The sequence below is a fragment of the Chryseobacterium limigenitum genome, from assembly GCF_900114875.1.
Lineage (GTDB): Bacteria > Bacteroidota > Bacteroidia > Flavobacteriales > Weeksellaceae > Chryseobacterium > Chryseobacterium limigenitum.
In genome coordinates, this window is the sequence record NZ_FPKW01000015.1 from 57,672 (window position 1) to 101,812 (window position 44,141).

Annotated in this window: 31 protein-coding genes (1 of these 31 only partly in view); 23 read left to right on the forward strand and 8 right to left on the reverse strand. The window is 35.6% G+C overall.

Annotated features, from left to right (window positions below):
- The 4 genes from BT156_RS16170 to BT156_RS16185 all read left to right on the forward strand — a co-directional run.
- Positions 1 to 63, forward strand: the final stretch of a protein-coding gene (locus tag BT156_RS16170) for a helix-turn-helix domain-containing protein (RefSeq protein WP_072411607.1). Its footprint begins 783 nt before the window's first position; only the last 63 of its 846 coding nucleotides appear in the window; the start codon falls outside the window, past its left edge; it ends in the stop codon at positions 61 to 63.
- Between the two features lie 89 nt (positions 64 to 152).
- A complete protein-coding gene (locus tag BT156_RS16175; protein WP_072411609.1) occupies positions 153 to 1,463 on the forward strand; it encodes a TolC family protein in 1,311 nt (436 codons plus the stop codon).
- Between the two features lie 24 nt (positions 1,464 to 1,487).
- The gene (locus BT156_RS16180; RefSeq protein WP_072411611.1) at positions 1,488 to 2,615 is read left to right on the forward strand and encodes an HlyD family secretion protein; all 1,128 of its coding nucleotides are present in this window, start codon (positions 1,488 to 1,490) and stop codon (positions 2,613 to 2,615) included.
- Between the two features lie 90 nt (positions 2,616 to 2,705).
- Positions 2,706 to 4,298, forward strand: a complete 1,593-nt coding sequence (locus BT156_RS16185; protein ID WP_072411612.1) for an MFS transporter — start codon at positions 2,706 to 2,708, stop codon at positions 4,296 to 4,298.
- A 190-nt stretch (positions 4,299 to 4,488) separates the two neighbouring features.
- Here the strand turns inward: BT156_RS16185 and BT156_RS16190 are convergent, their stop codons facing one another.
- Positions 4,489 to 5,943, reverse strand: a complete 1,455-nt coding sequence (locus BT156_RS16190) for a sigma 54-interacting transcriptional regulator (RefSeq protein WP_072411614.1) — start codon at positions 5,941 to 5,943, stop codon at positions 4,489 to 4,491.
- Between the two features lie 194 nt (positions 5,944 to 6,137).
- A complete protein-coding gene (locus BT156_RS16195; protein WP_072411616.1) occupies positions 6,138 to 7,280 on the reverse strand; it encodes a vWA domain-containing protein in 1,143 nt (380 codons plus the stop codon).
- 217 nt (positions 7,281 to 7,497) lie between these two features.
- Between BT156_RS16195 and BT156_RS16200 the strand changes: the two genes are divergently transcribed.
- The gene (locus tag BT156_RS16200) at positions 7,498 to 8,202 is read left to right on the forward strand and encodes a class I SAM-dependent methyltransferase (RefSeq protein WP_072411618.1); all 705 of its coding nucleotides are present in this window, start codon (positions 7,498 to 7,500) and stop codon (positions 8,200 to 8,202) included.
- Positions 8,203 to 8,387: 185 nt separating this feature from the next.
- On the opposite strand, the gene metG is transcribed toward BT156_RS16200, so the two are convergent.
- Positions 8,388 to 10,424 (reverse strand): methionine--tRNA ligase, encoded by a 2,037-nt coding sequence (gene metG, locus BT156_RS16205; RefSeq protein ID WP_072411620.1) that lies wholly within the window; start codon positions 10,422 to 10,424, stop codon positions 8,388 to 8,390.
- Positions 10,425 to 10,761: 337 nt separating this feature from the next.
- Between metG and BT156_RS16210 the strand changes: the two genes are divergently transcribed.
- The 10 genes from BT156_RS16210 to BT156_RS16255 all read left to right on the forward strand — a co-directional run bounded on the left by BT156_RS16210 (position 10,762) and on the right by BT156_RS16255 (position 26,174).
- On the forward strand, positions 10,762 to 13,497 hold the full coding sequence (locus BT156_RS16210) for a SusC/RagA family TonB-linked outer membrane protein (protein WP_072411622.1): 2,736 nt from the start codon (positions 10,762 to 10,764) through the stop codon (positions 13,495 to 13,497).
- A gap of 12 nt (positions 13,498 to 13,509) precedes the next feature.
- The gene (locus BT156_RS16215) at positions 13,510 to 15,141 is read left to right on the forward strand and encodes a RagB/SusD family nutrient uptake outer membrane protein (protein ID WP_072411624.1); all 1,632 of its coding nucleotides are present in this window, start codon (positions 13,510 to 13,512) and stop codon (positions 15,139 to 15,141) included.
- 19 nt (positions 15,142 to 15,160) lie between these two features.
- Positions 15,161 to 16,195: a SusE domain-containing protein gene (locus tag BT156_RS16220; protein ID WP_072411626.1), complete on the forward strand. Its 1,035-nt coding sequence runs from the start codon at positions 15,161 to 15,163 to the stop codon at positions 16,193 to 16,195.
- Positions 16,196 to 16,267: 72 nt separating this feature from the next.
- Positions 16,268 to 18,427 carry a glycoside hydrolase family 97 protein gene (locus BT156_RS16225; protein WP_072411628.1) on the forward strand — a complete coding sequence of 720 codons (2,160 nt, stop codon included), beginning with the start codon at positions 16,268 to 16,270 and terminating at the stop codon, positions 18,425 to 18,427.
- A 139-nt stretch (positions 18,428 to 18,566) separates the two neighbouring features.
- Positions 18,567 to 20,423 carry a glycoside hydrolase family 13 protein gene (locus BT156_RS16230; protein WP_072411630.1) on the forward strand — a complete coding sequence of 619 codons (1,857 nt, stop codon included), beginning with the start codon at positions 18,567 to 18,569 and terminating at the stop codon, positions 20,421 to 20,423.
- Positions 20,424 to 20,521: 98 nt separating this feature from the next.
- Positions 20,522 to 21,034 (forward strand): nuclear transport factor 2 family protein, encoded by a 513-nt coding sequence (locus tag BT156_RS16235; RefSeq protein WP_072411632.1) that lies wholly within the window; start codon positions 20,522 to 20,524, stop codon positions 21,032 to 21,034.
- The gene (locus tag BT156_RS16240) at positions 21,034 to 22,452 is read left to right on the forward strand and encodes an MFS transporter (protein ID WP_072411634.1); all 1,419 of its coding nucleotides are present in this window, start codon (positions 21,034 to 21,036) and stop codon (positions 22,450 to 22,452) included. Before BT156_RS16235 ends, BT156_RS16240 begins: the two co-directional genes overlap by 1 nt.
- Positions 22,453 to 22,640: 188 nt before the next feature.
- Positions 22,641 to 23,111 (forward strand): hypothetical protein, encoded by a 471-nt coding sequence (locus BT156_RS16245; RefSeq protein ID WP_072411636.1) that lies wholly within the window; start codon positions 22,641 to 22,643, stop codon positions 23,109 to 23,111.
- 367 nt (positions 23,112 to 23,478) lie between these two features.
- Positions 23,479 to 25,011: a GMC oxidoreductase gene (locus BT156_RS16250; RefSeq protein ID WP_072411638.1), complete on the forward strand. Its 1,533-nt coding sequence runs from the start codon at positions 23,479 to 23,481 to the stop codon at positions 25,009 to 25,011.
- Positions 25,008 to 26,174 carry an MFS transporter gene (locus BT156_RS16255; RefSeq protein ID WP_072411640.1) on the forward strand — a complete coding sequence of 389 codons (1,167 nt, stop codon included), beginning with the start codon at positions 25,008 to 25,010 and terminating at the stop codon, positions 26,172 to 26,174. Before BT156_RS16250 ends, BT156_RS16255 begins: the two co-directional genes overlap by 4 nt.
- 20 nt (positions 26,175 to 26,194) lie before the next feature.
- Here BT156_RS16255 and BT156_RS22195 read toward each other — a convergent pair whose 3' ends face one another.
- Positions 26,195 to 26,332, reverse strand: a complete 138-nt coding sequence (locus BT156_RS22195; protein WP_170857332.1) for a hypothetical protein — start codon at positions 26,330 to 26,332, stop codon at positions 26,195 to 26,197.
- Positions 26,333 to 26,608: 276 nt separating this feature from the next.
- Here BT156_RS22195 and BT156_RS16260 point away from each other — a divergent pair, with 276 nt between their 5' ends.
- The 7 genes from BT156_RS16260 (at position 26,609) to guaA (ending at position 34,620) form a co-directional block, all read left to right on the forward strand.
- On the forward strand, positions 26,609 to 27,337 hold the full coding sequence (locus tag BT156_RS16260) for a pirin family protein (RefSeq protein ID WP_072411642.1): 729 nt from the start codon (positions 26,609 to 26,611) through the stop codon (positions 27,335 to 27,337).
- 37 nt (positions 27,338 to 27,374) lie between these two features.
- On the forward strand, positions 27,375 to 27,926 hold the full coding sequence (locus BT156_RS16265; protein WP_072411644.1) for an NADPH-dependent FMN reductase: 552 nt from the start codon (positions 27,375 to 27,377) through the stop codon (positions 27,924 to 27,926).
- Between the two features lie 277 nt (positions 27,927 to 28,203).
- Positions 28,204 to 29,196 carry a phosphoribosylformylglycinamidine cyclo-ligase gene (gene purM / locus BT156_RS16270; protein ID WP_072411646.1) on the forward strand — a complete coding sequence of 331 codons (993 nt, stop codon included), beginning with the start codon at positions 28,204 to 28,206 and terminating at the stop codon, positions 29,194 to 29,196.
- 76 nt (positions 29,197 to 29,272) lie between these two features.
- Positions 29,273 to 29,836 carry a phosphoribosylglycinamide formyltransferase gene (gene purN / locus BT156_RS16275; protein ID WP_072411647.1) on the forward strand — a complete coding sequence of 188 codons (564 nt, stop codon included), beginning with the start codon at positions 29,273 to 29,275 and terminating at the stop codon, positions 29,834 to 29,836.
- A gap of 216 nt (positions 29,837 to 30,052) precedes the next feature.
- Entirely contained in the window at positions 30,053 to 31,570 is a 1,518-nt protein-coding gene (purH, locus tag BT156_RS16280; RefSeq protein WP_072411648.1) for a bifunctional phosphoribosylaminoimidazolecarboxamide formyltransferase/IMP cyclohydrolase, read from the forward strand.
- Between the two features lie 93 nt (positions 31,571 to 31,663).
- On the forward strand, positions 31,664 to 32,902 hold the full coding sequence (gene purD, locus BT156_RS16285) for a phosphoribosylamine--glycine ligase (RefSeq protein ID WP_066750336.1): 1,239 nt from the start codon (positions 31,664 to 31,666) through the stop codon (positions 32,900 to 32,902).
- A gap of 188 nt (positions 32,903 to 33,090) precedes the next feature.
- Positions 33,091 to 34,620 (forward strand): glutamine-hydrolyzing GMP synthase, encoded by a 1,530-nt coding sequence (guaA, locus tag BT156_RS16290; protein ID WP_072411649.1) that lies wholly within the window; start codon positions 33,091 to 33,093, stop codon positions 34,618 to 34,620.
- Between the two features lie 68 nt (positions 34,621 to 34,688).
- Here the strand turns inward: guaA and BT156_RS16295 are convergent, their stop codons facing one another.
- A complete protein-coding gene (locus tag BT156_RS16295) occupies positions 34,689 to 35,348 on the reverse strand; it encodes a hypothetical protein (RefSeq protein ID WP_072411650.1) in 660 nt (219 codons plus the stop codon).
- 47 nt (positions 35,349 to 35,395) lie between these two features.
- Between BT156_RS16295 and BT156_RS16300 the strand changes: the two genes are divergently transcribed.
- Entirely contained in the window at positions 35,396 to 36,898 is a 1,503-nt protein-coding gene (locus tag BT156_RS16300) for a carbon-nitrogen hydrolase family protein (protein WP_072411651.1), read from the forward strand.
- A gap of 145 nt (positions 36,899 to 37,043) precedes the next feature.
- Here BT156_RS16300 and BT156_RS16305 read toward each other — a convergent pair whose 3' ends face one another.
- From BT156_RS16305 to BT156_RS16315, 3 genes are all read right to left on the reverse strand, one after another.
- On the reverse strand, positions 37,044 to 41,651 hold the full coding sequence (locus BT156_RS16305) for a fibronectin type III domain-containing protein (RefSeq protein ID WP_072411652.1): 4,608 nt from the start codon (positions 41,649 to 41,651) through the stop codon (positions 37,044 to 37,046).
- A gap of 523 nt (positions 41,652 to 42,174) precedes the next feature.
- Positions 42,175 to 42,675 carry a hypothetical protein gene (locus BT156_RS16310; RefSeq protein ID WP_139255502.1) on the reverse strand — a complete coding sequence of 167 codons (501 nt, stop codon included), beginning with the start codon at positions 42,673 to 42,675 and terminating at the stop codon, positions 42,175 to 42,177.
- 6 nt (positions 42,676 to 42,681) lie between these two features.
- Positions 42,682 to 44,141 (reverse strand): RHS repeat domain-containing protein (locus tag BT156_RS16315; protein ID WP_072411654.1); only part of this gene is annotated, 1,460 nt, incomplete at its 5' end.

Sequence of the window (44,141 nt, forward strand, 5' to 3'; positions counted from 1 at the left end):
CACTTTTTTAAGAAGCATTTGGAGGTGAGTCCGAGCCAATATCGAAATCAGTTCGAAACGTAAAATATTACATTTGAACATCTTTTTCCAATTCTCAAACATTTGTTTGACTTCATAACCACCGTAACTTTGTACTCGTAAAACAAGGTAAAATGGTTAAGAATATAAAAACAGCACTATCACTCGTGATAGCATTATTTCCTGCGCTGTTTTTTTCACAAGAAATTAAACAGCTGACAGCGAATGAAGTCGCCGAACTGGCGGTACAAAATCATCAGCAATTAAAAATTTCGGCGCAGAATATCGACATTGCAAAGCAAAATACGAATGTTACAAAATTGCAGAAGTTGCCCACAATTACAGCTTCTACAAGTCAGTTTTATTTGGGAAATGTTTTGGCAATCGACAAAGATTTTTCAAACTCTACAAACATTCCAATGCCTCATTATGGGAGTTCTTATGCGGTGCAGGCGACTCAACTGATCTTTAAAGGTGGATTGGTGAATAAGTCTATAGAATTGGCCGGACTTCGTGAGCAATTATCAGAATTAGATTTAGAGAAAAACAAACAGGATGTGAAATTTTTAGTGATCTCTAATTATTTGGATGTCTATAAAATTTTAAATCAAGAATCGGTTTTTCAAAACAACAAAAAACTGGCTCAGGAACGTCTGAAAAACATTCAAAAATTCTATCAACAAGGAATGGTTACCCGAAATGAGGTGATCCGTGGAGAATTGGCGATCAAAAACTTAGATCAGGGAATTTTAACTTTGGCGAACAACAAGAAAATACTTAATTATAATTTAAGTATCGCTTTAGGTTTACCGTCTGATACTGAGATTATTCCGATTGAAAGTTTAACCAACAAAGAATCTGGAATAGGGATGGATTATTATTTTGATTTAGCCCACAACAGCAATCCACAAATGAGATTTGCAAAGACCAATATTGATGTTGCAGATAAAAATATAGAGATCATTAAAACCGATAAAATGCCCACAGTGGCAGGTTTTGGAGGATATACTTTGCAAAGACCGATTACGACGAGAAATCCTGTCTTGGATATGTATTCGGGAGGTTGGCAGACCGGTATTTCTTTGAGTTATAATATTGATAATCTGTATAAAACGAAAGAAAGAGTAAAGCTAGGAGAGTTACAGAAAAATCAGGCTAATGATGCCATAACGTTGGTTCAGCAAAATATTGATATGGGTGTGAATGCTGCGTATGTTAAATATCAGGAATCAATTCAACAGGCTGATATTCTGAATGATGCTAAGTTGTTAGCAGAAGAGAACTACAAAATTACGGAAGCTAAATATCTGAATCAATTGGCTGTACAGGCTGAAATGATTGATGCTCAAAACCAAAAACTACAATCTGAACTGGATTTTGCGAATGCAGAGATCAACGTTTTGTATCAATATTACAATCTTTTGAAATCTACAGGAACACTTTAATCTTTTAAAATTAAAATCAAGACAATGGAAAACAAGGAACAAAATACTCAAAATATAGCGCCACAAACGGTTCAGGCTCCTGAAAAACCAAGTACTGCTCAAAAAAAGAGAGAAAATAAAAAGAATAAAATAAGAGCCATTATTTCAAACACGATCGTCTTTTTACTGATCGGTTTCGGATTGTTCTGGCTGGTACGGGAATATTTCCATATTGGAGATAAAACGTATACCGAGTCGGCTCAGGTAGAGGAATTTATCAACCCAATCAATACGAGAGTTTCGGCATATATTAAAGAAATTAAATTCATTGAGCATCAACCCGTAAAAAAAGGAGATACGCTGGCTATTCTGGATGATCGTGAGATTATCACACAATTAGGACAGGCAGAAGCGGCGTATCAAAATGCTTTGGCGCAACGTTCGGCGACTTCTTCATCAGTAAATACCGTTTCCAATAACGTAAGTGTAATGGAATCTAATATTGCCGGAGCAAAAGCGAGACTTTGGAATGCCGAACAGAATTTAAACAGATATAAAAATCTTTTAACTGCAGAAGCGGTAACAAGACAACAATACGATCAGGTAAAAACGGAATATGATGCTCAAAAAGCAGCATATGAAACATTTGTTAATCAAAAACAATCTGCCAATCTTTCAACGACGGAAGTTAAGAGTAAATTAGGAATCAATGATGCTGAGATCAAAAGAACAAAAGCAGCTTTGGATATGGCTAAGATCAACCTTTCTTATACCGTAATTACCGCGCCTTACGATGGCGTGATGGGAAGAAGAACGATTTCAGAAGGACAATTAATTCAACCGGGTCAGCAAGTTGCAACGATAGTTTTAAATGGTCAAAAATGGGTAACCGCCAACTTTTTGGAAAGTCAGATGCCTAATATCAAGATTGGAGAGAAAATGATGATGACGGCAGATGCTTTGGGCGGACAAAAATTTGAAGGAACTGTAACGGCAGTTTCTGCAGCAACGGGTTCAAGATATTCAAGTGTACCGACGGATAATTCTACCGGAAACTTTATTAAAGTTCAGCAAAGAATTCCTGTAAGAATCGAGTTTACGAATTCTAATAAAAAAGAAGATATCGCTAAACTGAGCGCGGGAATGAATATGAATATCAGTATTAATCAATAGTCAATTGTGAAAAGTGAATATGTCAATTTGAATAGGAAAATTCACAATTGATTTATTGACAATTCACAATCAAAATAATTAATTATTAAAATGTATAACAAAGGACTATATCACAATTGGGTACCAAAACCCATACAGCTTTTGCTGATTGTATTGCTGCTTGCTGTGGTGATGCCGCTAGGTGGTGTTTACACAGGAAATATCAGTTATGTAGTGAGCGGTACCGGTGCGATGACCGAATATTTCATGTGGGCAAATTATGCTACAACGATTGGAATGGGAGCGTGTATGCCTATTGTGATGAGAATGAAAATGAGGTTTAAAGTTCGTGATAAAATGATTGTTTTATTGGTTCTTTTAGGCTTGTTAAGCTATCTGAATGCGACTACTTTTAATCCGATGATCTTCATTTTTACCTCATTAATTATCGGTTTTTTAAAAATGATGGTTACAATAGAATTGTTCTTACCATTAATGGTGATGATTGGTAACAGAGGAATGTTTTACGGAGCATTTTATACGTTTGTTTTAGTGATGAACCAAGTGGTAGCTTATTATGCGGTAGAAGTTTCTATTCAATATAATTGGAAGCAATTCTATATTTTAATCTCTGTTTTCTGTTTTATTTTGGCTCTTGTACATTGGATTTTTATGCATGATAAATATTTTGCGTTAAAAGTTCCGTTACATTATATTGACTGGTTAAGTATTTTACTTTTCATTTCAACATTCATGTTTTCTGCGTATGTTTTCTCTTTTGGGAAACAGCAGGATTGGCTGAATTCAAAAAATATTATCAATGCTAGCATAGGAGCTTTTGTAAGTTTTGCATCGTTGGTATTGAGACAATTAACATTAAAAAGACCTTATTTATCTTTCACTATATTTTCAAAAAATAATGTTCAGCACGGTTTATTTATGTTGCTGTGTCTGGGAATGTTTTTAGGAACAACCTCTATTCAAAATACATTTGCCGTCGGCGTGTTGGGCTATGACCAATTAACGAATGCGAGATTAAATTTATTAATGATTCCCGGACTGGTTTTAGCGGGAGCAACAGCTATATTTTGGTTTAAAAAAGAAATTCCATTGAAAATGTTCATCTTTTCTGGCTTTTCAGCGATGATGGGCTATGTGATTATTATGTACTTTTCGATGGTCTTAGAATTCAGTTATGACGGATGGTATCTGCCGATGTTCCTGAAAGGATATGGAATGGGTTCACTTTTCATCTCAGTCTGGTTTTACACATTGGATAAACTAGAGCTAGACGACATGCTAGCCGCCATCGGATTGGTATTGGTATGGAGAACATTTTTTGCAGTAGGACTCTTTTCGGCTTTGTATTCTTGGTTTCAATATCAGTTTCAGGTTGTTGCCATTGGAGACTTAGCAGTTTATATGGATGGAATGACCATTACGCCTCAAAATGTAGCAGCCAATATGAAAACGATACAATTAAATGCAATAATTGCTGCCAATAAAAAGATATTCGGATATGTAATTCTTGCCGGTTTTGGAGTTTTGGTTTACATTATAACGCATCATTTTGGAAGAGAACAATTTACCTATGTCCGATTCGTAAGAATGTTGAGCGGAAAATCGGTGATCGCAAGAAGAAGATTAAGAGAACGGAAAAGATTAATAGAAGATATAAAAGATGCAGCCGGACCTACGATATAACGATACCTTGTTTTTCATTTGTAAAACTCCATTTTATCATAAGATGGGGTTTTACTTTTTTAATGATTAAATCAAAAAAGGTGTAATAAAAATCTGTTAGGTTTAGATTTATTGATATTGCAAGGTTATTAAAATAAAAGGTTGTTCCAAAATATTTGAAACAACCTTTTTAAGTTATATATTTTTAATCTTAATTTCTCAAAAACTGCCCAATTCCCGTTGAATCAAATGTGAAAGTATTTTGATTTTCAGCTTTATCTAATTTTTTACTGATCGTTAATGCCCACAAAACTAATTCTTTACAGAAATTTTGATCTTCAATACTTAATTCTGAAGTATTCTCTTCAACAACGTCTACCAAAGGAGCGATGCTGTTGAGTTTGCTGTTGAATTCTTCGTCTGTATCTGTATAATTAAGTTCAAAATGGTTTTTGTTGAACCATTTAATTAAATCAGTGTATGGGTTTTTAATTCCGTCTTTTTCCAGTTTAGAAATGCGTGGGAAAATATTTTCAAATTGTATCATGACTGCTTTGTCAATCAGTATTTTAGCTACATAATCTGCACCTTCCTGCTCGCCTTCGTATACAAGCTCAATTTTTCCTGTAATTGACGGAATAATCGACATGAAATCGAGCAAGCGAACCGTAGTTTTGTCAGCGTCTGATTCAATTAAACGTAATTTTGCTGCAGCTACTAAATTTTCCATTGCACTGATAGTAAGTCTTGCACTTACGCCACTTTTGGCATCAACATATTCGCTGTCACGGGCTACAAAAGCAACCTGTTCCAAAAGATCTTTCGCTAAACTGGGAATCTGTATCTGTGATTGATCTTGAGTTGAAATGGCAGCTTCCTGTTCGGTAATTTGTCGGGCAAGAGCAATTGTTTTTGGATAATGAGTGAAAATTTGTGACCCAATTCTGTCTTTCAAAGGAGTAACAATGCTTCCACGATTGGTGTAATCTTCCGGATTTGCCGTAAAAACAAACTGAATATCAAGAGGCATTCTCAATTGAAATCCGCGGATCTGAATATCACCTTCCTGCAAAATATTAAATAAAGAAACCTGAATTCTAGCCTGTAAATCGGGCAATTCATTCAATACAAATATAGAACGGTTGGCGCGGGGAATCATTCCGTAATGTAAAACACGTTCATCGGAATAAGGCAGTTTTAAAGTTGCTGCTTTGATGGGATCGATATCACCAATTAAATCCGCAACATTTACATCCGGAGTCGCCAGTTTTTCAAAGAAACGGTTGGAGCGGTGTACCCATGAAATGGGAGTTTCATCACCAAGTTCTGCAATAAGATCTCTTGAATATTTTGAAATCGGATGAAATGGACTGTCATTAATTTCAGATCCTTTTACGATCGGCATATATTCGTCAAGAAGATTGACCATGCTTCTTGCAATTCTGGTTTTTGCCTGTCCGCGTAGACCTAATAAATTAATATGATGTCCAGCAAGAATAGCTTTCTTCAATTGTGGAACCACAGAATCTTCATAACCCCAAAGTCCTTCAAATACAGGTTCTTTAGCTTTAATTTTTGCAATTAAATTAGCCTGAATTTCTTCATTGATTGTTTTATCTACGTATCCTGAATTTTTTAATTCTTTGAATGTAATATCGTTTTTCATTTTAAATTTTATTATTTCTGAGGGTTGGATGGAGGAGGGCTTAATTTTGATAGTTGAGGTTTTGGGTATAATATTTAATGTTTATTTTTGATTTTTTATTTCCCCGGGTTTTACCCGAGGCTATTATTATTGAACCACTTCGTGGTTCGGTGTATATTTTATTAACTTCTAACCTCCAACTTCCAGCCTTTTACTTAAATTCTCTTTATTCTGTTTTTTTCGTAATCTTCAAAAATCATTTCGCCCAAACCGGAGAGGCCTGTTAAAAAGGCTTTTCCTTGATTTTGAGCAGTAAATGCATTGACAAACTGACGAAGATAGGGATCTTGTGCAATCATAAACGTGGTGATCGGAATTTTAAGTTTCCTTGCTTCTGCTGCTTTGTTGAGACATTTGTTGACAATTTTTTCATCCAAACCGACACTATTCATGTAAAACTCTCCCGTAGGAAGCTTGATACAACTTGGTTTTCCATCGGTGATCATGAAAATTTGTTTATTGGTATTTCTTTTTCTGCGAAGAATATCCATTGCCAATTCTAACCCGGCAACAGTGTTGGTATGATAAGGTCCGACTTGTAAATAGGGCAGATCTTTGATTTTGATCGGCCAGGCTTCATTTCCAAAAACAATAATATCGATGGAGTCTTTTGGATATTTTCGTTTGATTAACTCCACTAATGCCATGGCTACTTTTTTGGCGGGTGTGATACGATCTTCGCCATATAAAATCATAGAGTGGCTGATATCGATCATCAGCACAGTACTCATTTGCGCTTTATGTTTGGTTTCCTCAACAATAAGATCATCCTCTGTCAGTCGTAAGTCTGAAATTCCGTTGTTGATCTGAGCATTTTTTAGACTTTCGGTCATATTCACCAATGAAAGATCGTCTCCATATTGGAAATTACGGTTTTCACCATCCCGTTCATCTCCGACGCCTGTTTTTGTGGTGCGATGATTTCCTACGCCGCTTTTTTTGAGTTTTCCGAAGATTTGATCTAAGGCATACTCGCGCAAAGCAGCTTCAAGTTTGGCGGTCAGTATATTTTTACCTTTTCCTGATCCTGAATTGCCGTCTTTAGAATCTTCTTCCTCTTTGATGTATCCGCGTTTTTTTAAGTCTGCTTCAAAATCTTCAAGAGTATATTCATCATTGAAAATATTATATTCTTTATCAAGCATATCGAGCCAGTCAAAGGCTTCCTCAATATCACCCGAAGTATGCGTCAGCAAATCCTTGAAAACATCAAATACCCGATCAAAAGGCGATATATCTTCCGGAATATGTTTACTGAAAGTATATCCTTTTTGATAATTAAAATCTTTATTTGTCATAAGATGTTGATGCTGTTTAAAACACTACAAGTTATGGAAATATTTTTGCAAGATTAGGGTTGGGAAAATAGAAAATAGTAATGATGGTGATAGAAATAGGAACAGTATGTATGCCAATCAAATTAGATTTGTTTGTAAAGTTTTTTGCGTTATTTTATTATTACCTAATTCAACTTTCTTTTCCAAAACCCTTATCTTTGCTTCATTAAAATAAGACATGAAAGATTTAATGGGTAAAGCGATCTGGGATTATTTTCACAACGAAAATCCCGAAGATCTGCAAACTGAAACTTCAATTTCCGAACTGGATGAACTTCCGGTGGAATATCTTTTCAGAGACTTTGAAGAGATGAATGATATCGAACAAAAAGCGTTGGAATTATCTCAGGGAAAAGTTCTGGACATTGGAGCGGGAGCGGGTTCACATTCATTATATCTTCAGAATGAAAGAAATCTTGATGTGTTAGCTTTGGATATTTCTCCAAAATCTGTTGAGGTTTGTAAACTGAGAGGAATCAAAAACGCAGTTTATGAAAACATACTTAATTTTTCAGATCATACTTTCGACACGATCCTATTATTAATGAACGGAACCGGGATTTTTGAAAGTCTTGAGAAAATTGATATTTATCTTAAAAAACTTCATTCTTTATTGAACCAAAACGGTCAGATTCTCATCGACAGCACTGATATTTTGTACATGTTCGACAAAGATTATGATGGTGGAGTTTATATTCCCGCAGGAGGGTATTACGGTGAGTTAGATTATATTGTTCATTACAAAGGTGAATCGGAAAACCCGATAAAATGGCTGTATCTTGACTTTTTTACCCTACAAAATGCCGCTGAAAACAATGGTTTCAATATTGAAAAAGTAATGCAGGATGAAGATTCTTATTTAGCAAAATTGACTAAGAAATAGTTTTTTAATAAAGTGAAAACAGAGATGCTTCGACTTCGCTCAGCATGACATCTCTAATACTAAACGGTATTTTGTAGCATCGTCATGCTGAGCGAAGTCGAAGCATCTCTATAATTTAAACAAAACTAGAAAACAAAAAAGACGCATAAAATCTATGCGTCTTTCTTTATCTAAAATATTGAAGATTATCCTATCTCAATACCGTTTTCTACATGAGAATCATCTGGAGTTACGAAAGATAATTTTCCGTCTGGTTTTGTCGTTAATAACAACATTCCCTGAGATTCAATTCCTCTGATTTTTCTTGGAGCAAGGTTTAATAAGATCATTACCTGCTTTCCGATAACTTCTTCCGGAGTGAAACTTTCTGCAATCCCGGAAACAACTGTTCTTACGTCAACACCAGTGTCAACAGTCAGTTTTAATAATTTATCAGCTTTCTCAACTTTTTCAGCTTCAATAATAGTAGCTGTTCTTAAATCGATTTTCGTGAAATCATCAAAAGTTATTTCCTCTTTCATAGGATTTGCGTTAGGGTTTGTTTTTTTATTGTTTTGTTTGGTATTCTCTAATTTTTGAATCTGAGCTTCGATTACATCATCTTCAATTTTTGAGAAAAGAAGTGATGACTCGTTGATTTTATGGCCTGTTTCAATTAAAACATTTTTAGTTTCAACATCACTCCAGTTTGATTTTTCAACGTTAAACATATTCAATAATTTCTCGGAACTAAAAGGCATAAATGGTTCACACAATTGAGCTAAAGCAACAGCAATCTGAGCTCCGACAAATAATGATTGTGCAGCCTTTTCAGGATTATCTTTGATGGTTTTCCAAGGTTCTTCTGTTTGAAGATATTGATTTCCGAAACGTGCCAGATTCATTAAAGCCGTTAAAGAATTTCTGAATTCATAATTTTCTAAGAATGCTGAAATTTCTTTGGCTGATTTATTGATTTCCTGTAACTCAGAAGCGTTTACATCTCCTTGAGGAACGATTCCATCATAATATTTATGAATAAGAACGGCAACTCTATTGATGAAATTTCCGAAAATTCCAACTAATTCAGAATTATTTTTAGTCTGAAAATCTTTCCAAGTAAAATTATTATCCTTCGTTTCAGGAGCAGAAGAAAGCAAAGCATATCTTAATACATCTTGCTGTCCCGGGAAATCCTGAACATATTCATGAGCCCAAACAGCCCAGTTTCTTGACGTTGAAATTTTATCGTTTTCAAGATTCAAGAATTCAAAAGCAGGAACGTTGGTTGGCATAATATAATCTCCGTGAGCCTTCATCATCGCAGGGAAAATAATACAGTGGAACACAATATTATCCTTTCCGATAAAGTGAACTAAATCACTGTTTTCGTTCTGCCAGTAATCTTTCCAGTCTTTTCCGTTTTTCGCTGCCCATTCTTTGGTGAAAGAAATGTATCCAATAGGCGCATCAAACCAAACATACAATACTTTTCCGTCTGCATTTGGAAGCGGAACAGGAACTCCCCAGTTTAGATCTCTGGTCATGGCACGAGGTTTTAACCCATCGTTTAACCAGGATTTAACCTGTCCGTAAACGTTAGGCTTCCAATCGTCTTTGTGACCTTCAATAATCCATTCGTTAAGGAAATCTTCATATTCATTTAATGGAAGATACCAGTTCTTAGTTTCTTTAAGAATCGGAACATTTCCGCTCAACATTGATTTTGGATTAATCAGTTCTGATGGAGAAAGGGTAGAACCACATCTCTCACACTGATCTCCGTACGCATTTTCGTTTCCACAATTAGGGCAAGTTCCAACGATATATCTGTCGGCCAAAAATTCATTAGCCTGTTCATCAAAATACTGTTCAGAAACTTCTTCTGTAAATTTCCCTTTTTCATAAAGAACTTTGAAGAAATCCTGACTTGTGTCATGATGATTTTTAGATGTTGTTCTGGAGTATTCATCAAAAGAGATCCCAAGATCTGAGAACGATTTTTTGATGATCTCGTGGTATTTGTCTACAATATCTTGTGGAGTAACTCCTTCTTTTTTTGCTCTGATGGTGATAGGAATTCCGTGCTCATCTGAACCACAGATAAACGCGACATCTTTTCCTGATCTTCTCTGAAATCTTGCGTAAACATCCGCAGGAATATAAACACCTGCCAAATGTCCTATATGAACCGGTCCGTTTGCATAAGGCAAAGCTGCCGTAATCATCTTTCTGTTTGACATTTATAGTAAAATTTTATCTGCAAAGATACGGATTATCTCTCAGAAACTCTTGCTAGTCTCTGTTTAAAAAGCTTTAAAATTGTTTGTGAAGCTTGGAATGTTACATTTAGTTAAACTAATGTTTAACTTTTTGTTAACCTTAGCGTATTATTATGTTCTGCATAATTTATCGTAAATAAATGAAAAACAGATAATTGGTTTAAAATGATCAATAAATATACATAATTTTATCTTAATTTTCATTAAATTTATGATAATTCTATTTTTTTTATAAATTGCAAGCCTGACTAAGAGTTAAAATTATTATAAAAACAAACTATATAAAAAAAACAATATTGTGAAAAATTTTACAACGGTATTAAAAATTGCGCCTGCTTTTCTCTTGGCAAGTACAATGATACATGCACAAACAAAAGACTCTACCACTAAGGAGAAAAAAATAGAGGAAGTTGTGCTGATTGGATATGGGAAACAGAAGAAAACGGATTTAACAGGATCAATCACTTCTCTATCAACAGCCGATTTTAATAAAGGTGCTGTATCAACAGCAGAAGGACTTATTAATGGTCGTGCTGCCGGAGTGGTAATTACCCAATCTGGAACACCAGGAAGTGAACCAATCATAAGAGTAAGAGGCGGTTCTTCTTTAAATGCAAGTAATGAGCCTTTATTGGTTGTTGATGGTTTACCTTTAGATGGAGTTTCTTTATCTACTATCAACCCAAATGATATAGAATCTTTTTCAATATTAAAAGATGCGGCTTCTACTGCAATCTATGGATCTAGAGGATCTAATGGAGTTTTATTAATTACTACCAAAAAAGGAGGAAAAAGATTAAGAGTTTCATTAAACGCATTTACCACAGTAAATACTTTAGCGAAAAAAATTAAAGTGTATAACGGTGATGAGTTTAGAACTTTAATTAATCAGTTTGTTCCAAATAAAGTAGCCCAATTGGGCACTGCTAATACAGATTGGCAAGACGAAATTTTTAAAACTTCTGTAACGAATGATATTAACGCTTCTGTTTCTGGAAGTTTGTTTGGAAAAGTACCAACTCGTTTCTCTGTAGATCATTTAGAGAATAGTGGATTATTAATTACCTCCGGTTTCCAAAGAACAACAGGAAATATAGCAATTAGCCCTAGTTTTTTTGATGATCATTTGAAATTTAATATTACAGGTACTTATTCTTATACTTTTAAAAATAATGCAGATGAAGGAGCTATTGGTAATGCACTTTCTATGAATCCTACACAATCAGTTTATGATGATAATTCTATCTACGGAGATGGTTATTACGAAAACAGATTGGGTAATTTTAATTCTACTACAGGAACTTATAATCCTAATGGAGTTTCGAATCCTGTAGCACAGTTAAGAAATAAGCATGATATTCAAAATTTCAAAAGATTTTTTGGAAATGTAAATATGGAATATAAATTTCATTTTTTACCAGAATTGAAGTTAGTTGCTAATGCAGGTTTGGATAGTAAAGAATTAGATGGTCACGTAACGACCAATAAATATTCTAGAAACGGATATTATTCTGTTAAAAATACTTTTGCCTATTATGGATCGGAATCTTTCTCTGGAGAAAGCCTGTTGAATAAAAACGCTAACGTACAGTTGAATTACGGTAAAACTTTTGGTCAATTCAATTTCGATGTAATGGGAGGTTATGAATATCAAAACTACCATAAAACAAGCTTTGCAAGTGGCAATACATTTTTATATACTTTAGATCCTGTTAATAATTTTTATAATCCGGATTCTAAACCAGATGTTAATTTACAAGCATTTTTTGGGAGGTTAAATTTAGGATATGCCGGTAAATATTTACTTACTGTAAATTATAGAAGAGATGGTTCTTCTCGTTTTAGTAAAGATAACAGATGGGGTAACTTTGGAGGAGTAGCTGCTGCATGGAAAATTTCTGAAGAAAGTTTCTTGAAAGGAAATTCTACATTATCTGATCTAAAACTAAGAGCCAGTGTTGGTAAAACAGGACAGCAAGATATTGGAGATTACAGGTATGATTATTTTAAAACCTATAATGTTTCTTCAACATTATTTTATCAATTTGGAAATACATTTTATCAAATTGCAAAAGCTAATGGATATAATGAAAACCTAAAATGGGAAGAAAGTTTAAAATATAATCTAGGGTTAGATTTTGGATTCGCCAAAAATAGAATAACAGGAACATTAGATTTTTATTTAGCAGATACTAAAGATTTGCTTTCTGTTGTACCGGAAGGTCCTTTAGAAAATTTAAGAATTATTGGCCCTAAAAATATTGGTAGACTACAGTCTAAAGGGATAGAGTTGGGATTGGATATAAAAGCAGTGAAAAAAGAAAACTTTACCCTAAATTTCAATTATAACGCAACCTATAACAATATAAAAATTAAAGAATTAGAGTCAGATAAAATTGATAAAGGAGGTGTCGGTTTAGGAGCATTTATACAAACATTTACAACAGGATATTCTCCTTATGCATTTAATGTGTACCAGCAAGTGTATGACAGCAATGGTAAACCTATAGAAGGAGCTTACGTAGATAGAAATAATGATGGTGAGATAACTTCTGCAGATAAATACATCTATAAAAAGCCACAGGCAGATGTAACAATGGGCTTTATGACCAATGCAACTTTTGGAAAACATATCGATTTCTCTATGGCTTGGAGAGCAAGTATAGGAAATTATGTATATGATCAAATTTCTGCGGATAGAGCTCAATTAGGTAATATTTACAATACGGTAGATGGTACTATTAATAATGCTCCTGTAGATTTTAGTAATACTAACTTTTCGCAAACACGTAAAGAATCAGATTACTACGTAAAAAATGGAAGTTTTGTGAAATTGGATAATGTAACTTTAGGATATACTTTTAATAATTTATTAAAAAACAATGGTTCTATAAGATTTTATACAGGTGTAAATAATGTACTTATTATCACTAAGTATAAAAACATAGATCCAGAGGTTTTTAATGAAGGAAGAGATGGTTCTATTTACCCAAGAGCAAGAATGTTTACTTTAGGGATTAATGCAAACTTTTAAACTTTAGAAAAAATGAAATTAAATATATTAAAATTAAGAAACCTGGCTATTGCTGGCGTATTTCTTTTATCAGTAACTTCTTGTATTAATGATTTGGATGTTAAAGTAAATGATGATGAATTATACACATCTGAACAATTTTATGCCAATCCAGACTCTTACAAACAGTTTTTGGCTAAAATTTATGCTGGTTTAGCGGTAACAGGACAAACTTCTCCTAACGGAAATTCAGATTTAGGATTAGAAGTAGATGGGGGACCTAACGAAGGTTTTTCACAATATATTAGAGGATATTGGCAATTACAAGAATTAACAACTGATGAAGCTATTATTGCTTGGGGAGAATCTGATAATCCTGGGATTAGAGATTTAAACTTCAATACTTGGAATGCAGATAATAAATTCAATGAGGCTTTTTTTGCAAGAATATTTTTCCAAATTGGTTTGGTGAATGAGTTTTTAAGAGAAACTACCGATGAAAAATTATCATCACGAGGAGTTTCGGCAGATTTGAAAGCCCAAATAAAAACTTTCCGTGCAGAAGCAAGATTTTTAAGAGCCTTATCTTACTATCACGCCATAGATATTTATGGCAAAATTCCTTTTGCGACAGAGAGTGACGTTATTGGTTCTGGTGCAATACCATCAGCACAATCAAGAGAATATGTTTTCAATTATATACTTGGAGAGTTGAATGATATAGATGGAGATTTAGCAGCTGCAAAAACTAATGAGTATGGTAGAGCAGATAAAGCTGCTGCCTGGATGCTGAAAGCCAAACTATACCAAAATGCAAAAGTATATACTGGTACAGATAGAAGTACGGAAGCTTTAACCGAAATCACAAAAGTAATTGGTTCACCATATAAAATAGCAACAATACCTTATGCTGATTTATTTAAAGCCGATAACAATGTCAATGGAGCACAAGACGAAGCTATTTTCCCTATTACTTTCGATGGTATTAAAACAAAAACTTACGGAGGAACTACTTTTTTGATCCACGCAAGTTGTACTAATGCAGTCGGCGCTACATTAGGTGTAGATGCAGGTTGGGCAGGTTTTAGAGCTCGCCAAGAATTTATTCAATCTATAGGAACAGACACTAGAGTAATGAAAGTAGCTGGAAGTACAGATCCTGCATCTATTTCAGATTATGCTAAATTTGAAGAAGGTACAAAATTGATTAAATTTTCTAATAAAAAAGCAAGCGGTGCAAGCGGAAGTGATGGTACTTTTGCAGATGCAGATTTTGCTTTATTCAGAATGGGAGATGCTTATTTGATGTATGCAGAATTAGCAATTGTTAATGGAAAAGGGAGTACAGGTACAGCTTTAGGATATATCAATACTTTAAGAACAAGAGGTGGTGCTACAAACATCACAATGTCTGATATTAATGCTCTTACTACAACAGACGCTAAAGAAATGTTTATTTTGAACGAAAGAGCTAAAGAATTATATTGGGAAGGCACAAGAAGACAGGATTTAATTAGATTAAATCATTACGTATCCGGCTACACTTGGCAATGGAAAGGAGGGATCCAAAATGGAAATTCCATCGCACCTACCAGAACTTTATTCCCTATTCCGAATAAATATTTGAATATTAATTCTAACCTATCTCAAAACCCAGGTTATTAATTTTAAAAAAATTACAATAATGAAAAATATAATAAAATTCCTTTTCGCAGCCGTAGCTATTATGATGGTTTGGTCTTGCGAAAAAGATGAAGATCAAGCTGTTTTATCTTTAAAATCCGAGCCTACACTTAAAGCAAGTGCAACTGCATTGTCTTTAACGAGTGCAAATGCAAATAACAATGCAATTAATTTCACTATTACTCCTGCGGAATATACACCTGCGGTAGAAACTACCAATGTGTTACAATTTGCAGTTACTGGCACTAGCTTTTCCCCACTAAAAGAAGCAGGTTTAAGTAGTGGAGTATTATCTAAATCTTATACTGTAATAGAATTTAATGCTTTAATGTTGAGCCTTGGATTACCAACTGGTGTTGCTTCTAATGTAGATGTAAGATTAAAAACTACTGTAGGAAAAGGAATCCCTGTTTATTCGGCAGTACAAAAAATTTCTGTAAATCCTTATGCATTGATTTCTTATATCTATGCTCCGGGTAAATATCAGGGATGGGATCCTGGTACAGCAAATACTCTTATGTCTCCTACTTCAAATGGTATTTATATTGGTTACATTAAATTTCTAGCAACTGCAGATAATGGACTTTCATTCAAAATTACTCCACAGAAAAACTGGGATAATTCTTACGGAACAAATAGCCAGTTTTCATCAGGAGTAAATACAATTCCTATTTTGTATAATACAGGTGGTGATATTGTAGCACCTGGTCTTGGTTACTATCAAGCTACAGTAGACACGAATGCTAATACTTTGAAGATGATCCCGTATCAAATGAGTTTAATAGGATCTGCAACACCTGGTGGTGACTGGAGCACAGATATAGATATGGTTTGGGATAATACTCAGTTGAAATGGACGGCTACAGCTACCTTTTTAGCTGGAGAGTTTAAATTCAGGCTCAATCATGACTGGAGTCAGCCAAATTGGGGTGGCTCTGGCGGAAATGCTTCAACCTCTGGAGGTAATTTAGCGATTTCAGCAGGTCAGCATACGATTACTTTCGATCCGTATGCACTTACTTATACTATAAATTAGTAACTATAAATTCTTTAAAACTGTTGCTTTACAGCAGCAGTTTTTTTATTTTTAAAGCTTATAATAATCAATATGAAGAAAATTACAGTTGGGGCGTTTTTGCTGTCAATGATGTTTGTGGGAGTGAATGCACAATCTTTAAAATCGCCGGACGGAAAGTTTGAAATGAACTTTCAGCTTAAGCAGGGAGTGCCTTATTATAATCTGAAATTCAACGGCAATGTAGTAGTTGAAGATTCTAAATTAGGATTAAGATTATTTAAAGATACTTCGATAAAATTTGCCTCGGAGATTGCAAAGCCTGAAGATGCAAAATTCGATCTTAACAATGGTTTTACAAAAACAGACGAAAAAAGAGATTCTAAAAATGAAACCTGGCAGCCTGTTCTTGGTGAAAAGAAAAACTATATCAATAACTATAACGAATTGGCAGTTACGCTTAATCAGGCGTCGGCAGACAGAAGTATTGTTGTAAAATTCAGATTGTTTAATGATGGTTTGGGATTCAGATATGAGTTTCCGCAGCAGAAAAACCTAAACTATTTTACCATTCGTGAGGAAGACTCTGAAATCGATTTCCCAACAGACATGAAAGCCTGGTGGATGGTTGCAGATTACGATTCTCAGGAATACCAATATCAGGAAACGAAAATTTCTGAAATTCCGGCAAGATGGGACAAGGCTTTTGATGCCAATGCCTCTCAGGCTTTAGTTAAAAATGCGGTTCAGTCTCCATTAATGCTGAAAAAAGAAGGGAAAGATCCTTTATATATCAACGTTGCGGAAGCTGCGGTTTTAGATTATCCGGCTTCACATTTGGAGGTTGATGCTCAGAATTTTAAATTTAAAACTCACCTTACTGCAGACAGACAGGGAGCAAAAGGATATATTCAGACACCTTCTGTTACGCCTTGGAGAACAATTATTGTTTCGCCAAAAGCAGAAGAAGTGATGGCTTCAAAAATGATTTTTAATCTTAATGAGCCAACAAAATATACAGATACATCTTACATTCATCCAACAAAATATATGGGCGTTTGGTGGGAAATGATTATCGGGAAATCTCAGTGGGCATATGCTGAACCTGAGTCAAATGTTCGTATCGGACAAACCGATTTTTCAAAATTAACTCCAAGCGGAAAACACGCTGCCAACAATACAAAAGTTAAAGAATATATCGATTTCGCAGCAGAAAACGGTTTCAAAGGTCTATTAATTGAAGGTTGGAATATCGGTTGGGAAGACTGGTTCGGTCATTCAAAAGAATTTGTTTTCGATTTTATCACGCCTTATCCGGATTTTGATATTAAAATGTTGAATGAATATGCTCATTCAAAAGGGATTAAGCTAATTATGCACCACGAAACTTCTGGCTCTGCCACGAACTACGAAAGATGGGCAGACAAAGCTTTCCAATTAATGAATAAATACGGTTATGATGCTGTGAAAACAGGTTATGTAGGAGATATTATTCCAAGAGGAGAGCATCATTATTCTCAATGGACGATCAACCATTTCTACAGAATTGCTGAAAAAGCAAACGAGTATAAAATCATGGTGAATTCTCACGAATCTGTGCGTCCGACGGGGGAGAGCCGTACGTATCCGAACTACATTTCAGCAGAAGCCGCTCGTGGAACGGAATATGAAGCATTTGGAGGAAATAATCCGGATCACCAGACAATTTTACCTTTTACAAGATGGATGGGAGGTTCTATGGACTATACGCCGGGAATTTTTCAGACAAAATTAGATTATTATTTCCCTGGAGATAAGCGTTTTGTGAAAACTACATTGGCAAAACAGTTGGCTTTATATGTTACAATGTACATGCCTCTTCAAATGGCGGCCGATTTACCTGAAAACTACAAAAAGCACATGGATGCTTTCCAGTTTATCAAAGATGTAGCAGCAGATTGGGATGATACGAAAATCTTATCGGCAGAACCGGGAGACTATGTAATTACTGCCAGAAAAGCTAAAGGTACTGGAAATTGGTTCGTTGGCGGAATCACCGATGAAAACAAGCGTGAGTATACTGTAGATTTTTCTTTCTTGGATAAAGGTCAGAAGTATGAAGCTATAATCTATGAAGACGGAAAAGATGCAGATTATATCAACAATCCTCAAAGCTATAATATCTACAAAAAAGAAATTACAAGCAAGTCTAAAATTAATTTTAAAATGGTAAGAAGCGGAGGTTTTGCAGTTTCCATTAAGCCTGTAAAATAATTTTAATATTTGTATTATCAATAGGAGTGGGCTAAAAGCCACTTTTTATAACGATATATGAAACGGCTTTAGCCAAAAATTTATAAAACCTTACAGATAAAGATTTTCTGTGAGGTTTTTAAATCAAAATACAATTCCAATGAAAAAATTATATTCAATCATCGCTCTTTCAACGGCGGTTATCGCCTTTTCCCAAAAACCTTTAGATAAAGTAGAACCCGCTTTCTGGTGGAAAGGAATGAAAAATCCTGAACTTCAGATCTTAGTCTACGGAAAAGATATTGCCAACAATGAAATCGAGCTTTCAGACGGTGTTCAGGTTAAAAATATTCAGAAAGTTGAAAATCCGAACTATATTTTTGTGACGGTTAATACCAATGAAATCAACGTTCCGAAATTTAAGATCAATATTAAAAACAGCAAAAAAAATATTGGATCTTACACTTATGAGTTAAAAGAAAGAATGCCAAACTCTGCCAACAGAGAATCTTTTACGTCAAAAGATGTGATGTATCTAATCATGCCTGATCGTTTTGCAAATGGCGATGAAAGAAATGATTCAAGTCCGAATTTGACGGAAAAAGCTAACAGAAACCTTCCAAATGGCCGCCATGGCGGAGATTTACGAGGAATTATCAACAATCTTGATTATATCCAGAATCTTGGTGCAACTTCAGTTTGGTTAACTCCGGTGAATGAGGACAATGAAAAGGTTTATTCATATCACGGTTATGCCCAGACCGATTTATATAAAATCGATGGACGCTATGGCACCAATGAAGAATACAAAGAACTTTCCCAAAAATTAAATAAAAGAAATATGATGCTGGTGATGGATTACGTCACCAATCACTGGGGAATTTCGCATTGGATGATCAAAGATCTGCCCACGAAAGACTGGATTCACTTGTTTAATGATGGTGAAAATGGTTTCAAACGTTCCAATTACAAAACAACAACTCAATTCGATACAAATGCCTCTGAAGTTGATAAAAAAGTAGCATTAGACGGTTGGTTTGATACGACGATGCCTGATATTAATCAAAAAAATCCTTTAGTTTTAAGATATTTAACACAAAATGCAATTTGGTGGATAGAATATGCTGAATTAGGTGGTTTTCGTGTAGATACTTATCCTTACAACGATAAGGAAGCGATGGCAAAATGGGCAAAAGCGATCACTGACGAATATCCAAAATTCAATATTGTCGGAGAAACTTGGCTGAATACCGCGGCCTATATTTCAGCTTGGCAAAAGGGTTCAAAAACAGGGGAAGCTGCAAATTATAACTCAAATCTTCCGTCTGTGATGGATTTTATGCTGTACGGCGATATGCCAAAAGCTTTGAAGGAAAAAGAAGGCTGGGATACAGGAATGAACAGAATTTACAACAGTTTAGCAAGCGATTTCCTTTATCCGGATATCAATAATGTCATGGTTTTCTTTGAAAATCACGATACAGAAAGATGGAATGAGATTTTTAATGATGATCCGAAAGCGTACAAATTGGGATTAACCTTAATTTCAACCGTTCGTGGAATTCCACAAATTTACTACGGCTCCGAAGTCGGAATGCGTGGCGACAAAAATAAAGGCGGCGATGCAGATATCCGAAGAGATTTTCCGGGAGGATGGAAATCAGACAAACAAAATGCTTTCCAGACTTCTGCTCAAACGCCTGAACAAAAAGAATTTTATGACTTTACTCAAAAATTACTGAACTGGAGAAAAGGAAAAGAAGTAATCCATTCCGGAAAAACTAAAAACTTCGTTCCTCAGAATAATGTTTTTGTATATTTTAGATATAATGAAAAAGAAAGTGTGATGGTGGTTTTAAATAATAACGAAAAAGAAGAAACATTAGATTTAAAACATTTTGAAGAGTCTTTAAACGGTTTTTCAAAAGGTAAAGATGTGATTTCTGATAAGGAAGTTTCATTACAAAATAGCTTAACGATACCTGCAAAAACTTCAATGATTATTGAATTAAAATAAAACACTAATAGCACAAAAAATTTCACAAATTATTTAATGTCATTCGTGAAAAAATTAGAGCTATTTGTGTTTAAAAAAAAGAAAACAATAAATTAAACATGAAAAAAACTACAATATTCTTCACTTTAATCTTATTTGTATTGAGCTTTACAACCATTTCAGCACAATCAAAATTTGATAAAGAAAAAACGGAAATCGGAACAATGCTCGACGGCTTCAATGTTGCAGCTGCAAAAGCAGATTTCAATGCTTATTTTAATTTTTATGCCGATGAGTCGACTTTTATCGGAACAGATGCAACTGAAGTTTGGGATAAAAAAGCGTTTATGATTTGGGCAAAACCTTATTTCGACAAAAAGAAAACCTGGAATTTTACTTCATTAAAAAGAAACATCTATTTCAGCAAAGACGGAAAACTGGCTTGGTTCGATGAGGTATTAGATACTCAAATGAAGATCTGCCGTGGTTCCGGCGTGGTTGAAAAAATAAACGGAGCCTGGAAAGTGAAACAATATGTGCTTTCAATGACAATTCCAAACGATGTGTCGGATAAAGTGGTTGCTGAAAAGGCTGCAATCGAAGATGTATTAATCCAAAAACTTAAGAAATAATGGCAGAGATGGTAGGTAGATACGGGAGCGGTAAATTTGGGAGAAGAAAAAAGCCAGATTTGTCCATGCCCAAAATCATCAATATGAGCATGGGGTTTTTGGGAATTCAGATGGCTTTTGGTTTACAGAACGGAAATGCGAGCAGGATTTTGGCCAATTTAGGAGCTGATGTTCACGAATTATCTTGGTTTTGGCTGGTTGCACCTTTTACAGGACTGATCGTTCAGCCGATTATCGGTCACATGGGCGACAATACCTGGAGCCCGTTAGGAAGAAGAAAACCTTATTTTTTAATTGGTGCAATCTTATGTGCAATCGGGTTGGTCTTGCTTCCCAATGCGGCAACGGTAACTCATATGTTTGCGGCAAATGCACTTTTATTGGCTGTTATTTTCCTTGCGATGATGGATGCTTCCGTGAATATTGCGATGGAACCTTTCAGAGCTTTGGTAGGTGATATGCTTCCAAAACATCAGGGAACATTAGGATTTTCAATTCAGACTATTTTAATTGGAATAGGGGCAGTTGTAGGTTCGTATGTTCCAAGTTTACTTACAAAATTAGGTGTCTCAAATGAAGCTCCAGAGGGTTTTGTGGGAGATAATGTGATCTATTCTTTCTATGTTGGAGCAGGAATACTCATACTAACGATACTTTACACGATTATTACCACCAAAGAATATTCACCAAAAGAATTTGCAGAGTTTGAAGATGGAAAAGAAGTAGTAGAAGAAAAATCGAAATTCAGCGATATTTTCAAGGATTTTGCCAACATTCCTACTCAAATGAAAAAATTGGGGATTGTTCAGTTTTTCTCATGGTTTGCGTTGTTTACGATGTGGGTTTTTACAACAAGTGCTTTAGCAACCCATCATTTTGGGCTTTCTCCTGAAGATACTCATTCAAAAGCCTTTAATAATGCGGGAGACTTAACGGGCGAATTATTCGGAATGTACAATCTTTGGGCAATTCCATTCGCTTTTTTATTAACTCCAATTGCCAAATGGATTGGAAAAAAACAGACTCATGCTCTTGCTTTAGCTTGTGGCGGATTAGGATTGATTTCAATGTATTTCATTAAAGACGTCAATCATCTTTGGATGTCTATGATAGGATTAGGATTTGCTTGGGCGAGTATTTTAGCAATGCCTTATGCGATGTTGATTGAGGTGATTCCACAAAGAAAAATGGGCGTTTACATGGGGATTTTTAATTTTTTTATTGTAATTCCACAGATCATTAACGGACTTTTCGGAGGCCCGATTGTAAGCAACATTTTTGGAAATCAGGCAATGGATTATGTTGTGGTTGGAGGAGCCTGCATGCTGATCGGAGCAGTAGTTACCATGATTTTCATTAAATCAGAAGACGAGACTCCAAAAGAAATTGAAGAGGAAATTCAGCAAGTGCATTTTTAAAATACAATTTCAATATCAATAAAACGGACTTCGGTTCGTTTTTTTTATTTAAAAATAAAATGTTAAAATAACAAAAAAACATTTGATGTAAAATTTGTAAAAAATTTTTTGAACAGAAATAAATCTTTAAAAAGAGTATCTTTCAAAAGAAAATATGAAATATTCCGTTTAATTCTTAAATTTGACTCATGCGAAAGAATCTTTATCTCATTATTATATCATTTTCTCTTGTGAGCTGTTACACCTACCAGGTTAAAAAACAGGTGGATACGACAATCGATAATAAGTCAGGATCTAAAAATACTGCAGGTCTTGCTAATAATACAACTGCACAAACGAAAAGTATAACAGCTCAAACACAAAATCCGAATTCACAACAAGCGCCTCCTCCGATCAATATTCAGGAGAAACTCACACCTAATAAAAATGTTAGAATTAATGTTGATGGCAAGAATTATAAAGTAATAGTTGACAAGTGGGAAAGTGACAGTCTGGTTGTACATCCGGTTCATAATTCTAAAAAAATTCTGAAATTCCATAAGAACCAGATCAATGGCGAGAAAATTGCTGAAAAACGTTTTTCACAACCCATAGCTGATATCATTACCGTTGTTGCATATGCCGGTATTGGTGTTTTAATCTATTCTCTCATCCGATAATTCTTACTTATTTAAATGAACGATAAATTTTAAAATCAAAATATTCAAAAAGCGGATTCATTAGGGTCCGTTTTTCATTTATTATGACGGATCAGTACTTAAACAAGTTCCAAATATACTTTCGCCAATAACCAAAATCATCTGCTTAGATCTGAGACATCTGTGGAGAATCATCAAAACAGACTTCATTCCGTTTTACAAAAGAATATCAAAATCCGCCTTTATTCAAAGCTTATCGATATAAAATTTCACATTAATTATAATACAGATTTTCAATTTCTATTCATACAATCTATTGAATTTTAATTTTTTATTAAGCTGGTCGTAACTTTTAATCTCTAATTTAGATAGATCAAATTAAGAAAAAATGTACGACGTCATTATAATAGGAAGTGGAGCAGGAGGAGCAACAATAGCATATCGATTGGCAGACAGCGGAAAAAAAATTCTCGTGATTGAAAGGGGAGATTACGTTCCCGTAGAAAAAGAAAACTGGGATTCTGTAGAAGTTTTCCAGAAAAACAGATATACAACAACAGATCTTTGGCTCGATAAACACGATAAACCGTTTCGCCCGGGAATGCATTATAACGTAGGTGGAAATACAAAATTTTATGGAGCTGCTTTGTTTCGTTTAAGAGAAGAAGATTTTAAAGAAATTCAGCATTATGGAGGGGTTTCGCCAGCTTGGCCTATTCAGTATGAGGACTTGAAGGGGTATTATCTTGAAGCAGAAAAACTTTTTCATGTTCATGGTAAAAGAGGATCAGACCCCACAGAACCCTATGATTCTGAGCCTTATCCAAATCCGCCAATACCGCATGAGCCGAGAATTCAGGAGGTTGTTGATGAATTAAATAATTATGGATGGCATCCGTTTGAATTACCGATTGGAGTTAATTTTAAACCTCATGAAACCGCAAATGCACCCTACACTTTAGACCGATTCGACGGTTTTCCCGATGCTGCAGAAAGAAAAGGTGATGCTCATCTTTGTTCGTTATCAAAGGCTTTGGAATATCCAAATGTAGAATTAATGGTGAATACAAAAGTGTTGCGATTAAACACCAATGAAGACGGAACCAAAATCACTGAAATTGTCGTAGAGCAGAACGGAGAAACAAAAACATTGACTTCTGATTTGATTATTCTTTCCGCAGGCGCAATCAATTCCGCGGCACTTCTTTTGGAAAGTAAAAATGAAAAATTCCCCAATGGACTTGCCAATTCTTCAGATCAGGTGGGCAGAAATTATATGTTTCATCAAAATACGGCATTGGTAGCATTGTACGCAGAGCCTAATTATACAAAATTTGGTAAAACATTCGGAGTTAATGATTTTTACCATGCCAATAAAGACTATGAATTTCCGTTAGGGCATATTCAAATGTTAGGAAAATCAGACGAACATCAGATTAAAGCCGACAGTCCAGTCGCAGCGCCGGGTTTTACTTTTGAATTAATGGCAGAACATGCTGTGGATTTTTGGCTGACTTCAGAAGATTTGCCCGATCCTGAAAATAGAGTGACGGTAGAAAACGGACAAATTAAAATCAGTTACAGTTCCAACAATCAAAAAGGGCATGAACTTCTGAAAGCTGAATTAATCAAAGCTTTGAAGGCTTCCGGTAAGTTTGAATCGTTTTTATTCAAAGGAATTTATTTCAGTAAAGGAATGGACATCGCTTCACCCGCCCATCAAAATGGAACGACAAAAATGGGACTAGAGCCAAAAACTTCAGTCGTAGACACCAATTGTAAAGCGCACGATCTTGATAATTTATATATCGTTGATGGCGGATTCTTCGTTTCAAGCGGTGCGGTAAATCCTGCGCTGACGATCATTGCAATGGCATTGAGAGTAGGAGATCACCTTAAAAGTAGTGTTCTGAAATCATGAATTCCAGAATAGCCCAAATCGTTATCATCTTTTTATTAGCTTTCTTTACGGGAGTTAATTTTGTCGTGTTTCCGGCTTTAGGAACGGCATTTACGGATTCTTCGCTTTTTGGTCTGTCATCGTCACAGTTTGGAAATTTATTCATTCCGCAGGTGATTTGTATTATTATTTCGTGTTTGGGAGCGCCGTTTTTGGTGAATAAATTCGGTCCGAAAATCGTTTTGGTGGCAGGACTGTTATTAATGATTACTTCAACAGGAATTTTGTGGACGCTTCAGTTTTTTATGAATGATAAATCCCTATTATTTCCGATATTAATGATTTTGGTGGCGTTCACGGGCTTAGGCTTTGGATTATCCATTACAACTTTGAATCCTCTGGCAGCAAGTCTGTTTGAAAAACAAAAATCTTCCGCAATTTTAATATTGCAGTTTTTGGTTGGTCTAGGAACTTCAACCTCTCCAATGATGATGAATTTAATTGGAAATGTAAAAAACTGGATATACGTTCCGGCAAGCATTTTTATTTTAGTTTCAATAATTTTCGTTCTGTTTTTATTTTTAAAACTGGAAAAAGGAACATTTTTCGAACTTCCCAAACATTTTAAAATTCCTGCAAAACTGTGGATTTTCTTTATGGCGATCGTTTTGTACGGCTTTATTGAAGGAACTTTCGGAAGTTTTGGAGCAATAATTCTCAAAAATCAGGGATTAGACAATAATAAAGCGAGTTTGGGATTATCATTATTCTGGGGCGGAATTGCCTTAAACCGTTTACTTTTCGGAATTTTTTCAAAAAATAATGATCTGTCTTATGTATTTCTGTTCTCTCCTTTAATTGTCGCAGGATTACTTTTGATTCTACTAATATATCCAAATGTAAGTCTCATCGTATTAATGATGTTTATGATCGGATTTTTCATGGGAAGTATATTTCCTGGATCTATCGGTTGGGGAACGGTAGAATTTCCGACGTTGTCCGTTTTAGTGTCCGGATTTTTAATGGCAGCCAACCAAATCGGAACCGGAATTATCACCAATGTTTTAGGAAATTTTTCTAATCAAACCAATATTATTTTCCGGTTTTTAATTGTCTGTATGATTTTCATTTGCGCTTTACTTTTCTATTTAAAGAGAAATTCTAAAATAAAAGAGGCCTTTTAAAATAGCAAAAGAGAATCAGCTCAAATTTGCTTCTTCAATGAAACCATTGTACCCGGAGAGATGAAAACCTCGACATCTGTAATTCCGGAGAATCCGAATAATGGTCTTACATAATGCTCTATATTTTCGATCAATCCGTACAATTGCTTATGACTCATTTTTTCGGAGCTATTTCCCGCTTTCCGTTACAATCTTTTTTTTCAAAAAAGGATTTTCTCTCCAATCGGGGCTAGGGTAGTTGCCGTCTTTTCAATTATTCCCGTCATTTCGAGGAGCGAAGCAACGAAGCAATCTCATTAAAAATTGATATTTTCAATATTAATAAAAGCTCTTTGCGTTTAAAACAGCCGTCCAAAAGTCTCTTACCTTTCTTACCTTACATCAACATTTTTCCAACCAACAACCCATAAATTTGTATCATAAATAATCACAATATGAAAACAGTATATCATAAAGCAGATACAAGAGGTCACGCCAATCACGGTTGGTTAAATTCTTACCACACCTTCAGTTTTGCGAACTATCAAAATAGAGAAAGAAGTAACTTTGGCGTTTTAAGAGTATTGAATGACGACACCGTTTCTCAGGGAATGGGTTTCGGAACACATCCTCATAAAAATATGGAAATCATTTCAATCCCTTTGGAAGGCGATTTGGAACATAAAGATTCTATGGGAACGACTGCAGTGATCAAAAAAGGAGAAATTCAGGTGATGAGCGCAGGAACTGGCGTAATGCACAGCGAATACAACAAAAATAAAGATGAAGCGGTAAAATTCTTACAGATCTGGGTTTTCCCCAAAGAAGAAAATGTTGAACCAAGATATGATCAAAAAAGCATCAAAGAAGGCGAAAAAATCAACGGGTTTCAACAGATCTTATCACCAGACAAAAACGACGACGGTGTTTGGATTCATCAGGATGCTTGGTTTAATTTAGCCAATTTTACCAAAGGAAACGGCAAAAATTATACGCTTAACAAAAAAGGAAACGGCGTTTATGCTTTTGTATTAAAAGGAAGCGCAAAAGTGGGTGACAGAATTTTAAATGAAAGAGACGGATTAGGAATCTGGGATACTCAAAGCTTTAATATCGAAGCAATCGAAGACACAGAAATCCTTTTAATGGAAGTCCCAATGGAATTACCTTCTTATCTTAAATAATAACTAAATTTGCAAACTTTAAACAGATAAAAATATAATGAAAATTTTAGCAGTAGCAGGAAGTAATTCTGACACATCAATCAATAGACAATTGGTAACTTACGCAACAACATTATTCGAAAACGCTGAAGTGGAAATCGTTGACATGAACGATTTTGAAATGCCAATTTACAAACATCAAAGAGAAGTAGAAAGCGGAATTCCGCAGCAGGCAGAAGACTTTGCATCAAAAATTGACAGCGCAGATGTTCTTTTGGTTGCACTTTCTGAGCATAACGGAACGTATTCCTCAGCATTCAAAAATGTGTTCGACTGGACTTCAAGAATAAAGCCCAGAGCAGTATGGAATGAAGTTCCGATGTTGTTGATGGCGACAGCTCCGGGAGCTAGAGGTGGTTTAGGAGTTTTAGAAGCTGCAGCAAAACGTTTCCCTCTTCATGGAGGAAATATCGTTGATACCTTTACGCTTCCTTTCTTTAATGATAATTTTGACAAAGCGGCTCAAAAAATTTCCAATGAAGAGAAAGACAGCGAATTAAGAGAAAAAATTCAGAAGATTTCGGCTATTGAAACGATCCTTGAAAAATAGGTTTGAATATTAATTTAAAATTAATATCTTTGCAAAAAGAAAAAAGATGAAAATTCAGTCCACTTTCAAAGAATGTTTCTCCATAAAAGGGAAAACTGTGGGCACTGAAATTCTGAGATAAAATAACGGCCGATAATCTACCAAGATTGTCGGCTTTTTTATTTTCTAAAATTGATATAAAAAGACAATATAATGTACCAATTTATCAATGTGCCAACTTAATTGAAAGCATTGTTACATTGTTAAACTGATACATTGCTAGATTATTTTAAATATTATGAGCAACACGTACAAATCAGCAGGAGTAGACAAAGAAGAAGGATACAAAACCGTTGACAAGATCAAAAAAGCGGTTGGGGAAACTCACAATTCCAATGTATTGAATCATTTGGGAAGTTTTGGGGCTTTCTATGAAATCGGAGGATACAAAAATCCTGTTTTGGTTTCAGGAACTGATGGAGTGGGAACGAAGCTGAAAGTAGCTTTAGATTCTAAAAAATACGATTCTATCGGAGTAGATTGTTTTGCAATGTGTGCGAATGACATCCTTTGTCACGGTGCAAAACCATTGTTCTTTTTAGATTATTTGGCTTGCGGAAAGTTAGATTCCGAAATCGCTGCTGAGATCGTTTTAGGAATGGTAGCAGCTTGTAAAGATAACAACTGTGCATTGATTGGTGGTGAAACTGCTGAAATGCCGGGAATGTACAAGCCTGGAGATTATGATGTTGCAGGATTCTGTGTAGGAATTGTTGAAAAAGATCAGATTATCGACGGTTCTAAGATCAAACCGGGTAACAAAATTATTGCGCTACCAAGTTCAGGATTCCACTCAAACGGATTCTCTTTGGTAAGAAAAGTATTCCCGAATTTTGAAGAAGAATTCGAAGGAAAACCTTTATATGAGACGCTTTTAGTTCCAACTAGATTATATTACAAAGATATTCACAAAGTAATTGAAGAAGTACAGGTTGCAGGTATCGCTCACATTACGGGTGGTGGATTGTACGAAAACATTCCAAGAATTATCGGTGACGGATTGTGTGCTTCAATCGATGCTTCAAAAATCAAAATTCCTAGTATTATGTTGGAATTAGAAAAAAGAGGTGGCGTAGCTCGTGAAGAGATGTTCGGAACATTCAACATGGGTGTCGGAATGATCGTTGTAGTTGATGCAGAACACGCAGAAAAAGTATTACACCTTCTGGACGATGCTTACGAGATCGGAGAAATTACAGAAGGAGGCGAAAAGATCAAATTATCAATATAACAATTTATCGATGTACCAGTGTACCAATTGAATTCATTGTTACATTGCTAAACTGATACATTGTTACATTAATTTTATGAAAAACATAGTTATACTTGTTTCTGGTTCAGGTTCCAATCTTCAGAGAATTATCGATACCATTGATAATGGAGAAATCCAGAATGCAAAAGTATCTTTGGTTGTTGCCGACAGAGAATGTTACGGATTGGAAAGAGCCCAAAATCACAATATAGAACACGTTCTGATTCCGAGAGGAAAAAACTTCAGCAGCGAATTGAGTAAAATCATTCCTGAAAATACAGATTTAATTGTATTGGCAGGATTTTTATCAATCCTAAAACCTGAATTTTGTGAAAACTGGAGCGGAAAAATAATCAACATCCATCCGGCTTTACTTCCAAAATACGGAGGAAAAGGAATGTGGGGACATCATGTTCACCATGCGGTTATTGAAGCTAAAGAAAAAGAAAGTGGAGCAACCGTACATTTTGTGACTCCGGGAATCGATGAAGGAGAAGCAATTCTACAAAAATCATTCGCTGTAACAGAAGATGATACTCCCGAAACGGTAGCAGAAAAAGTTCATTTAGTTGAATATGAAATTTTCCCAATTGCGATCAATAAAGTATTAGGAAACTAATTTTAGCGCTCTTTGCGTTAAAAAACTAATATTTAGTATTAGAGCTGTCATGCTGAGCGAGTCGAAGCATCTCTTTAATCAAATTAAAAAAACACATTTAGATTTTAAATATTTCGAAAAAAAGCAAAAAATCTAAGTAAAATAAAGTAAAATCGGAGGTGAAAGACCCGATTTACAGTTTGAAATAGCTGTGAAAAGTAAAAAATTGAAAGTAAAATGAGTAAAAAGAGAGTTTTAATCAGTGTTTCTGACAAAGGCGGATTGATAGAATTTGCACAGTTTTTGGAAGCCCAGAATTACGAATTGATTTCTACAGGAGGGACATTCAAACATTTGAAAGATGCTGGTTTAAATCCAATTCAGATTGATGAGGTTACTAATTTCCCTGAAATGTTGGACGGTAGAGTAAAAACTTTACACCCGAAAGTTCATGGAGGTTTGTTGGCTGTTCGTTCAAGTGAAGAGCACATGAAGACGGTTAAAGAACATGGAATTGATTTGATCGACATGGTTATCGTCAACCTATATCCTTTCTTTGAAAATGTTAACAAAGACATTTCATTACACGAAAAGGTAGAGTTTATCGATATCGGAGGTCCGTCAATGCTTCGTTCGGCAGCTAAGAATTTTGATTCTGTAACGGTTATTACTGATGTTGAAGATTACGCAGCAGTAAAAATTGAAATGGAACAAAACGGTGATACTTACATCGAAACACGTAAAAAGTTAGCAGGTAAAGTATTCAATCTTACTTCGGCTTATGATGCTGCTATTTCAAGAATGCTTTTAGATGAAGATTATCCAACTTATTTAAACGCATCTTACAAAAAAGTTTCTGACCTGAGATATGGTGAAAACCCACATCAGACGGCTGCTTACTATGTTTCTACTTTCGAGAACGGAGCAATGAAAGATTTCGAACAATTGGGAGGTAAAGAATTGTCTTTCAACAATCTTCGTGATATGGATCTTTGCTGGAAAGTGGTAAACGAATTCAAAGAAGAAATGGCTTGTTGTGCAGTGAAGCATTCTACACCTTGTGGAGTTGCGATCGGAACTTCAGCATTGGAAACGTACCAAAAAACTTTTGAGTGTGATCCTATTTCTATCTTTGGCGGAATTGTTGCTACCAACTACAAGGTTGACGCTGCAACAGCTGAAGAATTAAACAAAACTTTCTTGGAAATCGTTATGGCTCCTGATTTTGATGAGGATGCTTTGGAAATTTTAAGAAAAAAGAAAAATTTAAGAATCATTAAAATAATTAATGCGGTCTCTGACCGTCAGACTTGGGTGAAGGTTGATGGCGGAATATTAGTTCAGGACAACGACAGTATCTTCTCTGATGATATTAAAGTGGTTACTGAAACTCAGCCGACAGAAGAGCAGAAGAAAGCTTTGCTTTTCTCTCAGAGAGTAGTGAAATACGTTAAATCAAACGCAATTGTTGTTTCAAACGGAATCCAGGCTTTCGGAATCGGTGGCGGACAGGTTAACAGAATCTGGGCGACTCAGCAGGCTATTGAAAGAGCAAAAGGAAAATTCACAGGAGATCTAGTTTTAGCTTCTGATGCATTTTTCCCTTTCCGTGACGTAGTTGATTTCTGCGCTCAGGAAGGTATCACAGCTATTATTCAGCCGGGAGGAAGTGTAAAAGACCAAGACAGCATCGAGGCAGCGAATGAGCATGGCATTCCGATGATGTTTACTGGTGTTAGACATTTTTTCCATTAATTAAAATAGAATTAAAATTATATTTTGAGATTGTTTTTTTAACATTCAAAATTATATATTTGTAATATTATAGACTAGTTAATTAAATAAAGTATGAGAATATTAATCATAGGTGAAGGTGGAAGAGAGTCTGCTTTGGCAGCTAAACTTCAAAATGACTCGAGAGTTTCTAAAATGTTTTTTGCAAACGGAAACGCTACTACCGATGTAATAGGGAAAAATGTTCATTTATCAGAGATTAAAGAACTTAGAGATTTTGCCATTAAAGAAAAAGTAGATCTTACGATCGTAGGTCCTGAAGCTCCGCTTGTAGCAGGGTTGAAGGATGAGTTTAAGAAGCACGATCTTAAAGTTTTTGGTCCGAATCAAAAAGTAGCAAGTCTTGAAGGAAGTAAGGCTTTCTCTAAAAAATTCATGCAGACCTATGATATCAAGACAGCAAAAGCTGTGGTATTTGATTCATATAACGAAGCTAAAGAATATGTACAAACTCAGGAATATCCTCTAGTGATCAAGGCGAGTGGTTTGGCAGGCGGAAAAGGTGTTGTAATTTGCGACACGTTGGAAGAAGCTGAAGCTACGATTCACGATTTCATGATCAGAAGAATCTATGGAGACGCAGGTATCCGTTTGGTTATTGAAGAATTTTTAGAAGGTTTTGAAGCTTCTATCATTGCATTCTCAAACGGTGAAAAATTATTCCCTTGTATTGCTGCAAAAGATTATAAAAAAGCTGGAAACGGTGATACAGGACCGAACACAGGAGGTATGGGATCTGTGGCACCAAGCCCGGAATTTACAGCAGAACACGCTGCAGATTTCGAACAAAATATTTTAGAACCTACTGTAAAAGGTCTTAAAGCTGAAGGTTTCAGTTTCAAAGGAATTATCTTCTTCGGATTGATGGTAACTAAGAAAGGAACTTACCTACTTGAGTACAATATGAGATTCGGTGATCCTGAAACTCAGGTATTGATGGCTTTAATGGAAAACAATCTGTTAGACGTTATCAACGACTGTATGGAAGGAAGAGACATTGAGCTTAAGTTTAAAGACGAAAAAGCGATTTGTCTTGTAATGTGTTCTGGAGGTTATCCTAGAAACATTGAGACAGGTTTTGAGATCGTAGGCGAAGATAAAGTAAAACACAGTCAGCTGTTATATGCAGGAGCTATCAAAAAAGGCGACAAAGTCGTTTCCAATGGTGGCAGAGTGCTGAACATTGTGGCTACAGGAGCAACTTACGATGATGCCCGCAAGAAAGTATACGAAGATGCAGGACATGTACACTTCGATTACAGTTTCTACAGAGAAGATATCGGGAAGTTTTAATAAAAATCACGAAAAAAGATTTGGAACATTTCCAAGTCTTTTTTTGTAAAACGTTTCATCAATAGGATCGGGCTGAATAAGCAAGTTCTAAAGACACTTAAGGTGAGCCCTGAAGGGGCGAAACTATAATAGCTCCGGGTGAAACCCGGATAAAAATCATTTATCAATCATCATTTATCAATTATAAAATGAATAACGGTATTATCATATTAGATTTCGGATCTCAGTACAACCAGCTTATCGGAAGAAGAATCCGTGAGATGGGAGTATATTCTGAAATTTTACCTTTCAATACGCCATTAGAAACTATTTTAGAAAAGCAGCCGAGAGGAATTATCCTTTCCGGCGGACCAAGTTCTGTGAATGCAGAAAATGCTCATTTAGTTGAAAAAGAATTATACGAGCAGGGAATTCCTGTGTTGGGAATTTGCTACGGAATGCAGTTAACGGCACATCTTTTAGGCGGAAAAGTAAATAAAGGTGAAAAAGGAGAGTACGGAAAAGCTCATTTAGATATCATTAAAGAAAGTTCTTTATTAAAAGGGGTAACTCAAAACTCTGTAGTTTGGATGAGCCACTTTGATGAGGTTGGAGAATTGCCGACAGGTTTTGAATTAAACGCAAAATCTGGTGTAATTGCTTCTATTTCTAATGAAGATAAGAAAATCTATTGCGTACAGTTCCACCCTGAGGTTTCTCATACTGAGGAAGGTGGTAAAATGTTGGAAAATTTCGTTTTCTCAATCTGTAATGCAGAGAAAAACTGGAAACTGACCAATTATATCGAAAAAACAGTTGCAGAAATCCGTGAAACAGTAGGTGACAATAAAGTGATACTTGGTCTTTCTGGAGGAGTAGATTCTTCTGTAGCAGCCGTTTTAATTCACAAAGCAATTGGTGATCAGTTGCAGTGTATCTTCGTTGATACAGGTTTATTGAGAAAGAATGAAGACGTAAAAGTAATGGAAAATTACGGCGAGCATTTTAATATGAATATTAAATTGGTTGACGCTTCAGAAAGATTCTTATCTAAATTAGCCGGAGTTGACGATCCTGAACAAAAAAGAAAGATCATCGGAAACGAATTTATTCATGTTTTTGATGAAGAATCTCATAAAATCGAAGGTGCTAAATTCTTGGCACAGGGAACAATTTACCCTGACGTTATCGAAAGTCAGTCGGTGAACGGACCTTCAGCAGTAATCAAGTCTCACCACAACGTTGGCGGACTTCCGGAAGAAATGGAATTTGAGCTGTTGGAGCCTTTAAGAGAGCTTTTCAAGGATGAAGTAAGAAAAGTTGGGGAAGAATTAGGTATTCCTCATCATTTGGTACACAGGCACCCTTTCCCTGGTCCAGGTTTAGGAATCAGAATTTTGGGAGCTGTAGATGCTGAAAAAGTGAAAATCCTTCAGGAAGCTGATGATATTTTCATTGAGGAATTATATAAAAATGACCTTTACGAGAAAGTTTCTCAGGCATTCGTAGTTTTACTTCCTGTAAAATCTGTTGGAGTGATGGGTGATGAAAGAACATATGAATATACTGCGGTTGTTCGTTCTGCCAACACCATCGACTTTATGACAGCAACATGGAGCAGACTTCCTTACGAGTTTTTAGATACTGTTTCAAGCAGAATCATCAACGAAGTAAGAGGAATCAACAGAGTAGCTTACGATATTTCAAGCAAACCACCTGCAACTATTGAGTGGGAATAATCTTGATTTAATTTAAAATATAAATCCTGTTCTTATGAGCAGGATTTTTTTGTTTCAAATATCTTATTTTAAATTAAGGAAAGCATAGGCTCAAAAGCATGATAGTACACATTCTCTTTCCAAGGAAATTTTGCTGTAATCTCATCATTATCCAAAAAATCTCTCACTGAAAATTCATCATCCTGAAAGAAAATTTCATCAACACGACCATCTTCGTTATATGTAAATTTAATTGTGGGAATTGTTTCATTTTCAAATTCATACTCAAATATGGAAGGATCACCATAAAAGTTTTTAAACTTATCCGTTTTGTTTCCCGTTAATAGATCTATTGAACAGCCTGCTAATTTTCTATTTCTTTCATCAAATATAGAAATAGCTTTACCATGCAAACTGCCGTTACGATACAAAATAGAATCCCATTGAGTTTCTCCTTTATCGTTAGCTTTTTTATTATAATGAAACGTCCAGGGCTTACCAAACGATCCGATATCTATATGATTGGTAATTACTTCCGGTAAAATATCTTCCGGAGAGAGATAAACTTCTCCTCCTAACTGTTCAACCTCCTTCGTTCTGTAATTTTTAGAAAACCGCTCTATTTTTTTAAGTTCATGGGTTGTACTGTCATAGGTCAAACGGTTAAATTCTGAAAATTGATCAAGCTGTTTTTGTGAAGTTTCGTTATTATTTTCATCGGTGTATTTTATATAAGTATCCAAATCCATTATAGTTTCTAGGTAATTTTCCTTAAATTTAGGTAAAATTACATGATATGCAAATAGACACACGTACACTGACGGTTCAGGATTACGATGAATTGGTAGTGACAATGAAGCGTGCTTATCCTCAAATGTCTGAATCTATATGGTCAAAAAAAAGTATAGAAAAACTGACTAGAATTTTTCCTCAAGGTCAAATTTGTATCACAGTAGATGGTAAATTGGCTGCGGTTGCCCTTTCCATTATCGTTAATTATAATGAATTTGGGGATGATCATACCTACGTTGATATCACAGGAAATTATACTTTTAATACCCACTTATCAACGGGAGATGTTTTGTATGGAATTGAAGTTTTCGTTGATCCCGAATATCGCGAATTACGTCTGGGAAGAAGACTTTACGATGCCAGAAAAGAGCTTTGTGAACTGCTCAATCTTAAATCCATTGTTTTGGGTGGAAGAATCCCGAATTACCATAAATACAGCCATGAACTTTCAGCCAGAGATTATATCCGAAAAGTAAGAGATAAGGAAATTTATGATCCTGTTTTGTCTTTTCAGTTATCGAATAATTTTCTGCCAATTAAGGTTTTAAAAAAATATCTTCCGGAAGATGAATCTTCAAAAGAAAATGCCGTTTTATTGCAATGGAATAACGTCTATTACAGTAAAAAACCAAATACCATGCAGGACAGCATCATTCGTTTAGGATTGGTGCAGTGGCAGATGAGACATTTTAAAGATATTAATGCTTTCTACGAACAGGTTGAGTTTTTTGTGAATGTGATGGGCGATTACAAATCAGATTTTGTGCTTTTCCCTGAGCTTTTCAATACGCCTTTATTAGCGCCTTTCAATAAACTTTCAGAAAGAGACAGTATGATCGAATTGGCTAAACTGACGGAACAAATCAAGGCTAAAATTTCAGAATTGGCGATTAGCTACAACGTCAATATTATTTCCGGAAGTATGCCTGTTTTTGAAAATAATGATCTGTATAATGTGAGTTATCTTCTTCATCGTGACGGAAGAGTAGACGAATACCGTAAAATTCATATCACTCCAAACGAAAGAAAATACTACGGAATGAAGGGCGGAAGCGAAATAAAAGTTTTCGATACCGACTGCGGAAAAATTGGTCTTGTGATCTGTTACGATGTAGAGTTTCCGGAACTTCCGAGAATTTTGGCAGATCAGGGCATGAAGATTTTATTTGTTCCTTATCTTACCGATACCCAGAATGCCTACATAAGAGTTCGCCATTGTGCAGCAGCCCGAGCTATTGAGAATGAATGTTATGTTGCCATCGCGGGTTGTGTAGGAAATTTACCGGGGGTTAATAATATGGATATTCAGTTTGGCCAGGCGGCAGTGTTTACTCCATCTGATTTTCCTTTTCCATCAAATGCTATAAAAGGGGAGGCAACTCCTAATACGGAAATGACTTTGATTGTTGATGTTGATTTAAATTTATTGAAAGATCTTCACTACAACGGTTCTGTTCAGATTTTGAAAGACAGACGAAATGATCTTTACGAAACCTATCTTAAGTAAATCTGTTTTAGGTTAAAAATATAGTAATCCTGCTTTTTAAAAGCGGGATTTTTTATGATTAAAAATAAAATATTTACTCTCAATTATTACAAAAAAATAAGCTCCCATTTCTGAGAGCTTATTCTATTTTAAAGATAATTTACTATTATTCTTTGATGAATTTCTTTTGGGCAGTACCCTTAACATCATCGATATCTATCACATAAACTCCGTTGATCAAATTACTTACATTGATCTTGTTGTTTAAGATAATTCCCGCTGATACTATTTGTCCTGCTGCATTGTAGATCTTATAATTAGATCTAGAACTTGTATTTTTCACATTCAATGTAGTTTTTACCGGGTTAGGATAAATCATGATATCCGTCTGGTTTGTTGCATTAGGAACAGGAGTTTTAGAAATTCTCACTGTATAATCTTCAACTTCTCCGTTTGCAAAACTTGTACAGTTTACAGGGATACCGTCTCTCTGCATTGCTACTCTCATGACAACATATTTGAAGTCAGTTAAGCTGATAAATGCATCCGTTGGTACGCTGAACGTTCCTTTAACAGGAGTCGTTGTACTAGGAGGTGAAGCAAGGATTCTTTCATTAATATCGAAAGTTCCGTTTCTGTCAAAGTCGATCCAAACAGCAATACCCTCATTGTTGTTAGTCCCTAACCAAGATTTTTCAATAGCAATTTCGTTGCCTGTAGAACCTTGAATCAATTCGATGAATTTAGCAGGAACAGCCGTATAATCTGTATAAGTAGATCCTACTGAAGTGTTTTCCATTAATGGCTTACCGTTTGGCTTTACAGTTACTTTTGAAATAAATTCATTAGCTGCACTTGTAGAAGACATTGGACAGTAAGTTACTGTTGGCGTTGTAAACAAATATGGAGGAGTGAAAGTTCCTGGAGTTCCACTACAGATATTGGCAACCTGCATTTCATATTTAGTTAATTCCAATAACCCTGTCAATGTAAGAGTATTCGTTGACACTGATACATTTGTCCAGCTCGGAATACCTACTTTTCTATATCTCAAGATATAAGTTGCTCCCGGGAACGGATCCCAAACCACAACTGCTGTAGTAGGAGTAAGGTTAGTGATCGTTAATCCTGGAGGAGCGATATCACATGTTCTCTCAGTCGTAAATACTTTAGGGTTAGACCAAGGGTTAAGCGTAGTAGTTCCGTCACATTTGTTTGCGATCTGTACTTCATATGAAGTATAAACAGCTAAATTCTGAAGTGTGTATGTATTTGCAGGAGCTAATGGTAAAGCTATTTCAGCATTTGGCCATCCTGTAGTACCCACTTTTCTCCATCTTAATGTATATGATGAACTAGCCGCAAGCGGAGCCCAGGTAATCAATGCAGATGTTGTCGTAATATTACTTATTGTAACATTTGGTGGAGTAGGATCACATTTTGTTGTAAACTGATTATGTGAGAATACACCAGGTGTTGCGTTACAAACTGCAGCGACTTCTACTTCGTATAATGTTGCAGCTAATAAGTTGGTTAAGTTATAAGTGTTATTCGCTGTATTTACGGCAGCTACACTTGCTGTAGACCAAGGTGCTGTAGAACCAACAGGTCTGTATCTGATACTATAACTAGCACCTCCGATATCCTGAGGCCAAGTAATGGTTGCAGAATTATAAGTAATAGAAGCAGGCGTTACTGTTACTACAGGCGTTGCATTACTGCAAATACGCAGTACAATATTATCAATAGCCGCAGGAGGCTGAGTACCACCACTGCCATCATTTTTCCATTCAAATACAAGACGCATTGTAGTACCGGCAAAACTGCTGATATTTAAGTTGGCATTAGAATATGACTGCCAGGTTGCTTGTTGATTATAGTTAGTTCCTAACTGTATTCTACCTGTTCCGGCAGTAATTTGAGTTCCGGCAGCCGGCATATAAGACGCAGGTACCAACCAAACTCTTAAATAATCGAAAGTACTTTCTCCAACTGCTTTCCAGTCGAATGAGAATGTTGCGATCGTTGTTCCGGCAGGAACAGTAATATCTCTGTATGCATGCACCGTACTTATAGCACTTGTAATTGTATAAGAATTGGTAACACCATTATCATTTGAGATATAAATAGATTTTCCAGGGTTTCCTGTAGCAGTACCATAGAACCATTTGTTAATCTGAGTTCCACTTGTAAATCCTAAATCATTAGTGGTTGTGAAATCCTGAAGATAAGGAATCGTTGCAGGGATCTGTGTCGTTGTAAAACTAGGACCGGCAACCCAAAGACTACGGTCTGTAGGACTACAAACAGAACGCACCCACCAGTAATAAGTTGTATTCGGTGTTAATGGAGTTAAGTTTGTCGTAGTTGTAGCAGATGCTCCTGTAGGTGCTGTAGCAGCAACCGGCGGAACACTTGATGTGCTTAAATAATATTGATATCCATTTGCAGGAACCTGAGTAGGAGCCGTCCAGTTAATTGTAGCATTTGTTGCTCCAACAGTTGGTACAGCCATTCCTGTAGGTACAAAACAAGTAGGAATAAACAAGTTGATGTTATCAATCGCAGCAGGAGGAGTAGTACCACCGCCACCATCGTTTCTCCATTCAAATACCAAACGCATTGTAGCACCTGCAAAGCTGGTTAAAGTTACGTTTGTATTAAGATAATTCTGCCAGGCAGTTTGGTTGCTAAATTCACCACCAATCTGTATTCTACCTGTTCCGGCAGTAATCTGAGTTCCGGCAACAGGCATGAAAGTTGAAGGAACCATCCATACCCTTAGGTAGTCCCATCCGGTTTCACCTAATGATTTCCAGTCAAATGCCAAAGTAGCAATAGTTGTACCTGCAGGGATTGTAATATCTCTGTAAGCATGTACTACACTTGCAGCACCTGAAATTGTATAATTATTGGTAACTCCGTTATTATTAGAGATATAAACTGAATTCGCAGCATTACCTGTTGCAGATCCATAAGCCCATTTGTTGGTTTGTCCGGCACTTGTAAATCCTAAATCATTACTTGTATTGAAACTTTGAGTATATGGAAGAGTTGCAGGTATCTGTCCTGTTGTAAAACTAGGACCGGCAACCCAAATACTGTTATCAGTAGAACTACAAACAGAACGTACCCACCAGTAATAAGTAGTATTCGGTGTTAATGGAGTTAAGTTCGTCGTTGTTGTAGCAGAAGTTCCTGTAGGTGCTGTTGCAGCAACAGGTGGAGTGCTTGATGTGCTTAAATAATAAGCATATCCATTTCCGGGAGCCGGAGTTGGAGCTGTCCAGCTAATTGTAGCATTCGTTGCTGTTACAGTAGGCACAGCCATTCCTGTAGGGACAAAACAAGTTGGAATAAATAAGTTGATATTGTCAACAGCAGCCGGAGGAGTAGTACCACCGCCGCCATCATTTCTCCATTCAAATACCAAACGCATTGTAGTACCTGCAAAGCTGGTTAACGTTACGTTTGTATTAAGATAATTCTGCCAGGCAGTTTGGTTGCTAAATTCACCACCAATCTGTATTCTACCTGTTCCGGCAGTAATCTGAGTTCCGGCAACAGGCATAAAAGTTGAAGGAACCATCCATACTCTTAGGTAGTCCCATCCGGTTTCTCCTAAAGATTTCCAGTCAAATGCCAGGGTAGCAATAGTTGTACCGGCAGCAACTGTAATATCTCTGTAAGCATGTGCTACACTTGCAGCACCTGAAATTGTGTAATCATTGGCAACTCCATTATTATTTGAAACATAAATAGAGTTTCCTGCATTACCTGTAGCTGAGCCATAAGCCCATTTGTTAACTTGTCCAACACTTGTAAATCCTAGATCATTACTTGTATTGAAGTTTTGAGTATATGGGATTGTAGTTGGGATCTGTCCTGTTGTAAAACTTGCACCGGCAACCCAAATACTGTTATCAGTAGAACTACATACAGAACGTACCCACCAGTAATAAGTAGTATTAGGAGTTAGAGGATTTAAGTTGGCAGTTGTTGTAGCAACAGTTCCCGTAGGAAGCGTAGCAGAAGTAGGCGGAACACTTGATGTGCTTAAATAATAAGCGTATCCATTTGCCGGAGCCGGAGTTGGAGCTGTCCATGAAATAGTAGCTGTCGTAGCAGTAATTGCAGATGGAGCTGTTGGTGTCGGCACAAAACAAGTTGGAATAAACAAGTTGATATTGTCAATCGCAGCAGGAGGGGTAGTACCGCCACCGCCGTCATTTCTCCATTCGAATAGCAAACGCATTGTACCTCCGGCAAAACTGCTGATATTCAAGTTTGTATTAAGATAAGTCTGCCAGGCAGTTTGATTGCTGAATTCAGCACCAATCTGGATTCTTCCTGATCCTGCAGTTGTTAAAGTACCTGGTGTAGGAGTGTAGGTAGTTGGTACCATCCAGACCTTTAAATAATCCCAGCTTACTTCACCTAAAGACTTCCAGTCAAATGTAATCGTAGCTATAGTAGATCCTGCAGGAATTGTTATGTCTCTATAAGCCTGGACTGTACTTGCTGCACCTGCGGTGGTGTAAGCATTTGTAACTCCATTATCATTTGAGATATAAAGAGAATTTGCTGCATTACCTGCCGCAGAACCATAAAACCATTTGTTTGGCTGAGTTCCGTTGGTTAAGGTAAGATCATTTGCTGTCGAAAAATTTTGTGTGTAGGGGAGTGTTGCAGGTGCCTGTCCATAGGCCCTCGACAGGAAACCTACATTAATCAGACACAGAAGAAGTACTAAAAGAGTAGAAAGTTTCTTCATAAGTTATTGTTATTAATATTAATTATGCAAATCTAAATGGTTTTTTACGAATATATAGTATATAACACAATGTTTTTTATAAAAATTGTATAAAGAATCCATAAAGATTTTAGGACTGAAAGTTGTTAAATAGTTGAATATTGAAAGATAAACGCTCTATGCTTAATTTTAGTATTTAATTTTAAAGTTAAAATCTCATAAAAAATGTTTATTATCTTTATTAATAGAGTTTTTACCAATAAAAAGGTTAAAGACTTTTTTACTAAAAATTCGGCAGCGCTATAGTTCTGTTTTCATATACAAAACAGAACATTATATAAAACAAAACCCACCGCAATTTTGCGATGGGTTATTTTTATCTACTCAAAGTCACAGACTTTGCGCAGCGGGGTATATATTATTGATTTATAAATCTTATAAAAAATGTAATAATACGTTCTTTTTATTTTTCTCATAATTTTTATAAAAAAGAAATTAAAAATTGGAGCATTGAAAATTCAATACTCCAATTGTAATGCTCTAATTATTTATGATTTACATCACTTATAGAATCTTTAATTCTTTGAGATTCAATATATTCTTTAGAATATGGACCTGTATGATTCTTTTTAGCTCTTTCAAATAATAAGTAATATGAAAAAATTAGATTAATAACTACTAAAGCAACTAAACTCCAAACTATTATCCCTCCTTTTTTATTTAATTCCTCAGGTAATTCATCAAACTCTTTGTTATATTTTTTCCATACATCTATATGAATAAAAGAAAAATAGTTTAATACAAAAATAATTGTAAGCGGAATAAAAACAATAGGTTGTTGAATAGTTAATTGGCCACTAGATTTTTCGGTTATTAATAAAAAATAATTCCCAATTGATAATAATAGCCAAATTTCTAAAGTCCCTATAGCAATAATTGTTTTAAAGTCCGTTAAAAATTGTCCCCCTAGCATTTCAGAAGTATAAACTATCGATTTATAAATCTTATAGTAAAAATAATAATATGCTCTTTTTATCTTTTTCATAATTGTTTATTTTGGTTCATGGGCTCCCATTATATTATATCTATAAGGACCAGCCTGATTAAATCCTTCATCTAACATTTTTTGGTCGATATTGACACCATTAAAGAATCCAGGCCATCCTGAACCACTTGAGCCATCATAGAAATTATCAACTCCAAAATAAAGTGTTCCAACGGATGCTCCAACTGGTCCTCCCCAATTTCCAACAACTCCCATTACTGTATTTAATCCAAATTTCGCAGGATGAACAGAATTTGCAGAGTTTGGATTATCTAGATAATTTAAAACTCCAATTCCATCAAAAGCTACACCTAAGAAAAACGAAGCAGTACCTAATCCTTCACCAATTTTACCAATTTTAGAAAATGGTAGTGTGGCATCGGTCATTGCTGCTTTACCAAATTGGCTAAGATTTCTGCCTTTTAGAGCATAATTCACAGATATACCTCTCCTAACTCCTTGTTTATATAATTGACGAGATTGTACAATTCCAGCAAACCCTGTCAAAATAGCTCCCGTACCAAAAAACCAGTTTCCTTTACCTGCAGCACCATACCAGTTTTGAGATGGTGTTTGTGTAGGTACCATAGGTGGTGGCATATTTTGTATCATTGGAGCCTGTATTACACTTCCTCCATTACATACTAAGCAATTAGAAGGCATCATTACCAATGCTGGGGTAGAGTTGATTGTTCCGCTTTTATTAACAACCACTTCTTCTATAGGATGTGGATTATTGGCTCCTCCTAATGAGTTGGGAGGTATTACAGGTTCTCCTTTCAATCCTGTTGGGTCAACAAACATAATTGGATTATTGTAAGCATATCCATAAGGATCAATGGTTGATTCACTTAATGGATCATGTGTTCCAAATCTTCCTACATCCGGCATATAGAAACGGGCATTCATATCATAAATCCCGGATTCCTGTAATTCCTGACCTAAGAATTTATATGACTTATAACTTCCTTGTCCAAAATATGCATTTCCTGTTTTCAAATGATTCATCCCGAAAGGATAGTAATCATTATTATCTACAATTTCAAGAACGCCTGTGCTGTTTCTTCCGAAACTTAATCTTACATTTCCTAAATGGTCTGTGTAGCTGTAAATATATTGATTTTTCTGATAATCATAAAATCCTTCTGCAGTTGGAAAAAACTGTAAATCCGGTGTTTTAGCATCAACAATAATTCCGCCACCTCCAAATGGGGGATCAATAGTCGGGTCAATAGGCCCTATAGGTCCATCAAGAGAAAAAGCCTGTGGCTCCATCGCTCTTGCTGTCATCATTTCAAATTCCGGGCCTCCTCCAGGACCTCCTCCTGAAGTCGTGATTTCTTTTTTGTAATACTGAAAACCATCCAGATAATCTGTCTTTTCTATTGTGGTGGTAAGGGTATTATATCCTGCAACACTGTTTACGGCATTTTTTTCCAGCTTTATTCCATCTGCTCTGTACATGG

What these genes read in the sequence shown, in the direction of transcription:
- BT156_RS16175 (WP_072411609.1), top strand. Translation starts at nt 153, where the DNA reads ATGGTTAAGAATATAAAAACAGCACTATCACTCGTGATAGCATTATTT.
- BT156_RS16180 (WP_072411611.1), top strand. Translation starts at nt 1,488, where the DNA reads ATGGAAAACAAGGAACAAAATACTCAAAATATAGCGCCACAAACGGTT.
- BT156_RS16185 (WP_072411612.1), top strand. Translation starts at nt 2,706, where the DNA reads ATGTATAACAAAGGACTATATCACAATTGGGTACCAAAACCCATACAG.
- BT156_RS16190 (WP_072411614.1), bottom strand. Translation starts at nt 5,943, where the DNA reads ATGAAAAACGATATTACATTCAAAGAATTAAAAAATTCAGGATACGTA.
- BT156_RS16195 (WP_072411616.1), bottom strand. Translation starts at nt 7,280, where the DNA reads ATGACAAATAAAGATTTTAATTATCAAAAAGGATATACTTTCAGTAAA.
- BT156_RS16200 (WP_072411618.1), top strand. Translation starts at nt 7,498, where the DNA reads ATGAAAGATTTAATGGGTAAAGCGATCTGGGATTATTTTCACAACGAA.
- metG (WP_072411620.1), bottom strand. Translation starts at nt 10,424, where the DNA reads ATGTCAAACAGAAAGATGATTACGGCAGCTTTGCCTTATGCAAACGGA.
- BT156_RS16215 (WP_072411624.1), top strand. Translation starts at nt 13,510, where the DNA reads ATGAAATTAAATATATTAAAATTAAGAAACCTGGCTATTGCTGGCGTA.
- BT156_RS16220 (WP_072411626.1), top strand. Translation starts at nt 15,161, where the DNA reads ATGAAAAATATAATAAAATTCCTTTTCGCAGCCGTAGCTATTATGATG.
- BT156_RS16225 (WP_072411628.1), top strand. Translation starts at nt 16,268, where the DNA reads ATGAAGAAAATTACAGTTGGGGCGTTTTTGCTGTCAATGATGTTTGTG.
- BT156_RS16230 (WP_072411630.1), top strand. Translation starts at nt 18,567, where the DNA reads ATGAAAAAATTATATTCAATCATCGCTCTTTCAACGGCGGTTATCGCC.
- BT156_RS16235 (WP_072411632.1), top strand. Translation starts at nt 20,522, where the DNA reads ATGAAAAAAACTACAATATTCTTCACTTTAATCTTATTTGTATTGAGC.
- BT156_RS16240 (WP_072411634.1), top strand. Translation starts at nt 21,034, where the DNA reads ATGGCAGAGATGGTAGGTAGATACGGGAGCGGTAAATTTGGGAGAAGA.
- BT156_RS16245 (WP_072411636.1), top strand. Translation starts at nt 22,641, where the DNA reads ATGCGAAAGAATCTTTATCTCATTATTATATCATTTTCTCTTGTGAGC.
- BT156_RS16250 (WP_072411638.1), top strand. Translation starts at nt 23,479, where the DNA reads ATGTACGACGTCATTATAATAGGAAGTGGAGCAGGAGGAGCAACAATA.
- BT156_RS16255 (WP_072411640.1), top strand. Translation starts at nt 25,008, where the DNA reads ATGAATTCCAGAATAGCCCAAATCGTTATCATCTTTTTATTAGCTTTC.
- BT156_RS22195 (WP_170857332.1), bottom strand. Translation starts at nt 26,332, where the DNA reads ATGAGTCATAAGCAATTGTACGGATTGATCGAAAATATAGAGCATTAT.
- BT156_RS16260 (WP_072411642.1), top strand. Translation starts at nt 26,609, where the DNA reads ATGAAAACAGTATATCATAAAGCAGATACAAGAGGTCACGCCAATCAC.
- BT156_RS16265 (WP_072411644.1), top strand. Translation starts at nt 27,375, where the DNA reads ATGAAAATTTTAGCAGTAGCAGGAAGTAATTCTGACACATCAATCAAT.
- purM (WP_072411646.1), top strand. Translation starts at nt 28,204, where the DNA reads ATGAGCAACACGTACAAATCAGCAGGAGTAGACAAAGAAGAAGGATAC.
- purN (WP_072411647.1), top strand. Translation starts at nt 29,273, where the DNA reads ATGAAAAACATAGTTATACTTGTTTCTGGTTCAGGTTCCAATCTTCAG.
- purH (WP_072411648.1), top strand. Translation starts at nt 30,053, where the DNA reads ATGAGTAAAAAGAGAGTTTTAATCAGTGTTTCTGACAAAGGCGGATTG.
- purD (WP_066750336.1), top strand. Translation starts at nt 31,664, where the DNA reads ATGAGAATATTAATCATAGGTGAAGGTGGAAGAGAGTCTGCTTTGGCA.
- guaA (WP_072411649.1), top strand. Translation starts at nt 33,091, where the DNA reads ATGAATAACGGTATTATCATATTAGATTTCGGATCTCAGTACAACCAG.
- BT156_RS16295 (WP_072411650.1), bottom strand. Translation starts at nt 35,348, where the DNA reads ATGGATTTGGATACTTATATAAAATACACCGATGAAAATAATAACGAA.
- BT156_RS16300 (WP_072411651.1), top strand. Translation starts at nt 35,396, where the DNA reads ATGCAAATAGACACACGTACACTGACGGTTCAGGATTACGATGAATTG.
- BT156_RS16305 (WP_072411652.1), bottom strand. Translation starts at nt 41,651, where the DNA reads ATGAAGAAACTTTCTACTCTTTTAGTACTTCTTCTGTGTCTGATTAAT.
- BT156_RS16310 (WP_139255502.1), bottom strand. Translation starts at nt 42,675, where the DNA reads ATGAAAAAGATAAAAAGAGCATATTATTATTTTTACTATAAGATTTAT.